Genomic DNA, 56,508 nt, shown 5'->3' with positions numbered 1-56,508 from the left:
TGCCTCTGAGTCAGCTCCGCGGGGAGGCGCACGGTGAGCTGGATGGGCCCCGGGCCGGTCGCGGGCTTCCGGACGCTCCGGCAAATGGCCCCGACCGCGGTGCTCACCGCTGTCGGGGCCCATGTGCCCTCTGCCCGCCGGTAGTTCGCAGCCCTGGCCGATCAGACCCCAGCCCGCCCTGTCCGTGGCCGCGGGCAAGGAGCTGTCGCCAGTGCAGTGCGTGTTGTACGCGGGTGTTACCGGGCCCTGCGCTAGAAGGTCAGGTTCCAGGCGTCGATCTTGCCTGTGTCGGAGGCGGCGTTGTCGTTGACGCGCAGCTTCCAGGTGCCGTTCGCGACCTCCGAGGCGGCGTTCACGGTGTAGGTCTGGGCGATGTTGTCGGCGCTGCCGCCGGCGTGGTTGTGCAGCGTGTAGACGGTGCCGTCCGGCGCCACCAGGTCGACCTTCAGGTCACCGATGTAGGTGTGCTTGATGTCCACACCCACCTTGAGGGTGGCCGGCGCGTTGCCGGTCACGCCGGTCACGGCGATCGGGCTCTCCACGGTCGCGTTGTCGTTGATGGCGAAGTCCGCGAGGTTCTCGAAGTACTTACCGGGCGGCGGGGTGGTCCCGACGGCCTTGAGGGCGTCGACCTGTCCTTCGCCGAAGAACGCATTGTTGGCCGTCGTGCCCGTGCAGCGGCTGTCCGAGGGGCAGGCGACGTCGTTGGCCTGGGCGGCCAGCTTGGCCCGGATCTGCGCCGGGGTGATGCCCGGGTTGGCGCTGGCGATCAGTGCCGCCACGCCGACGACATGCGGGGTGGCCATCGAGGTGCCGCTCTTGCTGCCGTAGCCGCCGCCGGGGACGGTGGAGTACACGTTGCTGCCCGGCGCCGCGACGTCGATGACGCCCTGCCCGAAGTTGGAGAACGAGGCCTTGGTGACACCCGTACCGTTGGCCGCGACCGTGACCACGCCCGGCAGCTCGGTCGGGATGTCGAGGCAGGCGTTGGTGATCGTGCGGGTGACCGGCGTCGAGTCGTTCGGGCTCGCGGAGTCGGTCGTCTTGTGGGCGAGGTCGTAGTTCTCGTTGCCCGCGGCGGCGATCTGCAGGGAGCCCTTGCCCTCGGCGTACTCCTGGGCGCGCTTGACGCCCTCGATGATGGCGGCCTGGTCGATGTTGTCCGGGCAGTTGAACTGCCACGGGTCCGTGTAGTAGCTGTTGTTGGTGACCTTGAAGCCGTGGTCACCGGCCCAGACGAAGCCGCAGATGGTGTTCTCGGCGAAGAAGAAGGAGTTGCCCGGCTCCGCGACCCGGACCGCGGCGATCTTCACCCCGGGGGCCACGCCGACGACACCCTTGCCGTTCTTGGCCGCGGCGATGGTGCCCGCTACGTGGGTGCCGTGCGTGTCGACGTCCCGCCAGGCGCCGACACGGGTGTCGGGCTTGCCGTAGGCGCAGGAGACCGAGTCGGTCGCGTCGAAGTTGGGCGCCAGGTCCTGGTGCTGGTCGTCCACACCGGTGTCCAGGATGCCGACCGTGACGGAGGCGGAGCCCGGGTTCACGGCCCAGGCCTGGTCGGCCTTGATCTGGCTCATGTCGGCCCGGACCGGTTCTCCGGCCGGGGTCGAGGCCTGGGCCGGATTGGCCGGGAGCGCCGGGTTGTAGGCGTCGGCCGGGACGTCCGAGGTGCGCGTGGCGCCGACCTGCTGCACGCCCGCGACGCCGCGCATGGTGGCGGCGAAACCGCTGGACGCAGAGTGGGCGACGATCACGCCGATGGCGTCGAAGTTCGAGAACACGGTGCCGCCGTTGGCCGCGATCGCGGAGCGGACCGCCGAACTGTCACCGGGGGCGGTGATCACGAGGTAGGCACGCGTGCCGGCCACCCAGGCCGCACTCTGAGAAGTCGGCGCGGCGGCCGGAGCGTGGGCCTTGGCGGCCGGCACGGGGGAGGGGCCGACGGGGAGCGTGCCCGCGAGGGCGCCCGGGGCGCCGAACGCGAAGGCGGCGCCGACCGCGGCCGCCAGGACCAGCGTGCGTCTGGTCCGGTTTGATATGTGGGGTATCAATGCGTCCTCCGGAGACAGCCCCGCCGTGCTCATGACACCAGTGGGGCCGTACGAAACGAGTGGTGGATGCAAGATGTCAGGCTCGTGCTCCTGTACGGAAGTACCTTTCCGTACAGGGGCGTTGTAGGGGAATGGCTGAAAAAAGACGTACTCCGGGCATCGGGGGTCGGGATCCACGGGAGCTCGACGACGTCGACCGCGCCCTGACGTACGCCGCCGACCTGATGTCGGCCGTCGACGGGGTGGGTCGACTGCCAGTGTGTTGGCTGACCGGGGTGTGCCCGCAGTTCGGTGACGAGTCCGCCGCCGGGCAGGCCGCGCTGCTGCCCGGCCGCCGACACCGACGGACGTCACGGCATCCACGCCGACGACCTCGACGCGCTCCTGCGCACGGTCACCGCCGCCTGACTCCCCCCGGCGCGCAGGTCACCGAAAGGGTTGCAGGGCACGGCAGTGACATCCCTCACGCGCCCGGTCCCCATCAACGTGCCGCGATAGTACGTGGCGTGTGGCCGATATAGGCGGATCTGGCGTATGGAAGCGGGCATACGTGGCATCTCGGCCGGGGTCACTTGCCCGGGTCGCCGACCTCGAGCGGCCGGACCGCCTCTGCCGCCCTTCTGACGGAATGTGAGGCGTCGTCGATGTCCGGCGAGGCGGCCCGGCACAGTCCCGGGCCGGATTCAAGAGTGCCCATCGTCTACTAGGTGAAGTAGTAGAAGCCCCCGTTGTCGTGCCCTCCCTCGGCTTTTAACAATGACGGCCCCGCAAGGCGTCCCCGCAGGTCAAGCACAGGTGTCTGTGTGAAGCCGAGCCCGCCGGAGGCGCAAAGAGAGTCGACCGAACGAGGTCCGCATGAGGAACCACCGGAAGCACGGCCGGAAGACGCGCCGCAGGCCCATAGCCGTTGCCGTTCTGGCTCTGGGCGCGGTGGCGGTGCCGTCCGCCGCCATGGCGTGCATGGGCGACGGAGGAGCCGAGGCCATCACCGCCACGTCCAGCGGTCACCGGACGGACGGGAGGAAGGCGTCCTGGGACGGACACCGGACGGACGGGAGGAAGGGGTTCTGGGACGGGCACCGGAGGCGGGACGTCCGAACCGCGAAGCCCACCGCGACGGCTTCACCCTCGGCCTCCCCGACGACCTCTCCCAGGACTGAGGCACCAGCCTCGAAGAAGTCCAAGGCGCCCGTCTCGAAGGCGACCACCCCGCCGGCCCCGACGAGGACCACCGTCCCGACTAGGACTGCCGCCCCTACGAGGACCGCTGCCGCGCCGAAGCCGACTGCCGCGCCCCCCTCGACGGCCGCCGCACCGAAGCCGCCCACCGTCACGGCACCCGCCGCAAGCACGGCGACCCCCGCGTCCGCCGCCGTCGCCCGCGTGGTCGCCCTGGTCAACAGCGAGCGCGCCAAGGTCGGTTGCTCCCCGCTCGTCCTGAACGCGAAGCTCTCGCAGGCCGCCCAGGCCCACAGCGCGGACATGGCGAGCCACAACACCATGTCGCACACCGGTTCCGACGGGTCCGACCCGGGACAGCGGATCACGCGCGCGGGCTACCTCTGGAGCACCTACGGCGAGAACGTCGCGTACGGGTACTCCACGCCCGAGCAGGTCATGGCGGGCTGGATGGCGAGCGCCGGCCACAAGCGCAACATCCTGGACTGCGGCTTCAAGGAGATCGGCGTGGGGGTGGCGCAGCCCGGCAACTACTGGACGCAGGACTTCGGCACGGCCCGCTGACGCTGACGGGCCCCACGCCCGGCACGGGCCGCCGACCATCACGCCGGCCGCCGCCCGCCGGCCGCTCCGCTCGCTCCGGAGCGGCCGGCGGCGGGACCGCTGGTGGAGATCTTGACGCGCTGGGTGCCGATCACACAGGCTGATGGCTCGGCATGGCATTCCGTCCCTCACTCTCCCGCAGGAACTGAGGGGCTCAGGCGTCGATGATGACGGGGATGATGAGAGGCCTGCGGCGGTAGGTGCGAAACGCCCAGTTCGCCACGGCGCGGGCGATGAGCTGTTCGAGTTGGATCGCGTCTCCGACGCCTTCGGCGGCGGCGGTGGCCAGGGTCTTCTCGATGACGGGGACGACCGGCTCGAAGGTGCTGTCGTCATGGGCGAAGCCGCGGGCCAGGAAGTCGGGGGCTTCGGCGAGGGCGCCGGTGTCGGCGTCGACGATCGCCACCACCGTGACCACACCCTCTTCCCCGAGCGTGCGGCGGTCCTTGAGGGAGGCTTCGGTGACGCCGCCGACCTCCATCCCGTCTACGTAGACGTAGCCTGCGGGGACCTTACCGGTGATGGACGCGCGGCCGTCGACGAGGTCGACGACGACGCCGTCCTCGGCGATGACGACCCGGTCCGGGTCGACACCGGTACGGATGGCGAGGTCGCCGTTGGCCTGCAGGTGGCGCCATTCGCCGTGCACGGGCATGACATTGCGGGGTTTGACGATGTTGTAGCAGTAGACGAGTTCGCCGGCGCTGGCGTGCCCGGAGACGTGGACCTTGGCGTTGCCCTTGTGGACCACGTGGGCGCCCCACCGGGTGAGCCCGTTGATGACGCGGTAGATGGCGCTCTCGTTGCCGGGGATGAGGGAGCTGGCGAGCAGGACGGTGTCGCCCTTGCCGATACGGATCTGGTGGTCGCGGTTGGCCATCCGCGACAGCGCGGCCATCGGTTCGCCCTGGGAGCCGGTGCAGACCAGAGTGATCTTGTGGTCCGGGAGCTTCTCCAGTTCCTTCGTGCTCACGACCAGACCGGAGGGGACCTTCAGATAGCCCAGGTCACGGGCGATTCCCATGTTGCGGACCATCGACCGGCCGACGAAGGCGACCTTGCGGCCGTGCTGGTGGGCGGCGTCCAGGACCTGTTGGATGCGGTGCACATGGCTGGCGAAGCTGGAGACGATGACCCGGCGCGGCGCGGTGCGCAGCACCTGCTCGATCGCCGGGTTCAGCTCACGCTCGGAGGTGGTGAAGCCGGGTACCTCGGCGTTGGTGGAGTCGGTGAGGAACAGGTCCACGCCCTCCTCGCCGAGGCGGGCGAAGGCACGCAGATCGGTGATGCGGTCGTCGAGAGGGAACTGGTCCATCTTGAAGTCGCCGGTGTGCAGCACCATCCCGGCGCCGGTGCGGATCGCGACCGCGAGGCCGTCCGGGATGGAGTGGTTGACCGCCACGAACTCGCAGTCGAAGGGCCCGAAGCTGCGCCGGTCGCCCTCCCGTACGCGCACCGTGCGCGGCCGGATGCCGTGTTCCTTGAGCTTGGCCTCCAGGAACGCCAAGGTCAGCTTGGAGGCGACGATGGGAATGTCGGACCGCTCGCGCAGCAGGTAGGGCACGCCGCCGATGTGGTCCTCGTGGCCGTGGGTGAGGACCACGGCCACGATGTCGTCCAGCCGGTCCCGGATGGAGGTGAAGTCCGGAAGGATCACGTCTACGCCGGGCTGGTTCTCTTCGGGGAACAGCACGCCGCAGTCGACGATGAGCAGCTTGCCGGCGTACTCGAAGACGGTCATGTTGCGGCCGATCTCGCCCAGGCCGCCCAGGGCGATGACCCGCAGCCCTCCTTCGGGAAGGGGCGGAGCGGCTTTCAGCTCGGGGTGTGGATGACTCATGCCTGGACGTTACCCGGAGAATGGGACGACGTGATCCATTGCCTGGGCGATCGTTCCTCCTGCCGAGCGGATCGAGCGGTGCCGACAGCAGGCCGACGACCGTCTCACCGGCCGTCTGCAGGGCCCCGGCTCCTGGTACTGCAACGGTGCTTGTCCAGATTGCCGGGCAGCTTTCAGGGGCTGTGTCCGCGTCGTTTGCAGTGGGGGCAGACGGGATCGGAGCCGGGGTAAGTGGTGGGCTGGGGCGCGAGGGTCAGCGGCGCTGGTGCTCGCGGTCGGCGAGGTCGATCATCGTGAGACGCGGCAGAGCCACCAGGCCTTGATCATCGAGCTGCCCTCTCGCGTTGCTCAAGCCACTCGATGTACCAGCTGCGGAAGGTGTGACGGTTTCCGTTTGTGTCGACGTACGGCTCGAAGGGCGGGTTGTCCCCACAGTCCCGGTCGCGGAGTTCCCCGCGGTGCGGGCCGACGACGATGAGCCAGCCACTCATTCCGCATCCGTTGTCGCTGATGGGGATGGCACCCCGCACTCGTTCCCGGAACCAGACATCCTCGCCGACGTCGCCGAAGACCTTGCGGTAGTCGCCCAGATAGTCGTCGTCTTCGTCACGGGTGGTGGGTTCGTACCCTGCGGCGCGAAGGGTTGCCATCTGCTGGTCGGCCCAATCTTCCGTCTCGACGAACGGCCCACTGGGGTCCAGCAGTAGGGGATGATCCTCGTCGTCGTCCCAGACCCATGCCCACTTCGCGTCGATTCGGCGCAACGACGTGAGCTCAAGTGCGGGTCCGGGGCCGCCGGCTCCGACCTCCGCCAGAAATGTGCGGTACTCGTCGGGGAGCGCGACACCGAACTGTGCTTCCACCTCGGCGATCTCCGGGAGGGTCAGGACGGGTTCGAACGTCGGGTGTCGAGACGGCCCACGGCCACCCGCTCGACGCTCGGCCTCCTCCACCGCGATCACACGCTCCCGAACTCCCGACCAGTACACGCGCGTGTTCACAACTCTCCCATCGACGGCGAGCACGGAGACTAGTCCCTGCCACCGACATCCGACCTCCGTCCGGACTGAAGCAGCGCCGGTCACTGGAGAAGTGGGACGGTTCAACGGCTGGTCGGCACGGAGGACGGGCTGACATCAGCGGCTGACACCAACAGGAGCGAACAATGGCGGTCAGCACCAGGTCTCGGCGGACCGTCGACCGAAGCGCCGGACTGGTCGAGCAGCGTCGGTAGCTTCCCGCGATCGACCTGACAAAGCAGGGGATCAAGCGCAAAGCGTCCATGTGCAGCCCGGATCAGTCTTCGGCGTCGTGGTAGCAGACCGTAAGACTCGGCCGATAGCCGTCCGCGGTGATCTCCGGCGGGTGCCCACATCGGCCATGACCTGCTGGCCTACGCAGGGCAGTTGGCAGCACAGCCCGCCGACGCCTACCTTCCCATCGACCTGAACGTCCGCCCCACTGCCTCGCCGGCCGAAGCACTCCAGACCATTACCGCCTGCGGTGGGTTCGCGGCGATGGGCGTCGCCGAAATCCTCTGAACGGCTCCCAAGCAGGACCGGCCTTGCGCCGGACGGGGTCCGCGGCGCACAAGATAGAGTCCACGGCTGACATCAACGACGCCGGACAGTGCGTACGTCGGTGACTCTGCTCGGCCACGTCACCTCGAGCAATGCTCGGAACCTGTGGATCAGCGCTGGGAGCAACGCATGGGGCGTACCTTCCCGATGATCCTGTGATGGTCTCCGAGTAGGCCCGCATTGCAGCGCGGGTCGGGAAGGCATGCCCATGCTCAGCGTAGTCACGGACGACGGCTCCACCCAGTCTGGCTCCTTGATCGACGAGATCGTCCGCGAAGGCGCCCGCCGGATGCTCGCCGCCGCGCTGGAGGCGGAAGTCAACCAGTACATAGCCGAGTTGGCTGCCGAGACCGACGAGTGCGGGCGGCGCCGCGTCGTCCGTAACGGCCACCACCGGGCCCGGACCGTGGTCACCGCGGCCGGACCAATCGAGGTCAGGGCACCGCGGGTGAATGACCGGCGGGTGGACGAGGCGACCGGCGAGCGCAAGCGGTTCTCCTCGAAGATCCTTGCGCCGTGGTGCCGCAAGTCGCCGAAGATCTCGGAGGTACTGCCGCTGCTCTACCTGCACGGACTGTCGTCCGGGGACTTCGTCCCGGCCCTGGAACAGTTCCTCGGCGGCACGGCTGGCCTGTCGCCAGCGACGGTGACCCGCCTGACGAAGCAGTGGGCCGACGACCACTCCGCCTTCCGGGACCGGGACCTGTCGGACCGGGACTTCGTCTATGTGTGGGCCGACGGTGTGCACCCGAAGATCCGGCTCGGGCAGGCCCACTCGTGCGTGCTGGTCCTGCTCGGGGTGCGTCTGGACGGCACCAGGGAACTCATCGCGCTCGCCGAGGGCCTGCGGGAGTCCACCGAGTCATGGGCCGACCTGCTGCGCGACTGCCGCCGACGTGGCATGCGCGACCCCGAGCTGGTCATCGGCGACGGCACGATGGGCCTGTGGAAGGCCCTCGCCGAGGTCTTCCCCGCAGCCCGCCACCAGCGCTGCTGGGTCCACAAGGCCCGCAACTTCACGAACTGCCTGCCGAAGACCGCGCAGCCCGGCGCGATCAGGGCGATGCAGGAGATCTACAACGCTGAGGACCGTACCCACGCCGAGAAGGCGATCGAGGCGTTCACCCGCACCTACGGCACGAAGTGGCCCAAGGCCGTCGCGAAGATCACCGACGACCGGGACGAACTGCTGGCGTTCTACGACTTCCCCGCCGAGCACTGGGTTCATCTGCGGACGACGAACCCCATCGAGTCGACCTTCTCAACGGTCAAGCTCCGCACCAAGGTCACTCGCGGCGCAGGCAGCCCCGCCGCAGCACTCGCGATGGTGTTCAAGCTCGTGGAGTCCGCGCAGGCCCGCTGGCGGGCGATCACCGGAGCACACCTGGTGCCCCTGGTCCGGGCTGGCGCGAGGTTTGAGAATGGGATTCTGGTCGAGCGCCAAGGGCAGGCCGCGTAAGTGGGAGGATGAACCACCCCTCCCACATCCACCATCGGAACAAAGGTGATCAGAGATGGTTCCTCGGATCGGCGACCACGTGATCGTCTCCTGTGAGCCAGCAGCCGCTCGGGTGGTTGGGGTAGATCGCTACATCACGCTGGAATGGCCATGGAGAGCGATCGACAATTCCTCCAATTTCCGATGGAACGGGCAGGTCGCACTCCCGCACGGCGAGTCCCACGAGGAATGGAGCCCATTTCGTCTCGAGCCGGCACCTTCCGCCCTCCGCGTTGGAGACGTTTGCGCCGTGTTCATCCCGCCAACCAAGCTCTACGTGGGGCACTACGAGGAGTACCACCCTCCACGCAACCTCGGCTGGGCTCCCGCGCCCACCGCAGGACTCTACGTCGTACCACTGGAGAGGATGGACGTGGACATGGAGTACGCGGGGTACATGCTCTACCTGGGCGGATCTGATCCCATTCGCGTCGAACCACTCAACGACTGACCCGACACGTCGGTCTCCAGCATCACGTAGCCAAGGAATGATCTGAGCCACACAACTCATCCACAAGTCTTGACTATTGCTCCGTCACCCTCAGCGGTCGGCGGACGTCGGACCGGGCTCGGATCGAACTGCTATAGCGGTGCTCCAGAAGTCCAGCGCCTCCACCAGATGCGCCCGCTACGCTCGCACTTGTGAGCGAAGCCGCCCGACTCATAGCGAACCACCGAGTCCACGTCGTCCCCGTTGTGTTGGCTCTGGCCAATCCAGCATGGCAGCGGGACGTGTGGCTTGACCCTTCGGCGTTCGAAGATCTGGACCATGTCTTCCACACACTCTTCGATGACTTCTGTGACGCCGACGAGCCAGAGCGGTTCCTCGGCGTCTGCCTTCGAAGTCACGAAGAAGTCGTTCTGATGAGAGAGCTCGGTGCCGCACTCAACACCGCGGCGGCCGAGGCACCCAACGACACCGACGCGGAGTATCTCCGGGCATCTGTCTGGTCAGAAGTCGTGGCCATCGCCGGGCGCCTCGCGCAGGTCATGGTCGCGAACGATCTGAGGGAACTTTCCGTGCTGCTCAACGAAGAGGCCGTGCCAGACCCGTGCCAGGTCGTACGAGGAACCCCGGGCAACACCGGGGATGAAGCGACGGATACCCAAGCTGCGACACCGCTTCGCCGCAGGTCAACCCGGCACCTTTCCCCAAACGCCCCTATCTTCCCAACCTGGGGTGAGGCGTGTCGCCTTCCAGGCCTGGACCGCATCACCACAGCCAGCGACCCAGGAACTCGGCCCAGATGTATCCCTGATACCCCGCGAACGCTGGCGGGTCGCATTCCTCCAGTTCGGCCGCCAGCTCTTCCAACTCGGCCAGGACAGCGGCTTCCTCGTGGTCGTCGGGGTTGAGGAGCAGGTCGCACGTGTCGACCCGCAGCCCGTAGTGGTGCAGGCACTGCACCCAAAGGACGACGGAGGAGTTGGCAAACCACAGCTCGCCGTCCGGCTCAACGTAATAGACAGTTCCGGTGGCCGGCTCCACGGCCCACGAGGCCGTCAGGGCGCCGTCCGGGAGGTCCGAGAGCTATCTCTCGGCCAGGCGGTACAGCAATCTTCCATCAGAGGTCGGCAACGACGGCTGAGGTCCTTCCTGAAAACACACCCGGTGAGAGGCGTGTCCTCGGTGTGAGGAATGCCGACCTCCATCAGAACCGCCTTGTCAGCGTCCGGAATCCGCCAGTCACCCACTTCAGACCCCTTGGCGCGGGTCGCTCCCTGTCCGCCCGCCCAGTCGACGAGATCGTCGTAGGTCAGGCCCTCATAGAACAGCGCCACGATTACCTCCGGCCCCGGAAGCGTCCGCCGACTCACCCGAGGCCGACCGATAATCCGACCAGGCCCACGACCGCTCCCTCGCACCGATGCCTGCGGGCTCAACCGCCGTACAGCCGAAGGCTCTCCGCTCACTTCATGAAGGCAATCACCAGCGGGTCCGACTCGGGCGCGATGTAGTCGTAGGTCGGGGAGTCGACGTGGCAGTGATCGCTTGCATCCGCCTCGGAGGCGAAGCCCTCGATGTTGTCGGCGAGAAGGTCGAGAGCTTTTCGCCCTCCCCGGATCCTCAGGGTCTCGCCCTCCGCGACGATCGAGGCGGTGTCGCCCTCAGGGTCCTCCCGGAACGCGATCTCGGACAACGACCTTTCGTAGGGAAAGGGGTGCCGGTTCTCGGAGAGATCGCAGCTTCCGGCCTTCCCTCGCAGCAGGTGTCCGAGCGCCAAAAGCTCTGGACGCGTCCCAGAGAGTTCGAGTTCTCTGGTCCCCCCGCTGTACAGCACCTGCAACATCTCATCGCCTCCGGTCTGCCGCCTTTACCGATCACCAAGGTGGATCATTCTCCCGGCCCTTCGGCCTCAGTCGGGCTTACGGCTCCACGGCCTTGTATCGCAGTCGAATCAGCCGAAGTTGTTGATCTGGTCGCTCGTCGTAGGGCTGGTGGCCTGCCACTGCTCAGGACTCAGCAGACGTGTCCGCGCGGCCAGACGGCGCAGGGCGGCGATGGCGCCTTTGTCGAGTTGGGCCCCGCTGTAGCCGATGTACGCCACGACACCGGGCACCGGCTCCCAGGCCAGCGCGCCGTTGCCACCGAACGCAGACGTGATGATCGCGGGCTTGCCCTTCACCGTCCCTGCCGTCTGAACGTCGGCGGCGTACAACTGGTCTTCGAAGCCGCCGCATCGGGCGACGCCGGTGAAGGTCAGGCCGCCTGAGAGCGCGTCTTCCTCCCCGGTCCCGGCTGAGCTGTATCGGGCCTCGTATATGTAGGTCGGGCGGGAGGTGCCCGTGGCCGTTACTGAAAGTCCGGGCGGTGATTCGACCTCGGGGCGGCCCGAGGCGACGCTGGTGGCGGCGGCGACAGCGATCAGCTCGGACTGCGGCAGATCCCCTCGGACTCGAGCGTATGAGCCACCGACTGGCCAGGTGATCTCTCGCTCAAGGGTCCTTCCCGAGACGCCGCCGACCAGGACCGGGCGCCCCCCTGTCGGCGCAGGTACGGGGAACGTGACCACCGCGCTGTGCCGTCCCAGAGAACCGTTTGAACGTCGTACGACCACCGTCGACGGGCCTGCGTCCGCTCTGCGATCACGCCTGATCAGCGTGGCACCCTGAGACAGTCGTAAGCCTGTGATCACCATGCCAGGGGTCTGCCCCGCCCTGACAGTCGCGTCTGGGCCATCAGGAAAGGCACGGCCGGACGGCGACGCCGACGACGAACTAACGGGTGCTGCCGGGGCCTGTTCGTCGGGGCCGCTCACGGCCACGATGCCCACCACGAGCGCCGCGGACAGGGCCACGGCTACGGCCACAGCGATGAGCCGACGCGACGGTCTCCATGGCGGTCGGTCCGAGCCATTGCTGAGTACATCCCCCATGCCCACAGTCTCCCTCGACAGGTTCCGGGCCGTACAGACAGCGGCGTCTTCGATGCGGGTGAACGGGCTTGCTCTGGTCGACGCCGCAAGCCAGTAGCGTGGCTGATCCGGTGGAGCAGGAACAGTCAGGGGCCGTTCTTGTTCCCGGCGCAGGTCAGCGTCCGCCGCTCCCCGGTGTTCCCCGCCCGTTCGGGCACGAGATCAACCAACGCCCTCAGCGCGCACGTCAGCTCGGCTGCGGCGGACCGATGACGGCTGGCCAGTCTGCTTGGCCGGCCCGGACGCATGGCTTTCTCGCAAGGTGTCGGGTCCGCCGCGATCGGGGCGGACCCGACGCCTTGACCGTCGCAGCCGCGGTTACCGCCGGCTTGGCCCCTACCAGCCCGCCAGCACCGCGGACATCACTTCACCACGACGTTGTCCCCGGACGACGTCGACGGCCCGGTGGTGGTGTTGCCGTAGTACACCCAGCGCCACGTGCCCGTCCTGGAGGCCTTCACGGTCGTCCTGAGATCACCCGAGCCGTTCGCGTACACCTTCTTCACCGTGGTGTAGGCGGCGGTGCCGTCAGGCTTGAACTGCAGGCTCACCAGGCGGCCTCCGTAGGAGGCGTACTTCCTGGTCTCCCAGTTGGCCCGCGTGACCTTTCCGGTCACGGTGATGGTCTTGTCCTTGGACACCGGTTCGGGCGAGGCGTTGACGGTCAGGCGGGAGTTGCGCTTGACGTCAACCGTCAGACCCTTGTCGTCGGTGTCACCGCCGCCGCCCTCGAAGGACACCTCGGCCCCGACCTTCCAGGCCCCGGCCTCGCTGTTATGCATGTCCCACACACTCGGGTCGAAGTACATCGTCTCGTTGAAGTCGCAGACGCCCGAGCTCACCTTGATGCAGTCGCTCGTCTCGATGGCGTGCCACAGCCGATCACCCGAACCACTGCGGTACAGGAACACCGCCGGCCACTTCCACTTGTGCGTGGTCGCCATCCGGAAGGAGGCGGGCACCGCGACCTCGTTCGACACCCCGATCACAATCGACTTGCCGCCGTTCACCTGGACACGGCTGAACGAGACCCCACCCTCGGCCGCCCCGGCCGGCACCGCGGCCACGGCCGTGAACACCGCCGCCGCACCACCGGCCACGAGGACTCTCCAGACCTGCTTCCCCACCTGATCCCCAATCTCCTTGCGGAAATGCACCGAAGGTTCATCCCTCCAGCGCCTTACAGACCGTCAACATCCGCATGGGGTTGTACAACCGCGCATCACAATGGGGCATCAGACGATCCCCGCCCCACGCGAAGCGGGGAGGTCGGTGCGAGCACTCCTCGATCGGCCAGCGCACCCCGGCGACCCGCACGAGCGTCGACAGCGGCGTCGGTTGCGGGGTCGAGCACAGGGAGAACGCGCACTTGCCGGTGGCGGTGTTGCGGCGGATCCGCAGTTGGCGGCCGGTGCCGGTGCCGGTGCCGGTGCCGGTGCCGTCGCCGTCCAAGGCGATCCACGCCCACCGGTAGGTAAGCGGGCTTTGGCGCCGGCCCCAGCACTGCGAGTCGGACAGGCGCTCTCGGGAAGGCTCCGTCGCGCCGCAGTGTGATCATCACCCGGGCCGGCCCAGCACCGAGACGATCTCTGCAGCTACGCTCCTCGGGGCAGTCGACAGCGAGCACGACCGGGGGAATCCGTGAACCGACCACTGTTGTTCCTCGACGTGGACGGGCCGCTCAACCCCTATGCGGCCAAGCCGGAGAGGCGTCCCGACGGCTACACGACACTCAGAGTGCCCCTGGACGGCGGGGCTCAAGCAGAGGGTAGGCGCCTCTCGTACCGACGTCGTCGCCCCCTGCGGGTCTGGCTCAACCCGGAGCACGGACGGCGCCTGCTCCGGCTCGGTTTCGAGCTGTGCTGGGCCACCACATGGATGGACGACGCCAACCGGTGGATCGCACCGGTGCTCGGCCTTCCGGAACTTCCCTTCGTCGACTTCGGTGACGCCTTGTTCCAGGAGCGCCCTGATGGAGTCCACTGGAAGACCGGTCCGCTGGTGGACTACGCCCGTGGCCGTGCCTTCGCCTGGGTGGACGACGAACAGAGCGAGCCGGATCAGACCTACGTGACCACCCACCATCGCGGGTCGGGGCTTCTGCACCACGTCAACCCGCGGATCGGCCTACGGGAGAACGACTTCCACACGCTCGCCGACTTCGCCCGCTCCCTGGACATTCCACGAACCACCGGTTGAGCACGTCGTCGGCTCTTCAGGTGGCCATGCACTCGGAGCCGCGATCATTGCGGGAGAGCCCATGGACGGCCGTCCCGGCCCTGGAACCCCGTCGTCGGGGGCGGGCCGCCTGTGGTGGGATGGCCCAATGATCGCCACAGTGCTCTGGGAGCGCGAACTGCACCAGCGGGGCGGCGTTTCCGCTTTCGTCGTGGGGCCCGACTGTGTCGTCCTGCACGAGCGGCACACCCGGCTGGTCTGCCTGGAGCGCGTCGACGGCTCTGTGCGCTGGGACGTCCCGCTCGGTACCTGGCCGCGCGGGATCGTCCTCGCGGGGGACCGCGTGCTGGTGTTGCCGCAAACGCCGAACCTGCTGTCCTGCATCGATCTGCGGACGGGTGCGTCGCTGTGGAGCGCCCCGACACCGGGGTGGACGGGGAATCTCGCGGTCCACTCGGACACCGTGGTGATCGGCGGTTGGCGCGGCTACACCCCGATGAGTGGCCTGGACCTCGCCGACGGGGGCGTCCGCTGGACGACACCGTCGCCGGTGACGTCCGTACGGTCCCTCGCGTGGGTCGGCGGGGTGCTGACCGGCAGTGGCCACGAGGCGGTTCTCCTCGATCCGGCCGACGGGAGCGACCTGGCTCGGTGGCAACTGCCGGACCCGCTCGCGGGAACCGACGGGAAGGTGTTCGTCCCGGTGGGTGCGGAGCGGGTGGTGGCGGTCTGCGAAGCCTCGTCGCTGGTGACTTTCGGCATCGGCGCGGACGAGCCCAACCGGCTCGGATCCTACGATCCGTTCGGGGCGGTTGGGTACATCCACGGGTCGATATGGATGCTGCGGTCACGCAGGGGGTTCCTCGCGGTGGATCCCGCCGACGGGATGTCGACGTGGTCGGTCGAGACGGATCGGCGGATTGTGGTCGACCCTCTGCCGTACGCCGACGGTGTCCTGGTCGGGGATGCCAACGGCGGCATCCGGCGGTCGGGGCCCGACGGCCGCACCGTGGAGGGGTGTTCCCTGCCGGGTCGGCGCCTGGACGCGCTGGCCGCCGCCGACGACGGCGGGCTGTTCTTCGCGGCGAAGGGCACCTTCGGCTCCTTCACCGTCAGCCCGAAAGCCCAGCGGCTGACCACATCCGCAGCCGGCACGAGAGCCCTCTCCGTCCGCGAGTCCACTGGGCAAGATCCGAAAGGGACGGCCCAAGGGACGGACCAAGGGACGGACCAAGGCTTGTCCCGCAGCGGTCATTGAGCGTCGCCCCTGGGCTCTCCGCCAACGTGACTGTGCGGTGCCCGAGGCGTGCGACCTTCCTCAGAGGTCGGGGAACGGTGGCGTCTCGTCCATCGTCAGCAGCAGTTTCCGTGCTGGTTCGGCCTCTTCCGGCCGCATGGATGAGGCGAGGCCCTCGATGACCCGTCGGCCCGCGTGCACGGCTTGCCTGGCGGCTGCTTCCCAGGCCGGTTGCTCCCGGAAACTCGTGCGCTTCGGGCCGCCGGCCGCCGCGGCCGAAGAGTGCCAGTTGTCGGTCCGGTAGATGCTCTCCAGTAGATCCAACAGCTCCGCCTTGCAGGGCACGTACGGGGCCCCGGCGAGCTCCAGGAGGAAGGGGACCGTCGGAGCGGTCGCCTCACCGACTACGAACCCCAAGGCGCAGACGCTGTCGCCCAGTTCGTCGACTGCGAGGCGGGCAGCGTCCTCGCCTCCGTACGCGATTCGGGAGAGCAGCGGCGGGATGTCCCCGGCGGGGAGCTGCCGGGCATCGCGCAGTTCCCCCCAGCGGACGCCGGAGACGCCTCTCAATAAACTTCCCACGCACGGTCACCTTTCATCGGGCTCGCGTCAGCTTCGCCGCCATCTTCATCTGGGCCCGACGCTGACGATGACGGCGTGGTTCAGTCCCACCACAGGGACCACACCGTCGATCGGGTCATGCCGTCGCCGGCGACCTGAGCGTCATCCACGGTGTCCTCGCAGTAGCCCGTCAATTCCGTGGCGGCCTGTGCGGCGGACCGGGGGTCCAAGGGCGGTCTGTCGACGACGAGTTCCAGGCGTGGGCCCGAGGCGAAGAAAAGCTCGGCCCCCCACTGCTCGTGCCAGCGTCTGAGCAGCGCCGCATCGTCGGCTGGGTGGAGGTAGTGGGTGCTGCCGTTGCCCGTCATGATGAGACCGGGCAGCAAGACGGGCACCTCGTAGCCTCCTCGCGCCGGAACGAAGTGGAGCCACCACTGATCCCTCCAGTACATGGTGTTCCGATTTTCGGGAACCCAGCGTGACACCCCTGGCAGCGGCTCCGCGATCGCAGGACCCAACCGCGGTGCCAGGCGATCGGGGTCATACTCGTCAAGCCATTCCTCGAGCCCCCCTTCCTCCCCACAGGCGAAGTCCCTGATCCATAGGAAGCTCGACAGCACGATCGATGCTGCGCGCGCATCGTGGTCCCGGCACACGACCTCGGCCACCATGTTCTCCAGAAACGCAGCGTCCACGCCCTCGTGGAGACGGCCGTCACCGGTCAGACCCTCCGGTGACATCTCGCTGACGTAGGGCCACCAGCCGGTCTCACCGTGCTTCCCGCGCCACTCGTCCCATGCGTCACGCACCCTGTCCGACGCCACGAGCACGCTCACCACCTCGACGCCCGCAGCTGTGGTGGACCGCATCGGCTGCGACTGGGGAAAGAGCGTCCGTAGAGCGGAAATCAGATCGTCCGCGGCAAGGTGTGGCTGGTGGAGGAACGTGTTCATGATGTCGGGACCCTACGGTCCGCTCACTCACCACGCACCCGATAAAGAGCCCCGCACTCGGCGTACGAAGATCATCGCAGGGTGGTTAGGGTGCCGTCGTCAGCCGAAGGAGTGGAGGCGCATGATGGAGCAGGACGAAGCATTGCAGCTCGCGGTGGCATTCCTCGAGGACAGCCAGGCAGAGTATGAGCCGCCTCTTGCCGTCGACACGGAGGGCGTCTGCCGGAGCAACGGACTTTTGATCGTGCCGTACAACTCGGTGCAGTACCTCGCCTCGCGTGATGTCAGAGAGCAACTGTTGGACTGCTGGCCCATCCTCGTCGACCTTGAGCGCGGAGACGTGCGGTTCGGGACGCTGGACGAGCGGCACCTGTGGAGGAACCCGAGCACCTGACGAGGCCATGGCTGACCGCAAGGTTCGGTACAGCAGACCCCCCTGCGCCGCCCGGTCTCCCGGTCGTACCCGACCCTGAGACGGCCACAGTCTGGATCACGACACGGCTACATGAGGGCAAGTCCCCGGCCGACGACTAACCCCTGACCCGGCCGCCTCCGGCGCGTCCCCCAGTGCGCATCAGGGCCGCACCACACCGACAACGGCCGTTGCGAGGCCGACGCCCCCGAACACGACCAGCCCTATGGTCCAGACGCGGTGGGACCGTAACCTGACGAGACCCTTGGAGGGCATTCCGGCTTCTCTGCAGCGCTCTTCCGCTGAACCGTGGACTTCGGGAAGTCCTCGGCTCTTCTCGAAGTCCTGCAACCAGATGCTGTCGGCCAGTTCATGGCGCCGGTGCTTCGCCAGAAGCTGCACGGACATGAAGGAGACGACCACCGACAGCAACCCGGAGGCGATTTGCGCCAGTTGCCCCGTGTCAGGGCTCAAGGCGATGGTCATGAGAAACGCCTGAGCCGTCAACCCCAGGCCCGGAGCTTGCCACATCATCGAGTCGAACCCGGCGCGGCGGGCGGCCACCGCCTGGTACTGGAGGAATGCTTGCTCGTCACTCGGGGCGGGAGGCGTTGACATGATTACCATGCAATCAGCCGGCCAGCTCGTCTGGAAGGAGCTCGACGCAGTTCGCTCCGCTCCACGGAGAAGCCTGTGGTCGAGTGACCGTCGACCGGCGCACGTCTGGCGACATGGTCTACCTGGTCGGTCGGCAAGGCTGAGGCATTGGCGTCTATTCGGCGTGAAGTTGAGGGCCGTCCAGCCACCGGAGCGGCGAAATTCAGGTGCCGCGACGACAAGGACGCTGCCAGGCTGCGCCCATGATGGGTGAGATTCGATGAGGACGCGCGCCCTGAGATTCGGTCTGTTCGCCGACCAGGAGGGGCTGACATGGGTCCGGGGACTCGTCGAGGAGGCCGTGCGGCCCCGGAGCGCCCGGATCGTCAGTGTGACGGTTTCGCACACCTTCCCTGGCAGCGAACTGACCACGGCCGAGGTGTACGGCACGCTCGCGGAACAATGGGCTTGGGAAAACCCTGGTCGGAACAGTGGCGCGCGTTCTTCGGTCGAGTTGCGCGTTCACGTGGCGTGTTCCCTGCGGGCGTGGCGAGCGATTCGCAAGACAGTGATCAAGACTCTATGTCCGGAAGGCGCGGCACCCCATGTGTGCCGTGTTCCGTGGTTCGCCGCCTGATCGGAATCACGCGCTGGCCGCCCTCACCTGCGGACGTGCCGGTGTGAGTCCTGCCTTGCCCCGGCTTCTGGGGTGGCGGGGGAGCTTCTGGCCCCTTGCTTCGACGCCTAGAGGCTCAGAATGCGCGGCAGGCGGTTTAGCCGTTCTGTACTCGCGGAGTGTCTTCGATTCCTACGCTTGGTCACCTGCGATGGGCGGATGGCACATGGTCAGGAGTGTTTGTGAGTGCGGAGATCGTCGAGCTGGTGGATCAGGCCACGCCGTATCTGTCGGCCGCTTTGACCACGTACGGGGCGGCGGTCCTGAGCCGGGCTGAAGAGGCTGCGGTGGGTGCCGCGGTCGAGGGGACAGCGGGTCTGGGGCAGCGGATTCTGCATCTGGTGTGGCGGCGACGGGACGAGGAAGGCCGGGCCGTTTTGGAAGGAGCTGTGGCGACAGCCGTCGAGGAGCCGGACGACGTGGATGCGGCGGGGGCGCTGCGGCATCAGCTCAAGCGGGCATTGCGGGAGGATGCGGAACTGGTGCGCGAGCTGGCGGCGTTGCTGCCCGTGTCGGGCGGAGCAACGGTGAATGCGTCGGGTACACGTGCGATCGGCGCGCAGCACATCGGTATCGCGGCTTCAGGCGACAACACCACCATTCACCCGCCCAAGCAGTGAGTGCGCGGATTTCGGGACGGCCGGTGGAGGTAGAGGCATCCGGTGAACGGGCGATCGGGGCCGAGTCGATCGATGTGGCCATCAGCGGGGACCACGCGCGGGTCGTTGTCCTGCCGGCGCAGGCCGTGCACTGGGCGCACACCGTTCAGGCTCCAGCGAAAGCCGGGTTCCTGCCAGAGTCGGTGTCAGGGGTATTCGTCGGCCGCGAGCGTGAGCTGACCGAACTGCGGAAGCTGCTGACGGGCGGGGGCTCCGCCGCCGTGGTTCAGCCGCAGATGTCCCCGTCGCGGGCGAGAGCGATCCACGGGCTGGGCGGAGTGGGTAAGAGCACCCTGGCCCTGCATTACGCCGACCGCTACCGCAGTGAGTACACGCTGGTGTGGTGGATCGCTGCCGAGTCTCCCGAGTCGATCGTGATCAGCCTCGCCGCAATTACTACAAGGTTGTGTCCGCAGTGGGCACAGACGGCCGATACGGACCAGCGGGCGGCCTGGGCCATCACGTGGCTCCAGGCCCACCCCGACTGGCTGCTGATCTTCGACAACGTCGAGCATCCAGCGCACTTACGTCCCTACCTCGGCACATTGGACGGCGGGCAGCACCTGGCCACCAGTCGAAAGGCCACCGGATGGCACTCGATAGCCCCGGCGATGGCCCTAGGTCTCCTTTCCCCCGACGAAGGCACCGACCTGCTGTGCGCCATCGCCTTCCCAGGCCGGATCCCTACCGGTGATCAGCGGGAGGCGGCATGTCGGCTCGTCGAAGATCTGGGGTGTCTGCCGCTGGCCCTTGAACAGGCGGGCGCCTACGCCTACCGGACCGGCACCGACCTCGACACCTACCGCCGGTCGCTGGGCCTGGTCCTGGACGAGGGCCGTGACGTGAACGATCCCGAACGCACCATCGCCCGGATCTGGGGCCAGACTCTCACCGCGATCACCGCCCGTGACCCGCTGGCCGTCACTCTCCTGCACACCATGGCATGGCTGGCCCCCGACGACATCCCCCGCAACCTCCTGGCACCCCTCGCCCCCGACTCACTCGCGCTGGGTAACGCACTGGGCGAGCTGCACGCCTACAACATGATTGCCTTCACCGACGATCACCAGGGCGTCAGCATCCACCGCCTGGTGCAAACCGTCCTGCGCCACAGCCTCACCACAGCACCCGACACCTACCCTTCAGGCCGACAAGAAGCAGAGCGTCTCGCCCGTGAGGCCATGCCTGACCAGGACAGCGACATCACGCGGTGGGAAAGCCTCCTGCCCCACCTGTTCGCACTCGCCGCCACGACCGCCCCGCACCTCCCGGCATCCGCCCAGACCGCCGACACCTACAGAGACGCGGCACAGTACCTGTCCCGACAGGGACGCGACGCTCACGCCATCCCTTTGCGTACGGCCACCGTCGCCCGGTGCGAGCAGGTCCTGGGCGACACCCACCCCGACACGCTGACCAGTCGCAACAATCTCGCTTACGCCTACGAGTCGGCGGGGGATCTGAAGCGGGCCATCTCTCTCTATACGGCCACTTTGGCCCAGCGCGAGCGGGTCCTGGGCAACACCCATCCCGCTACCCTGACCAGCCGCAACAATCTCGCCAGCGCCTACCAGTCGGCGGGGGATCTGAAGCGAGCCATCCCCCTTTACACGGCCACTCTGGCCCAGCGCGAGCGGGTCCTTGGCAGCACTCACCCAGCTACCCTGACCAGCCGCAACAACCTTGCCAGCGCCTACGAGTCGGCGGGGGACCTGGAGCGAGCGATCCCTCTCTACACGGTCACTCTGGCTCAATGTGAGCAGGTTCTGGGCGACACCCACCCCGACACCCTGAGCAGTCGCAACAATCTCGCTTACGCCTACGAGTCGGCGGGGGATCTGAAGCGGGCCATCTCTCTCTATACGGCCACTTTGGCCCAGCGCGAGCGGGTCCTTGGCAGCACTCACCCCGATACGCTGACCAGCCGCAACAACCTCGCCTACGCCTTCCAGACGGCGAGGGACTTGAAGCGGGCCATCCCCCTCCTGGAGGCCACCCTGGCTCAGCGCGAGCGGGTCCTTGGCAGCACTCACCCCGATACGCTGACCAGCCGCATCAACCTCGCCAGCGCTTACGAGTCTGCGGGGGACCTGGGCCGGGCCATCCCTCTCTACACGGCCACCGTCGCACAGTGTGAGCGGGTCCTGGGCGAGACCCACCCCTCCACTTTGATCAGCCGCAACAATCTCGCCTACGCCTACGAGTCTGCGGGGGATCTGAAGCGGGCCATCCCCCTCTACACCACCGCCCTCGCCCGGCGCGAGCAAGTCCTGGGCACCACTCACCCCGACACCCTCGCGAGTCGCAACAATCTCGCCTACGCCTACCATGCGGCAGGGGACTTGGAGCAGGCGATTCCCCTCTTCGAGGCCACCCTCGCTCAGTGCGAGCAGGTTCTTGGTGACACCCACCCCGACACGCTGAGCAGTCGCAACAATCTCGCCAACGCCTACCATGCGGCAGGGGACTTGGGGCGAGCCATCCCCCTCCTGGAGGCAACCCTGGCTCAGCGTGAACGGGTTCTGGGCAGCACTCACCCCGATACTCTGACCAGCCGCGACAACCTTGCCGGCGCCCGTCAGCAGGCCGGGCTGTACAGCAGGGAAGTACAGCAACCTCAGTGACCGAAGCTGTCCCTCAAGGGCTGCCCAAGACCGGTTGACCACAATGGATACGGGGCTGTCTCTTCGCAGAGTTCGCCGCCCGCCAAGTCGTCAGTCACGAGGCGACCTCGGTGGGGCATGGGGCCCCTTGGTCACTCTTCCTCGCTCGCCATCGCGTTGATCGCAGCCGCTGCGATGGCGCTGCCGCCTCTGCGGCCTCGCACGATCAAGTGGTCCAAGGCGGCGGGATGTTCGGCCAGGGCTTCCTTCGATTCTGCTGCGCCTACGAAGCCGACCGGGACTCCGATCACCGCGGCCGGGCGCGGGGCTCCCTCCTCCATCAGTTCCAGGAGGCGGAAGAGGGCCGTGGGGGCGTTGCCCACGGCCACCACGGCGCCGTCCAGGCGGTCGCGCCACAGTTCCAGGGCGGCCGCGCTGCGCGTGGTGCCCAGTTGCGCCGCCAGGTCCGGTACCGACGGGTCGGAGAGCGTGCAGATCACCTCGTTGTCCGCCGGCAGACGCTTGCGCGTGATGCCGCTCGCGACCATGGAGACGTCACAGAGGATGGGTGCGCCCGCACGCAGGGCTTCGCGGGCGCGGGCCACCACCTGGGGCGTGTACGCGAGATCGTCGACCAGGTCCACCATGCCGCAGGCGTGGATCATCCTGACCGCGACCTGGCTGACGTCGGCGGGCAGCGCCGCGAGGTCCGCCTCCGCGCGGATGGTGGCAAAGGATTCGCGGTAGATGGCCGCGCCGTCCTTCTCGTAGTCGAACACTGTCTTCTCGCTCATCCGTTGACGTCGTTCCGGGCGCGAGCATACCGATCATGGTTCGAACAGTGGTTCCTTCGGGGGTGGGGGCGGTGCCTGGGGCGGGCCGGCGGCATTGCCCGACGACCCCGCCCCGGCCTCACGCCCCTGCCCCGGCGCCGGTACCCCAACCCCGTTCCGGGAAAGACGCCTCCCTACGCCGTCTCCTCCACCACCCCGCTCAGCGACAACGCGAACCGCCCCTCCGTGTCCGTCCACCAGTGGGACAGGGCGAAGCCCGCCGTGGCCAATTCGCGGCGGACGCCGTCCGCGCGGAACTTCGCCGAGATCTCGGTGCGGATCTCCTCGCCCTCCGCGAGGTGGACCGCCAGGTCCAGTGCCGGGACCTTCACGGTCTGCGTGACGCCCGACCGCAGCCGCATCTCGATCCACTCGTTCTCGGGGTCCCACAGCGCCACGTGCTCGAAGGTGTCGAGGTCGAAGTCGGCACCGAGTTCGCGGTTGACGACGCTCAGCACGTTCTTGTTGAACGCCGCCGTGACGCCGGCCGCGTCGTCGTAGGCGGTGACGAGCACCGACGTGTCCTTGACCAGGTCGGTGCCGAGCAGCAGGGTGTCGCCGGGCGACAGCAGCGACCGTACGGACGCCAGGAACGTCGCGCGCTCGGCGGGCAGCAGATTGCCGATCGTGCCGCCGAGGAAGGCCACGAGCCGCGGCCCGGGGGTGTCCGGGAGCGTGAGACCGGCGGTGAAGTCGGCGATCAGCGCGTGGACGTTCAGGCCGGGCCGCTCGGCGATCAGCGCGTGACCGGCCTGGGTGAGCGCGCTCTCGCTGACGTCCACGGGCACGTACGTGTGCAGGTCCGGCATCGCGTCCAGCAGATGGCGGGTCTTCTCCGAAGATCCCGAACCCAGCTCGACGAGTGTGCGCGCACCGCTCGCGGCGGCGATCTCGGCGGCCCGCGACAGCAGGATCTCGCGTTCCGCGCGCGTCGGGTAGTACTCGGGCAGTTCGGTGATCTTCTCGAACAGCGCGCTGCCGTGGGCGTCGTAGAACCACTTCGGCGGCAGGGTCTTGGGCAGGTGTCCGAGGCCGTTCAGGACATCGGCGCGCAGGGCCGCGTCCGTGGCGTCCTCGGGAAGGGTGCGTGTCAACAGGAACGGACTCACGTACGGGGCTCCTTGTGCGGTGCGGGTGCCATGTCGTCGTCGCTCATGTCCTTGAGCGGGGTGAGCAGTACCTCGGTGTGGTTCGCGGTGAGGAGGGTGCGGTCGGGGACCTCCCGCCAGAGCGGGTCGTCGTCGTACGGCTCGGAGGCCACGAGGGTGCGCCGGCCGGGCTCGGACAGGTACCAGAGGGTGTCGCCCCAGGCCGTCGCGGTGATCGTCTCGCCGTTGGTGAGGAGGAGGTTGAGCCGGGACCCGGGGGCCGCCTCGGCGACCTCCAGGACGGTGTCGGCCAGCGCCTGACCCTCCTCGTCGCCGGCGCGCAGCCGGTGCAGGACCAGGGCCCACACGAACGCCGAGTCGCAGCGGGCCTCCAGCGACAGCAACTCGGCCGCGGGCAGGCCCGCCACGAGCGGGGCGAGGCTGTCGGGCCAGCCGCGGACGGCGCCGTTGTGGCTGAACAGCCAGGGGCCCGCGGCGAACGGCGCCGCCGCGGCCTCCCCGTCCGCGCCCGCCACGGTCGCGTCCCGCACGGCGGCGAGCAGCGCCCGTGTCCCGATCACCCGGGCCAGGTCGGCGAACGACTGGTCGCCCCAGATCGGCCCCGTGCGCCGGTAGCGGGCCGGCACCGGGTCCCCGTCGGCATACCAACCGACCCCGAAGCCATCGGCGTTGACGGTCCCGTGCCGCTGGTGCCGGGGCGCCCACGACTGCCGGAACAGGCTGTGCTCCGGTGCCACGAGGAGCGTGCCGAGCTTCTCCTCGCTTCCCAGATACGCCAGGTGACGGCACATCAGGCGGTCCCGTCGCGGGCCGTGCGGAACCCGGAGAAGATCTGCCGCCGGATCGGATAGTCCCAGTTGCGGAACGTGCCCCGGCAGGCCACCTGGTCCACCGCGAACGAACCGCCGCGCAGCACCTTGTACTCCGGGCCGAAGAACACCTCCGAGTACTCCCGGTAGGGGAACGCGACGAACCCGGGGTAGGGCTCCAGATCGCTCGACGTCCACTCCCACACGTCGCCGATCAACTGCCGTACGCCGAGCGGCGAGGCGCCCGCCGGGTAGCTTCCCGCCGGGGCCGGGCGCAGATGCCGCTGGCCCAGGTTGGCGTGGACCGGCGAGGGGTCCTCGTCGCCCCACGGGTAGCGCGTGGACCGATCGGACACGGGGTCGTGGCGGGCCGCCTTCTCCCACTCGGCCTCGGTGGGCAGCCGCCGCCCCGCCCAGCGCGCGTACGCGTCGGCCTCGTACCAGCACACGTGCAGCACCGGCTCCTCGGGCGGTACGACCTCGGTCACCCCGAAGCGGCGCCGCAGCCATTGTCCGCCCTCGCGTCGCCAGAACAGCGGCGCCTCGATGCCATGGGCGCGGATGTGGTCCCAGCCGGCCGGGGTCCACCAGCGCTCCTCGCCGTAGCCGCCGTCCTCGATGAACGCCTGGTACGCGGCGTTCGTGACCGGAGTGGTGTCGATGAAGAACGACGGGACCGTACGCCGGTGCGCGGGCCGCTCGTTGTCGAGCGCCCACGGTTCGGTGGAGGTTCCCATCACGAACGGGCCCCCGGGCACCAGGACTTCGGCCGGACCGGTGAACGGCGGGGCGGGCGCGGGGTCCGGCGCCGTGAGGGCGGCGGGTCCTCTGCGGAGCTGATGGGTGATCAGCATGGTCTCGTCGTGCTGCTGTTCGTGCTGCGCGATCATGCCGAACGCGAACCCGGACCGGGTCAGCCGGTCGCCCTCGAACGCGGCGCCCTCCAGGACGTCCAGCGCCCGGCCGCGCACCTCGGCCGCGTACGTACGGGCCTCGGCGGGCGGCAGCAGCGGCAACGAGGGGCGTTCGGCCCGGGAGTGCTCGAACGCGTCATAGATCCCGTCGATCTCGGGCCGCATCGCCTCACGCCCCGCGACCGCCCGCAGCAGCCACAGTTCCTCCTGGTTGCCGATGTGCGCGAGGTCCCAGACGAGCGGGGACATCAACGGCGAGTGCTGCGCGGTGAGATCGGGGTCCTCCACGCAGGAGGTGAGCAGGGCGGTGCGGTCACGGGCGGTGGTGAGCGCGTCCAGCGCGCGCTGCCGGAGCGACTCCGGATCCGTGCGCGGACCGGAAGCGGTCGTGTCGGAAGCGGTCGTGCCGGTCATGTGTTCATGTCCTTCCCGTCGGACAGGCCCTGGCGGCGGCCGGCCGGGTGCCGCCCGGACAGGCCGTCGTGATGAGCCGCGGCCGCACCGACCAGGTCGTCGGCGGGGCAGCGGCCCCGGGCCACGTAGCGTTCGGTGAACTCGGCCACCGCGTCGAGCACTTCGGTGGTGGCGCCGAGCCGGGGCAGTGCCTCGTACGCGGCCGCGAAGCAGACCGCCGCGGCCTCGCGCAGCTCCGGATCGGCGAGGCCGAACCGCGCCGCGTCCTGCCACAGCGGGTTGCGCGGCGCCGGTGCGGGCCCGGCCCGTTCCGCGAGCGGCTTGACGGTCCGGTAGGCGATCTCGGCCGCGTCCGGGTCGTCGAACAGCGCCGCCGTCACCGCGAGCGGGACGATCCAGCCGTCCTCACCGGGCTGCGCGTCGATCATCCGGAGCTCCAGATGACCGCGTGGCCGTACCGGCGGGAACAGCGTGGTCATGTGGTACGCGAGGTCCTCCCGGCCCGGTGGCGCGGCGGACCGCGTCCAGTCCCGGAAACTGAGGCCCTCCGGGACCTCCCAGGGTCCCTCGGAGGCGCGTACGCACATCACCGGCGCGTCCAGCACGCGCCGGGCCCAGGCGGCGCGGGGGTCGCCGTCCAGCGGCGGCGCGTCGGTGCGGCCGGGGTCCATCGACGCCCACAGCGACTGACGGGTGGAACGCCAGCCCGTGTGCCGCCCGTGGGCCATCGGGGAGTGGGCGAACGCGGCCACCAGGACCGCGCCGAGCTGATGGGCCAGCCACCAGCGGCGCCCGTGGCCGAGCGGGCCCGGCTCCTCGTACCCGGCGTCCACGCACACCTGGACCGAGGCGGACGTGCACATCATGGCGCGGCCCTCGGGACCCGCGCGGTCGAGGTACCGCTCCATGGCGTCGTATCTGGGCTCATGGAGATAGCGGCTCGGGGGGTTCCAGGGGTCCTGGCCGAAACCGCTGAGGCCGAGGCCCGCCTCGCGCAAGGTGGCGCGTACGGCGTCGAGGTCGGCCGAGACGGATCGCACGCACTCCATCAGGGAGGCGGCGGGTGCGGAGCTGAGCTCGAGCTGTCCACCGGGTTCGACGGTCAGGGCCGAATTCAGGGGCAGGGTCCGCACGGCGGCGTACGCCGCTTCGAGTCGTTCAGGGGGTATCGGGAGCCGCGGTCCCCGCAGCTCGTGGATGAGCCATTCCACCTCGACACCGAGGAGGCGGGGCGGGCCGGTCTTGAAACAGATGCCACGGACCAGTGCCTCCACCTCGGCCTCGGTGACGGAGGAGCGTCGTCGCTCCGTACAGTCACTCACCGAATCGGACATGTCGGGATCCTCCTGAGATTCCACCATGCCGCCGGCCTGGGGCCTGGTGGGCCGGACCGGCGATGACCGTTCCACCCAAGACCCTCTCGGCGGTTCGCACAAGGGTGCAAATCATTTCTTTGTGGACTGGTAGGCACTCTTTGCGGGGCCGCGAAACTCTGTTGCGCGGCAGGACCAGCATCGCTCACGATGCGTTCATGGGCACGACGGGGGAGCGCACGCAGGCCGCGTCCGTGGCGCGTACGGGGGTGGCGCCATGAGCGCGCGCCTGCGTGCGATCGCCCGTGAGACCGAGGAGATCGTGGCGGCCGGGGGCTACCGTGGACCCTCCGGGTCGGCTGTGTCCATCGCCGCGGCGGTCGAGGCCGCGCGGGCCGGGACGGTGCTGAACGGACCGGAGCCGGTGGGCATACCCTCGGTGACACCGGTCGTGACGTCCTTCGAGGTCACGGGCGAGAGCAGCCTGGAGGCGGCCCGCCGGCTGGTCTCGGCGGGCGGGGACCCGGTCGCCGTGCTGAACTTCTCCTCGGCTCGCAACCCCGGCGGCGGCTATCTGAACGGCGCGCAGGCGCAAGAGGAGGCCCTCTGCCGGGCCTCCGCGCTGTACACCTGTCTGCTGCGGGCCCGTGCCTTCTACGACCATCACCGCGCCCACCGTGACGCCTTCTACACGGACCGTGTCATTCACTCGCCCGGCGTACCGGTCTTCCGGGACGACCGCGGCGGGCTTCTCGACGAGCCGTTCCTCGCCGGTTTCCTGACCGCGGCGGCACCGAACGCCGGGGTCGTCCTGCGCACCGCCCCGGAACGGGCGGCCGACCTGCCGGGCGCGCTGGCGGTCCGTGCCGAACGCGTCCTGGAGACGGCCGCCGCCCACGGCTACCGTCGTCTGGTCCTCGGCGCCTGGGGCTGCGGAGTGTTCCAGAACGACCCCGCGCAAGTGGCGCGGGCCTTCCACGGGGTGCTGGCCGGCGGCCGCCTCGACGGGTACTTCGACCAAGTGGTCTTCGGCATCCTGGACCGCACACCGGGCCGGACCACCCGGGCGGCGTTCGAGCACGTGTTCGCGCCAGAGCCCCGCCCGGTGTGAAGCCCGCCCGATGTGATCCCCGGCCGTGTGAATCCCGTGGGGGGGGTGATCTCCGGGCCGTGTGAATCCCCGTCCGGCGTGATCCTCGGGCCGGTGTGAAACCCTGCCGGGCGTCTCGGCTGCGAGCGGCAGCCCTTCCCATCCCAGCCCGGCCGAGCGGCGCGGCTGCCAGGCAGGAGATGGCAGGAGACCGGGGAGCCCGGGAACGGACGCGCTCAGCGCCAGCCGTAGCGCTCCCGCAGCCGGTGCACGACGGAGTTGAACCGCATCCGGTCCAGCGCGCACGCCTCCCGTCGCATCCCGTCCTCGTGCAGCCGCAGCACGCGGTCCACGTTCACCCAGGAGTCCCGCCCGGTCCGGTCCCACGGTCCGCTGCCGATCGGCACCCACTCGCGGTCGCCGATGTGCGCCTTGCTGGAGAGCTGGACGGCGAGCAGCGTGCCCTCGGCCTCCCGGGCCACGACCAGAACCGGGCGGTCCTTGCCCCGGCCGTCGTTCTCCTCGAAGGGGACCCACGTCCAGACGATCTCACCGGGATCGGGGTCGCCGTCGTGCGCGGGGGAGTACTCGGTCTTCACGGGGCCGACCTCGCGGGGCTCGGCCTCGGTGGTGGCGGAGGGGCCGTAGCGGCCGGGGACGGCTTCTTCGGTGTCATCGGTAAAGGCAGTCACGCGGGCCACCGTAAAGCCTGCGTGCCAGGTCGCGGCGGGCGGGTCCGGGCCGGACGGCTCCGAGACGTCTGCGAGGTCGGTCCAACTCCCGTGCGGCTCCCACCGTACGGAGTGCGGTGCGCCGGGGGGACACGGCGACGGGCGTACGGGAGCTGTCGCCAACTCCCGTACGCCCGCGCCCTGCTGATCAGAACCACCGGCGCCTGCACGCCTCGGCGCGCCTGTCTCTCACCGGCGCCGGAACGCCACGGTGCACCTGCCTCTCACCGGAGCCGGAACGCCTCGGCGTACCTGTCCCTCACGGCACCGGTACGCCGCGGCGCATCCGTCTCACCCCTCGTTCTTCTCCACCGGAACCTTCTCGCTGACCGGCGGCACGAACCCGTTGAGCTCCGCCGCCGGGTTCTTGGCCGGGGTGCTCTCGGGGTTCATCGAGGCGAGCAACTGGCGTGCCAGGCCCAGGCCCGTGCCGCCCATGGTGAGCGCCTTGGCGAACAGGTCCGCCATGCCGTCGGCGCCGTTGAGCAGCACCATGTGGTCCACGTTGCCGAACGCGCTCGCGCCCGCCTGGACGATCTCCGGCCAGTTCTCGGCGAGTTGCTGGGCGACCACGGCCTCCTGGTTCTCGGCCAGCGCGGCGGCGCGGGCCTGGATGGCCTCCGCCTCCGCGAGACCCTGGGCCCGGGTCGCCTCGGCCGCCGCCAGGCCCTTGGCCTGCGCCGCCGCGGCCTCGGCCTCACCGGTGGCGCGGGTCGCCTGGGCGGCCGCGGCACCACGTGCCTTGGTCGCCTCGGCCTCGGCGTTGGCCGCCGCCTTGACCCGGGTCGCCTCCGACGCCGCGGCGAGCTCGGTCTCCCTGGCCTTGGCCTGCGCGGCCGAGATCCGCGCGTCGCGCTCGGCCTCGGCCCGTGCCCGGATCTCGTACGCCTTGGCGTCGGCCGGCTTGCGGACGTCCGCCTGGAGCTGCTGCTCGCGGCGGTGCGCCTCGAGCTCGGCGACCCGTGTCTCCTGGACCACGACATCCTGCTGAGCGGCCGCCGCGGCGAGCGGGCCGGCCATCTGGGCCGTCGCCGCCGCCTTGTCCCGCTCGGCCTGGTAACCGGCCTGCTGGATCTCGCTGTCCCGGGTCGCCTCCGACATCCGCGCCGCGGCCTTCTGCTCGGCCTCGGTGGCCAGCCGGTTCGCCTCGGCCTGCGCGATACGGGCATCACGCTGGACGGCGGCGGCGTGCGGCATGGCCAGGTTCCGGATGTAGCCGGTCGGGTCCTCGATCTCGTGAATCTGCAGCGAGTCGACGATCAGGCCCAGCTTCTCCATCTCCGTACCGCAGGCGGCCCGGGTCTGACCGGTCAGCTTCTCCCGGTCGCGGATCATGTCCTCGACGGTCAACCCGCCGACGATGGACCGCAGATGGCCGGCGAACACGTTGTGCACCCGCTCCGCCATCATCTTCTGCTGGTCGAGGAAGCGACGCCCCGCGTTGGCGATCGACACGAAGTCGTCGCCCACCTTGAAGATGACCACGCCCCGCACCTTGAGCGGAATGCCCTGGGTGGTCACGCAGTCCACGTGCAGTTCGGTCTCGTTGAGGTCGAGCGAGATCTTCCGCACCGCCTGCACGCCGGGGAGGACCAGCGTGCCGCGTCCCGTCACGATGCGGAATCCCATGCCTTCTTCGAGACCTTCGGTCCGATGCTTCGAACCGGAGATGATCAACGCTTCGTTGGGCTCCGCGACACGCCACATGAGCTTGAAGACCACAACGATGAAGATCAGGGCGAGGACTACCGCCCCCGCCACGACGCCGACAACCATCGGCATACGCCCCCTTTGGATGGTGCCCTTTCGGCACCGAACGAACGGGAGTGTGCTCCTCGCCGACAGCCGGGTACAGGGCTGCGCGAATCCTTGTTGCGTTCTTGACGCATACGGCTCTCACCTGGGACGAGCGCAGCTCAACTGTCGTATGGAGAACACCGGTTCGCCCTCGGGAAAGGGGGTGGAAAGCGACGCCCGGGGTGGGGGAGCAAGGCGTCGTTCAGCCCTCGTACGCGGGCGAGACGTACACCGTGCGCGGCGGCAGGTACTCCACCACCATCACCACCGTGCCCCGCTCGATACGGTCCTTGGGCGCGGCCGGGTACGCGAGGAAGTGCTCGGCTCCGCCCCGCACCCGGACGATCACCTCACCGACGAGCCCGGGCCCGACCGTGCCGGTGACGCGTCCCATCAAACCGACCATCGAGGCATCGTCCATGGCCACAGGGTAGAGCCGGAACTCACCTACGCGGCAGGGGAGTCCACCACGGCTTCGTGCGGGGGCCACAGGTCGTGCCAGCGCAGGTCCGCCTCCAACTGGGCAGCCAGGGACACCAGCAGCGGCTCGCTGTCCGCCGGGCCGAGCAACTGCGCGCCGACCGGCAGGCCTTCGCCGACGAAGCCCGCGGGGACGTTGACGCCCGGCCAGCCGAGGACGTTCCAGGGCCAGGCGTACGGGCAGGCCGCGATCATGGCCCGGTCGGTGCGCAGACCGCTCAGGCCGAGCATCGCGCCGACGGCAGGCGGGGGAGCGGCGGTGGTGGGCGCGAGCAGCACGTCGTAGGTGTCGAAGAGCGCGCCGACCCGCTGGTGCAGTGCCGCCTCGGCCCGGCGGGCCACCCGCAGGGGCGCGCCGCCGAGCAGCCGGCCGAAGCGCGCCGCGCCGTGCGTGCGCGGGTCGAGGAGTTCGGGGAACGGTACGGCGCGCACGTGCTCGGCGATACCCGCCGTGGCGCGCGGCACGAACGTGAGCCCGATGGGCCCGTAGCGGGGATCGGCCTCCTCGACCGTGTGCCCGAGGCGGGCGAGCCGCTCCGCGAGCGCGCGGACCTTCGCCCGTACGGCGGGGTCGAGCCGGGCGGGCACCGCGGTGAAGGGCGGCTTCAGCGACAGCGCGATGCGCAGCCGGCCCGGGTCGCGGCCCACGGCGTCGTGGACGCGCAGCCTGGCCGGCCGGTGCAGATCGCCCGCGTGGCTGCCGCTCGCCGCGTCCAGCAGCAGGGCGGCGTCCGCGACGGTGCGGGCGAGCGTGCCGTTGACCGTGATGCCCTGGAAGGACTCCGGGCGGGGCCAGGTCGAGATGCGGCCGCGCTGCGGCTTGATGCCGACCAGGTGGGTCCAGGCGGCCGGGATGCGTACGGAGCCCGCCCCGTCCGAGCCCAGCGCCGCGGGGACCAGGCCCGCGGCCACGGCGGCCGCGGAGCCCCCGGAGGAGCCGCCCGGGGTGTGCCCGTGGTGCCAGGGGTTGCGGGTCGCGCCGAAGGCCGGGCCCTCGGTGAAGGGCCACTGGCCCAGCTCGCAGGTGTTGGTCTTGCCGACGACGACGGCCCCGGCGGCGCGCAGCCTGCGGACGGCCTCGCCGTCCTCGGGCACCGGCGGGAAATCCCCCGCGCAGCCGAACGCGGTCGGTTCGCCCGCCACGTCCATGTCGTCCTTGACCGCGACCGGCACCCCGAGGAGCGGCCGCCTGCCGCCGGCGGCCAGTTCCGCGTCCGCCGCGTCGGCTTCCGCGAGGGCGGCCTCGGCGCGTACCCGCCGGAAGGCGTTCACGGTGGGCCGGGCCGCCTCGATCCGGGCGAGCGCCCGCTCGACCAGCTCGCGCGAGCTCACCTCGCCCGCGGCCAGCGCACGCGCGCTCTCCGTCAGTCCTGGGGCACGGTCGGGATCCATCCGGGTCACCTCCGAAGCGGTCGTCTACCGAACGGTAACCTCTGCGCCCGCAAGACGGTACCGGGCCCTCAACCTCCTTTACGGACGCGGGAGTTCCGTAAACGCCGGGCCCGATCGGGTGACCCGGCGCGAGACGGTGTCCGGGCCCTCTGCAAGGATGCCTCGCGTCATGGCGCAGATACCGAAACAGTCCGCCGGCCGGCCGGCGCCCGCACGACGTCCCGTACCGACCAGTGCCGACGTGGCACGCCTCGCGGGTGTATCCCGCGCGACCGTCTCGTACGTCCTGAACAACACCAGCGCGGTCCGTATCAGTGAACCGACCCGGCGCCGGGTCCGCGAGGCCGCCGAGGAGCTCGGATACGTTCCGCACGCGGCCGCGCGCAGTCTGCGCGCCGGACACAGCCGCATGGTCCTGATGCCCGCCCCGACCGCACCCGTGGGCCCGCTCTACCACCGGTTCTTCGCCGAGCTCCAGGCCGAGCTGGGCCGGCTCGACTACACGGTCGTGCAGCACGGCAGCGTCGGCCTGCGCGGCGACGAGGCCGCCCGCGCGTGGGCCGAGCTGCGCCCGGTCGCCGTCCTGGTGCCCGGCAGCGGCCTGGGCCTCCAGGGTGTCGCCGTCCTCAAGCGGGCGGGCGCCCGCGCCGTGGTCACCCTCGGACCCGAACGGGTCGAGGGCGCCCACGCGCTGCTCATGAACCACGACCGGGTCGGCCACTGCGCGGGTGTCCATCTGCTCTCCGGAGGCCGTCGCCGCATCGGTGTGGTGATGCCCGCGGAGAGCGGCCTGGAGATCTTCTCCAGACCCCGCCTCGACGGCGTCCTGCGGGCTCTGCGCGGCACGGACGCGACGGTGACCGAACTGCCGCTGGCGTACGAGGAGGAGGCCGCCGCCCGGCTCGCGGCGCGCTGGCGCTCCCTCGGCCTCGACGCGGTGTTCGCGTACAACGACGAGTACGCGATGCTGCTCATGCGCGCCCTCCAGGACGAGGGCGTCGCCGTGCCGGAGGAGACCGCCGTCGTCGGCGCCGACGATCTCATGCTCGGCCGGCTGCTGCGGCCCCGGCTGAGCACCGTGCATCTCGATCTGCCCTCCGGCCGCGACCTCGCCGAGCTCGTCGACCGCGTGGTCCGCGAACCGGGTGCCGAGCCGGAGACGCACGAGGTGCTCGGCGCGCGAGTGGTGCACCGCGCGTCGAGCTGAGAGAGGCTGGTGCCGCGGCGGGCGGACGGTGGCCCGCCGCGCGGCACCCGGCCCGTCCGCCCGGCCCGTGCACGGCGGGGCGGACCCGTGCCGGACCTGGGACCCGGCGGCATCGGACACCGGAGGAGCGTCATGCGGACCACGGTCGGCATCATCGGCGCGGGCCCGGCAGGACTCCTGCTGGCCCGGCTGCTGCACCGGACGGGGATCGACTGCGTCGTCCTGGAGAGCCGGGACCGGGCGTACGTGGAACACCGCCAGCGCGCCGGCATGCTGGAGCAGGGCACGGTCGACGCCCTGCGCGAGTGCGGCGCGGGCGCGCGGCTGGACGCCGAGGGGCTGGTCCACCACGGGATCGAGCTGCGCTTCGAACGGGAGCGCCACCACATCGACTTCCCCGGGCTCACGGGCGGCCGGACCGTCACGATCTACGCCCAGACGGAGATCGTGAAGGATCTCGTCGCCCTTCAACTCGCGGACGGGCCGCCCCTGTTGTTCGGGGCCGAGGCGCTCGCCGTGGAGGATCCGGACAGCGCCTCGCCCCTCGTGCGGTTCACGCACGAGGGGCGGGAACGGGCGCTGAACTGCGACTGGGTGGTGGGCTGCGACGGTGGCCACGGCGTCGCGCGCGCCGCGTTCCCGGCCGGCACGGGCCGCTCGTACGCCCACGACTACCCGTACTCCTGGCTCGGGATCCTCGCCGACGTGCCGCCCTCCTGCGAGGAGTTGATCTACGCCCGGGGTGCCGGCGGCTTCGCCCTGCACAGCATGCGTTCCCCGTCGGTCTCCCGGCTCTACCTCCAGGTCCCGAACGGCACCGGCGCCGCCGACTGGCCCGACGAGCGGGTCTGGGACGAGTTGGCCGCGCGGTTCGCGGTCGACGGGGACTGGCGGCTGGAGCGGGGACCGGTCACCGCCAAGTCGGTCACCCCCATGCGCAGTTGGGTTCACGAGCCGATGCGCCACGGGCGGCTGTTCCTGGCCGGGGACGCCGCCCACATCGTGCCGCCGACCGGTGCCAAGGGGCTCAACCTCGCGGTGTCGGACGTACGGCTCCTGGCCCGCGCGTTCGCCGCGCTGCACAGCACCGGTTCGACGGACCTCCTGGACGGCTACTCGCGAACGGCCCTCGAACGGGTGTGGCAGGCCACCCGTTTCTCGTACGACATGACTAAGATGTTGCACGCTCAACCAAATGAGGATGCCTTCGAACACCGGATGCAGCTCGCGCGACTGCGCCGGATCACGGCATCGCGTTCCGCCGCCGCCGAACTGGCAGCGAACTACACGGGACTTCCGCTGGACCCCCAGCCGCAGGAGTCACCGAAGTCCCGCTGGTGATCAGTGAACGAACGGAGAGCCGACATGCCGCTGCTCGACCCCACGACCTGGCAGTCCCGCCCCCTCTCGGGCGATGAGCACACCGTCACCGAACCCGCCACCGGCGAGAGCCTCGGCAGCGTCACCCTCGCCGCCGCCGAGGACGTCGCGAGTGCCGCGCGGACCGCGCGCGCCGCACAGACCGAATGGGCCAGGACCCCGCACTTCGTCCGTGCCGCCGTGCTGCGCCGGGCGGGCGACCTCTTCGCCGCGCACGCCGACGAACTGCGCGACTGGATCGTGCGGGAGTCCGGCTCCATCCCGGGCAAGGCGGACTTCGAGCTGCACGTCGCCGCCCAGGAGTGCTACGAGGCGGCCGCCCTCGCCTCCCGCCCCACGGGCCAGGTCCTGCCGTCGGAGGCCCCGCGGCTGTCGTACACCCGTCGCGTCCCCGTGGGCGTCGTGGGCGTGATCGCGCCCTTCAACGCGCCGCTCATCCTCTCGATCCGCTCGGTCGCCCCGGCGCTCGCGCTCGGCAACGGCGTCGTCCTGAAGCCGGACCCGCGCACGGCCGTGTGCGGCGGCCTCGCGCTCGGAGCCGTCCTCGCCGAGGCGGGACTTCCCGACGGGCTGCTCCAGGTCCTGCCCGGCGGCGCCGAGGTCGGCCGCGCCCTGGTCACCGACCCGCTGATCCCGGTCATCTCCTTCACCGGCTCGACCGCCGCTGGACGCGCGGTCGGTGAGGCGGCCGGACGCCATCTCAAGCGCGCGCACCTGGAGTTGGGCGGGAACTCCGCCCTGGTCGTCCTGGAGGACGCCGACATCGAGGCGGTCATCTCGACGGCCGCCTGGGGCTCGTTCTTCCACCAGGGCCAGATCTGCATGACCACCGGCCGCCACCTGGTCCACGCCTCGCTGTACGAGGAGTACGTCGAACGGCTCGCCGCCAAGGCCGACTCGCTGGCCGTCGGCGACCCGCACCGCGAACAGGTCCACCTCGGACCCGTCATCGACGACGCCCAACTCGCCAAGATCCACGGGCTGGTGGAGTCCAGCACCGCCGGCGGCGCCAAGCTGGCCGCGGGCGGCACGCACGACCGGCTCTTCTACCGGCCCACCGTCCTCGCCGGAGTCGACGACACGACCCCGGCGTACGCGGAGGAGGTCTTCGGCCCGGTCGCGCCCGTCCGCTCCTTCGGCACCCTCGACGAGGCGGCCGCCCTGGCCTCGGCGGGACCGTACGGCCTCTCCCTGGGGATCGTCACCCGGGACACCGCCCGCGGCCTCGACCTCGCCGAACGCATCCCGACCGGGATCGCGCACATCAACGACCAGACCGTCAACGACGAGGCCGTCGCACCCTTCGGTGGTACCGCCGCCTCCGGCACCGGCGCCCGCTTCGGCGGCGAGGCCAACCTGGACGCCTTCACCGACCTGCGGTGGACGACGGTACGGGGCGACGTGGCCGGATACCCCTTCTGACGTGACCGGCTGCCCCTGCCAGGGGGAACCGGCGGCTTCCGGCTTCCAGTGGGGAACCGGCGGCGCGGCGGGCCGAGGGGCTACTCGGCGTTCTCGGCGCTGCCGGTGCCCTGCTCCTTGGCCGCCGCCTGCTGGGCCGCGACCGACTTGCGGACCTCGTCCATGTCCAGCTTCCGGGCCTGCCCGATGACGTCCTCCAGGGCGGCCGCGGGCAGCGCCCCGGGCTGGGCGAAGATCGCGACCTGGTCGCGGACGATCATCAGGGTCGGGATCGACTGGATCTCGAAGGCCGCGGCCAGCTCCGGCTGCGCCTCCGTGTCGACCTTGGCGAAGACCAGGTCCGGGTTGGCCTCGGCGGCCTTCTCGTAGACCGGGGCGAACTGACGGCACGGCCCGCACCACTCCGCCCAGAAGTCGATCAGGACGAACTCGTTGTCCGTGACCGTCTGGTCGAAGTTCTCCTTGGTGAGCTCAACGGTGCTGCTCATTCCACTTCCCTCTTCCTCGTGTCCGGGTCATGCCGCTCAGCACAACGCCACCCACCGGGGGCCTATTCCGGGCCCCTACCCGTGTGGCCACGGCGCACGCCAGCAACCAGACTGGCCCCATGACGGAAACGGAATCCATCGCCTACGACGTCGTGGTGCTCGGTGCCGGACCCGTGGGGGAGAACGTCGCCGACCGCGCCCGCGCCGCCGGCCTCTCCACCGCGGTCGTGGAGAGCGAACTGGTCGGCGGCGAGTGCTCGTACTGGGCCTGCATGCCCAGCAAGGCCCTCCTCCGCCCGGCCATCGCCCGCGCCGACGCCCGCCGTGTACCCGGCCTGTCCGCCGCCGTACAAGGCCCCCTCGACGCCTCCGCGGTGCTCGCCCACCGCGACTGGTTCACCTCGGACTGGAAGGACGACGGACAACTCGCCTGGCTCGACGGCATCGGTGCCGACTTCCACCGCGGACACGGCCGGCTCGCCGGACCGCGCACCGTCGCGGTCGACGGGCCCGACGGCGAACGGCGCCTGCTGACCGCCCGGCACGCGGTCGCGGTCTGCACCGGCACCCGCGCCCTGCTCCCCGACCTGCCGGGCATCGCCCAGGTCAAGCCGTGGACGAGCCGTGACGCCACGAGCGCGCACGCCGTACCCGGACGACTGATCGTGGTGGGCGGCGGTGTCGTGGCCGCCGAGATGGCCACGGCCTGGCAGGCGCTCGGCTCCCGGGTCACCCTCCTGGTCCGCGGCAAGGGCCTGCTGCCCCGCATGGAGCCCTTCGCCGGCGAACTGGTCGCGGAGGCCCTGACCGAGGCGGGCGCGGACGTCCGCACCGGCGTCTCGGTGACCGCCGTCTCACGCGAGAACTCGGCCGTGGTCGCCCTCACGGACACCGGGGAACGCTTCGAGGCCGACGAGATCCTGTTCGCGACCGGCCGCGCGCCGCGCACCGACGACCTCGGCCTGGAGACGGTCGGCCTGGAGCCGGGCAAGTGGATCGAGGTCGACGACAGCCTCCGGGCCGTCGGCAGCGACTGGCTGTACGCGGTCGGCGACGTCAACCACCGTGCCCTGCTCACCCACCAGGGCAAATACCAGGCCCGTATCGCGGGTGCCGCCATCGCCGCCCGTGCCGCGGGCGTGCCGATCCTGGAGACCGACCCGTGGGGGGCGCACTCCGCCACCGCCGACCACGCGTCCGTCCCGCAGTGCGTGTTCACCGACCCGGAGGCGGCGGCCGTGGGCCTCTCCCTCGCGGAGGCGGAGCAGGCCGGTCACCGGGTCCGGGCCGTGGACGTCGACATGGCCTCGGTGGCCGGTGCCGGGCTGTACGCGGACGGCTACCGGGGCAAGGCCCGCATGGTCGTCGACCTCGACCGCGAGATCATCCTCGGTCTCACCCTGGTCGGTCCCGGCGTCGGCGAACTCATCCACTCCGCGACCATCGCCGTCGTCGGCCAGGTCCCGGTCGACCGCCTGTGGCACGCCGTCCCGTCCTACCCGACGGTCAGCGAGGTCTGGCTGAGGCTGCTGGAGGCGTACCGGGACGCGTGACCTGGATGCGCGACCGGGCCGCGCCCGGCGTGCCCGTCCGGGAGTCGGACGGGCACGCCGGGCACGCCGGGCACCCGGATGCCCGGCGGCGTGGATGCCCGGACGCCTGACGTGCCGGGCCCGGTCCCCGGTGGCCGGTGGCCGGTGTCCCGCGTCAGGACAGGGACACCAGTTCCCGGTACTCGTCGCTCCACAGGTCCTCGTCCGCGTCCGGGAGCAGCAGCACCCGGTCCGGGCGCAGGGCGTCGACGGCCCCCTCGTCGTGGGTGACCATGACGAGCGCGCCCGGATACGTGGACACCGCGGCCAGGACCTCGGCGCGCGAGGCGGGGTCCAGGTTGTTGGTGGGCTCGTCCAGGAGCAGCACGTTCGCGCCCGAGTGGACCAGCCCCGCCAGGGCCAGCCGGGTCTTCTCGCCCCCGGAGAGGACACCGACCCGTTTGCCGGCGTCGTCGCCCGTGAACAGGAAGGAGCCGAGTACCCGCCGTACCTCCCCGTCGTCCAGGTGCGGCGCCGCGGCGGCGAGGTGGTCGCTGACCGTCCCGGCGGGGTCGAGCGTGTCGTGTTCCTGCGCGAAGTAGCCCACGCGCAGCCCGTGCCCGCGCACCACCCGCCCGCCGTCCGGATCGTCGTGACCGGCGAGCAGCCGCAGCAGCGTCGTCTTGCCCGAGCCGTTCGGGCCGAGGATCACCAGGCGGCTGCCCCGGTCGACGGCGAGATCGACGCCGCCCAGGACGCGCAGATCGCCGTACGACTTGGCCAGCGCGACCGCGCCGAGCGGCACGCGTCCGCACGGTGCCGGTTCGGGCAGCCGGATCCGGGCCACCTTCTCCGTCTGCCGGACCGGTTCGAGGCCGGAGAGCAGGCGGTCGGCACGGCGGTCCATGTTCCTGGCGGCCACGGCCGTCGACACATGGGCGCGCATCTTGTCGGCCTGCGCGTGCAGCGCCGCCGCCTTGCGCTCGGCGTTGGCGCGCTCGCGGGCCCGCCGTCGCTCGTCGGCGTCGCGCTGGGTGAGGTAGGCCGCCCAGCCGGTGTTGTGGACGTCGAGCGTGGCGCGGTGCGGGTCCAGGTGGAAGACGCGGTTGACCACGTCGGCCAGCAGGGAGGTGTCGTGGCTGATGAGGACGAGTCCGGTCCGACGGTTTGCCAGGAACCCGCGCAGCCAGTGGACCGAGTCGGCGTCCAGGTGGTTCGTCGGCTCGTCGAGGAGCAGGGTGCCTTCGTCGGCGAACAGGATGCGGGCGAGTTCTACGCGCCGCCGCTGTCCGCCGGACAGGGTGCCGATCGGCTGGTCCATCACCCGGGTGGGCAGACCGAGACCCGCGGCGACCCGGGCCGCCTCGGCCTCGGCCGCGTATCCGCCGCGTGCCTGGAACTCGGCCTCGGCACGCGCGTAGGCGTTCATGGCCCGTTCGGATCCGTCGGCCATCGCGGCCTCGGCTGCCCGCAGGGCCCGTACGGCACGGTCGAGACCGCGGGCCGACAGGATCCGCGCGGTGACCGTGACCGCGGGGTCCGCGGCGGCCGGGTCCTGTGCGAGGTGACCGACGGGTCCGGTACGGGAGACGGAGCCGGCGGCGGGCCGCGTCAGCCCCGCGAGGGTGCCGAGGAGGGTGGTCTTGCCGGCGCCGTTACGGCCGACCAGGCCGATGCGGTCACCGGGGGAGACGGTGAAGGAGATGTCGGACAGCAGCAGGCGCGCACCGGCGCGCACGTCGACACCGCGAACGGTGATCATGGGAAAACGCTCCAGAAGTCAATCGGCTCGAGGACACACGTGTGGCGTGGAAGCGGGTCCTGGAGCTAAGAGACGCGGGGCGTAGACATACCCGCAGGCTAACGAAACCGGCGCTGGAGCGCCTGCGAATTTCCGCCGGGGCCGGGGGAGCGGCCCGGGCGGCACCAGATGAGGGGTTCGTACGGCACCGGGTGTGGCCCGGCGCGGGGCCGAGGCGGGCGGGTCACGGCACCTTGGCGAGTGCGCGTGCGGCGAGGGCGTGCCTGGCCCGGGCGGACGGAAGGTGGGCGGGCCCTGAGACGGCCCCTGGGCGAGCGGGCTTCGGCTCATGGCGTGGGGCTCGTACGGCACCCGGTGCGGCCCGGCGCGGGATCGAGGCGAGCGCACCCCGACTTCTGGCGAGGACCCGGTACGGGCGTAAGTGCCCCGGCGCGACTGCCCGGCGCCGCACCGGGCGGGTGGCCCGGCAAGCGGTCGGCGAGGAGCCTCGGGATCAGTCCGGCAGGGTGAAGCCCAGGGTCTCGGCCGCGTGTTCCGGGGTCGGCTGGGACCAGAGTTCCGCCGCGGCCTGGTTCGAGGACAGCGAGCGCAGCTCCGCGCGGTCGAGGTAGAGCATGCCGTCCAGGTGGTCCGTCTCGTGCTGGACGATCCGCGCGGGCCAGCCGCCGAACACCTCGTCGACCGCTTTCCCGTGTTCGTCGAGCGCCCTCAGCCGCACCTCGGCGTGCCGGGCCACCACGGCCTGCCAGCCCGGAACGCTCAGACAGCCCTCGAAGAACGCCGCCCGCCCGGGGCCGATCCCCTCGTACGCGGGATTGACCAGTACCCGGAACGGCTGCGGCACCCGTCCGCGGGCGAGGCGCACCTCGTCGGAGACCGGCGCGGGGTCCTCGATGACCGCGATCCGCAGCGGCACGCCGACCTGCGGTGCGGCGAGGCCGACGCCCGGCGCCGCGTGCATCGTGGCACGCAGGGCGGCCACGAACCGGGTGAGGAGCCCCGGGTCGAGCTGCCCGTCGAACGGCTCCGTGCCCCGGCGCAGCACGGGGTCACCGGCCGCGACGATCGGCAACGGGCCCTCGTGGCCGAGAAGTTCCTCGACCAGGTCGCTCAGGGGGATGCGCGGGGCGCTGCGGTCAGGTTCGGATGCCATCGCGCCAGGATGCCAAGCCGGGACGGGGCGATCGAGGCGGCACGGGGGAGTGCCGCGACTTTCCTCGTGTGGCTCGGGACACACGACGGTCGGTCCGGTGCCCCGCCGCCCGTCTGTCCGCCCACGCGACGCACGGAAGGCCGGTCACCGAGGTGACCGGCCTTCCGTGAGAGCCCCGGGACCCGTAACGAGACCCGCAACGAGACCCGGATCAGGCCCCGTCGAACTCGCCCCCGAGCGCGGACGCGATCCGCAGGTGCGACGCGGCCTCGTCGGGCCGACCGAGCCGTTCGAGCGTGCGTCCCAGCATCAGCCGGGCGTAGTGCTCGACCGGGTCGAGCTCCACGAGCGTGCGCAACTCGGCCTCGGCGCGGCGCAGTTGGGCCGAGTGATAGTAGGAGCGCGCCAGCAGCAGCCGGGGTCCCGTCTGCTCCGGCACCTCCTCGACCAGCCCGTCCAGCACACGTGCCGCCGCGGAGTAGTCCTTGGCCTCGAAGAACATCCGCGCCCGCTCCCAGCGTTCCGCGGCCGTCCCGTGGTCGTAGTACGTCGTGTCCACCACCGACCTCCTTCGACGGGCCACAACCGGGCCGGTTGGTTGAATATTCCACGACCTGATTCACGGCCCGGTCCACGACCCGATTCCCGGCCCGGTCCGCGCCCTGGTCCGCGGGCCCGCGCGTAGGCCCGTGGACGAGCCCGGGCGCGGCGGCGCCGGCGCCCCGGACCGCTACGCGCCGGCGAGTTCCGCCTCGGCCCGCTCCGTGACGAGGGCCAGTACGCGACCGGCGGCGGCCAGGTCCTCGGCCGGGATCCCGGCGTACACCCGGGCCGCGATCGCGTCGCCCGCGGCGCGGATCGACGCGAACAGCTCCCGGCCGCCGTCCGTCAGGGACACCTGCCCGGGCGCCGGTTCCGCCAGGAGCCCGCGTGCCGTCAGTTCCTCGACGGTCCGCCGGGCCGCCGACTCCTCGATCTTCAGGGCGCCGGAGAGGCGGCCCGTGACCCGCGCCGCCTCGGCGGTGCCGCCGTTGTCGGACACGGCCCGCAGGGCCACCGACTGCTCGAACGTGGTGCCGCTGCGAGCCAGCACCCGCTCCAGGGCGGCGCGGCTCGCGTAGTGGGCGAGGCCGATGACCTGGCCGTTGACAGGGGGAACAGAGGTGGTCATGACTACTCCTCGGGTGAATCCTCTTCGTAAGGGGGTGACGCCTCGCCGGGCCGCTTCCCGGCCGCGGTGTGTGCGTCGAGCGGTACGTCGAGCAGGACGGCCAGTTCGTCGCTGAACGCCCGTGTGCGTTCGCCGCCGAGGCCGCCCAGTGGTTCGAGAAGCCGCTCCAGAAGGCCCTGGACCACGGAGATGGCGCGGCGGGTGACCTCGCGCCCGTCCTCGGTGAGCGTCAGCCGCACCGCCCGGGGGTCCGCCGGATCCCTGGTGCGGTCGAGCAGGCCGGCCGTCTCCAGGGAACGGGCCAGCTTCGACACGTAGAGCGGTTCGAGCCCGGTGTGGTCGGCGAGTTGACGCTGACTGGGGTGCCGTCCGTCCCGGTGCATGCCGTACAGGGACGCCACCAGCGAATACTGCGCGTGCGTCAGGCCCAGCGGGCCCACCGCCCGGTCCACCGCGACGCGCCATTTCATCGACAGGCGCCAGACGAGGAATCCGGGCGTCGCGTTCTCGGAAACCGGCTTCGCTGTACTCATGAAAGAAACAGTACATGGCTACTATGTCCATGGCTACTATTTTTCGGGAGGTCCACCGCGCCGGTTCTGGGCCATGTGCCCCTCAATGGGCGGATAGATGGACTGACGAGAAGCCTCCGGCGGGGCTAGGTTGGGCGCCATGAGCAATCTTGATCGGGAGCCGGTACCCGCCCCCTGCGGCGGCCGCGGGTTCGTGGTGGCCGAGCCGGTGCGTGAACTCCTCAGCCCCCGCCGGGTCAAGCTCGGCGAGTCGACCGAGGTCCGCCGTCTGCTGCCCAACCTGGGCCGGCGCATGGTCGGTGCGTGGTGCTTCGTCGATCACTACGGTCCCGACGACATCGCCGACGAACCCGGCATGCAGGTCCCGCCGCACCCGCACATGGGCCTGCAGACCGTGAGCTGGCTGCACGAGGGCGAGGTGCTGCACCGCGACTCGACGGGCAGCCTCCAGACGATCCGCCCGCGCGAACTCGGCCTGATGACCTCGGGCCGCGCCATCAGCCACTCCGAGGAGAGCCCCCGCGCGCACTCCCGTCTGCTGCATGGCGCACAGCTCTGGGTCGCGCTGCCGGACAGTCACCGGCACACCGACCCGCACTTCGAACACCACGCCGAGCTGCCCGTCGTCACCGCCCCCGGCCTGCGGGCCACGCTCCTGCTGGGCACGCTCGACGGCGCGGCCTCGCCCGGCACGACGTACACGCCCATCGTCGGCGCCGACCTGGCCCTGACGAGCGGCGCGGAGGTGCGCCTGCCCCTGGAGCCCGACTTCGAGTACGCCGTCCTCGTCATGTCCGGCGAGGCCCATGTCGACGGCGTGCCGGTGCTCCCGGGCTCCATGCTCTACCTCGGCTGTGGCCGCACCGAACTCCCGCTGCGCGCCACGTCGGACGCGGGCCTCATGCTGCTCGGCGGTGAACCGTTCGACGAGGAACTGATCATGTGGTGGAACTTCATCGGCCGCACCCAGGAGGAGATCGAACAGGCCCGGGACGACTGGGCCAAGGGTGCGCGCTTCGGTGAGGTGAGGGGGTACGACGGCGCGCCGCTGTCGGCGCCGGAACTGCCCCCGCTTCCGCTGAAGCCGCGCGGAAGGGTGCGCTGACCGGAGCGCCGGCGGGGCGATCGCGCCGGCGGCGAGCGCGCTGGTGAGACCACCCCGGTGGAGCGTGCCCGGCAAGAAGCTCGGCAGGGCGGGAAGGTCGGCAGGGGGGAAGTCCGGCAGGGCGGGAAGGTCGGCCGACGTGTGACATCCTCGCCCGCCGGTCGGCCGATGTGCCGCGACCTCGCCCGCCGGGAACTCCCCGCCGACGGACCAGACCGGCCGCGGACAGCTCCCCAGGGCGTCTACACGGTCCGGCTCGATCCGCGGGTCCGGTCCGAGGTCGTACGAACCGGCCTGGCCCGCTGTACGAGAGACGTGGCGGCCTTCTCCCACTCAGGGTGCTCGAAAGTGAACCCGGCCGCGCGCAGCCGCCCCGGCACGACGCGACGGCTCTTGAGCAGCAGCTCCGTGTCCGAGCGCAGTGCGAACGCCCCCAACTCGGCCATCCAGCGCGTCGCCGGCAGGCCCAGGGGGACGCCCCAGGCCGTACGCAGCGCCCGCATGAAGGCGCGGTGCGGGAGCGGCTCGGGCGAGGCGAGGTTCACCGGCCCGTCGAGGTCGTCCCGGGCGATCAGGAACTCCACCGCCCGCACGAAGTCCTCGTCGTGGATCCAGGAGACGTACTGCGCGCCGCCGGCGACCGGACCGCCCAGCCCGAGGCGCGCCAGCCGCGACAGCACGTCGAACACGCCGCCCCGATCCGGACTCATGACCATCGCCGAGCGCAGCGCCACCTTGCGGGTCGCCGGAGTCGGCGCCTCGGCCTGCGCCCGCTCCCAGTTCCTCGCGATCTCGACGCTGTACGCCCAGTAGTCCGGCACCCCGGCCTCCGTGCCGCCGATCACCCCGGTCGCCTCGTCGTTCGCCGTGTCGAAGCTGTGGGCGTAGACCGTCGCCGTGCTCATCTGCAGCCAGACGCGCGGTGGCCGCGCGGCGGCGGCGATGGCCTCGCCGACCACCCGCGCCGAATCCACCCGGGAGTCCATCATGGCTCGCAGGTTCTCGGTGGTGTAGCGGCAGGAGACGCTGCGTCCGGCCAGGTTGATCACGGCATCGCAGCCGTCGATCGCCGCGGCCCAGGGGCCGAGCGTGGCCCCGTCCCATCCGACGTCGTGCGCCCGCGCGGGATGCCGGGTCACCACCGTGACCTCGTGGCCGGCCGCCGTCAGCGCGCGGTCGAGAATCGTGCCCACCTGTCCGGTTCCCCCGGGCAGCACTACCTTCATCGGACCCCCTCAACTTCCCTCGGCGTCAGCGTAGTCCCTCGTTTTGAACATGTTCAACTCGGGATTCCGGTGCATGTCGGCGCGAGGCGGCCGGCTCGGGTGGCGGGCCCCGTTCGATTTATTCGGCCCAGGCGCGCTCCAACTGGGTGTGGAAGGTGGCGGGCCGGCGCCCGATCAGCTCGGCCAGCGTCGGGTCGACAGCGGTGAACTCGCCATTCCGCGCCGCCGCGAAGATGCTCAGCATCAGGTCCGCGATCGGGGCCGGGGCGCCGTGCGCAAGGACCTGCTCGCGGAAGGTGTCGTCGGGGACGACGGTGCGGGTGAAGGGCCGTCCGGTGGCTCGCGTCGCGATCTCCGCGACGTCCCCGAAGTCGAGCGCCGCCGAGGCGGTGAGCGGCGGAGTGGCCCCTTCGAAGCGGGCGTCACCGAGGAGGATCGCGGCCGTGGCCTCGGCGAGGTCGTCGTGGCCGGTCCAGGTCACGGGGCCGTCGGCGGGGAGGGCGATGTCGCCGGTGTGACGGGCGGACTCCAGGAACTGCAAGGCGCTGGAGGCGTAGAAGCCGTTGCGCAGCGCGGTCCAGGGCAGGCCCGTGGCGCGCAGCATGTCCTCGGTCCGGGCGTGGTCGCGGCACGCCTGGAAGCGGGAGTCGTGGGCGGCGCCCATCTGGCTGGTGTAGAGGATGCGGCCGGCGCCGGCCTTCACGGCGGCGTCGATGGCGGCGCGGTGGCCGGTGACGCACTCCTCGCCCGTGCGGTCGAGGGAGACGAGGAGCAGGTGCTCGGCCCCCTCGAAGGCGTGCGCGAGCGAGGCGGGGTCGTCGAAGCTGCCCTGCCGGACGCGGACGCCGCGGTCGGCGAGGTCCCCGGCCTTGCGGGGGTCGCGGACGCTGACGCCGACGCGGTCGGCGGGGACGCGTTCCAGGAGGTGCTCGACGGTGCGGCGGCCGAGCTTTCCGGTGGCTCCGGTCACGATGATCATGGCGTTCTCCCGGCGATGGTTTCAGTGGAATCACTTCAACGATAACACCGCTACTTCCAGTGGAATCAAATTCTCGATATCATCGGTACATGGTCAGAAGCGACTCCCCCGACACCCCCGACACCCCTCGTCACCGCATCGTCGAGGCGGCCGTAGAGCTGCTGGAGAAGGGGGGCCCCGACGCGATGAGTACCCGAGCGGTCGCCGCCGCCGCCGGGATGCAGCCGCCGGCGATCTACCGCCTGTTCGGCGACAAGGAGGGGCTGCTGGAGGCGGTCGCCGAGCACGGCTACGGGCAGTTCCTGGAGAGCAAGCGCGCGCGGCTCGACCTCGACCCCGAGGACCCGGTGGAGGAGCTGCGCAGCGGCTGGGACCTGGTCGTGGAGTTCGGGGTCTCGCGCCCCGAGCTGTTCGCGGTGATGAACAGAGCCACCGGTCGGGGCGTGGACACGGCGCACCGTGCGGGCCTGGAGATCCTCTACGGCCGGGTGCGGCGACTGGCGGCCGGGGGATGGCTGCGGGTCGACGAGGAACTGGCCGCCCAGATCATCCAGGCCACCGGGCAGGGCGCGGTCACCACCTGGCACTCCACTCCCGCGGAACGCCGCACGCCAGAGCTGCTGACCGTCCTCCGCGAGGCCATGGTCGCCGCCGTCACCCGTGCCGAACCGACGGTGCCCGCCACCGAGACCGGCCCTGCCGCCGCGGCCCGCGCGTTGCGCGCGGCTCTCCCCGACGACGCCGATGTCCTGAGCGACGCCGAGCAGCGGCTGCTGCGCGAGTGGCTCACCCGCCTGGCGTCGGACGGTGGCACCTCGCGCGCCTGATCGCGGTCGGCGCGAGAGTCGTACCGTCGAGGCATGGACCCACGACGAACCGAGAGGGGTGCGATCACGTGAGCCGAATCCTGGTGACCGGCTCGGCGGACGGGCTGGGGCGGGCCGCGTCGGACGCGCTGCTGTCCGCCGGCCACGACGTCGTGGTGCACGCCCGTGACGAGCGGCGCGCGGCAGCCGTGCAGGACCTGGTCGGCCGCGGGGCGGGCCTGGTCGTGGGTGATTTCACGGATCGTGACGCGGTGCGGCGCGTCGCCGCCGAACTCGACGCCGCCGCACCGCTCGACGCCGTGATCCACAACGCCGGCGTGTGGAGCGGGCCCGCCGTCATGCCGGTCAACATCATCGCCCCGTACCTGCTCACGGCCCTGCTGCGCGGGCCGCGCCGGCTCGTGTACCTGAGCAGCGGCTCGCACTACCAGGGATTCCCCTCCACCGACGGGATCGACTGGCGGGGCGACGGGCCCGGCTCGTACGCCGACAGCAAGCTGTTCGTGACGGCGCTCGCCGCCGCTGTGGCCCGACTGCGCCCCGAAGGGCCGAGCAACGCCGTGGACCCGGGCTGGGTGCCCACCAGGATGGGTGGCCCCGGGGCTCCCGACGATCTCGAACTCGGGCACCGGACACAGGTGTGGCTGGCCACGAGCGACGATCCGCAGGCCCTGACCAGTGGCGGCTACTGGTACCACCGGCAGCGGCAGGAGGCGCATCCTGCCGTGCACGACCAGGCCTTCCAGGACCGCCTGTTGCGCACGCTGGGTGAGGAGACCGGTACCGCCCTCGCCTGACCGGGGGCGGGGGAACGGGACCTGCCGCCTTCCCCGGCTCGGGGCGGACCGAGGAAGGCGGCGCGCGGTCCTGTGCGTCCGTCGGGTCAGACGGTCGGGACCGCGCCCACGGAGTCGTTCCGGACGTCGCGCCGGGACAGGGCGAGGTAGGCGACGAAGCCGACGATGGCGACGGTCCAGGAAGCGGTGACCGGGCCGAGGCCGAGGCCGAGACCTCCGCGCGCGTGGCCGAGCGCCATCCAGTCGGCGACCGACGCCCCGAGCGGGCGGGTGATGACGTACGCGGTCCAGAAGGCGGCGACCGCGTTCAGGGAGCCCCAGCGGTGGGCGACGGCCGGGACCGCGATGGCGACGGCGTACAGGACGGCCGAGCCCAGGTAGCCGAGGCCGACCGTGGCGGACAGGTCCCCGGCCGCCGTGCCGAGCGCGAAGGTGGCGAGCACGGTCGCCCAGTAGAAGACCTCGCGGCGGCGGGTGCGGATGCTGTGGATCGAGAGGGTGCGCTCGCTCGCGTACCAGAGGGCGAACACGGCGCCGAGCACGACCAGGAACAGCGGCGTCGAGATCGCGTAGGGAACGCCGAGACCGACGTGGAGCACGTCCGCGGCCATCGTGCCGAACACGCTGACCATGACGATCGCGGTCCAGTAGATCCAGGCGACGTAGCGCCGGACGGCGAACTGGAGCGCCAGCGAGGCCGCGAGAGCCAGTCCGCCGAGCCCCACGGCGGGTACGGGCCCGAGCCGCTGGGCCAGGAGGTCGGAGGCGGTCTCACCCATGCCGGTGGTCAGCACCTTGATCACCCAGAAGTACAACGTGACTTCCGGGACCTTGCTCGCCAGGACGGCGGCGGGCGGGACGGCTGGGGAGGGACGGGTGAGATGGAGGTGCTCGGTGCTCATGGGCGGCACCATGACACGCCCGGACCCTCGCGCCACAGAGGGCTTTGCCATGGCTTGGACGCTTCTGGAGCAGGACTTGCCAGGAGCCGCGACGAGCCTGAACACAACCTGAACGGCCCAGCGGAACGCCTGGTCAGCGCCATGATCCCGGTGATACGAAGGGAGGTCGCGCGGGGTTCGCCGCCCCGCCGCGCGAAGCGTCGTTCACGCTCCCCCGACCAGGACGACCTCCAGCGTGCGGGGACCGTGCACGCCCTCCACCCGGTCCAGCTCGATGTCGCTGGTGGCGGACGGGCCGGAGATCCAGGTCAACGGGCGTGCGGGGTCGAGTCGTTCCATCGCCTGGGGGACCGAGGCCACCACCTGGCCGGGGACCAGGACGACACAGATGTGGTGGTCCGGGATCAGGGTGATCCGGCGTCGGCCCTGGTCCGGGCCGCCGTCGAGGACGATCGTCCCGGTCTCGGCGACGGCGAGGGCGCAACCGGTCACCACGCTCTCCACCTCGTCGAGCTCACGGGGCGTGCTCACGGCACGGTCCTCGACCCGGGCGGGTTGCGCCGCCGACATCCACGCGGGCGGCAGCCCGGGCGGCACGAGCACGTGCCGGGACCCGCGTTCGGCGAGCAACCGCGCTACGACGTACGGCAGTTCGTCCTCGGTGGCGCGGTGCACGATCGCCCGGTAGTCCGCCAGGTTCTCCGCGAGCAGGTCCACCGTCTCCGCGACACTCCGAGCGCCGTGTTCCCGCAGATAGCTCCGGCCGACCGCTTGCTCGTAGCGGGCTTCCGGCCCCGGCCGTCCGGGCCCGGGCGGGGTGTCGTCCCGGGGCACGTCCGCGAGGGCCCGCCGCACCCGTCCGAGGACAAGATCCCTGCTGTTCACTTCGTCATGTCCTTTCCACCCCGGGTGCGTTGCCACCACGCGCGAAACGATTCCGCCGGAACCGTGGGGAGTTCACGGGTCCCGCTCCACGCCCGGCCGGGGCCCGGCAGGGTCCGCGGATGGAAGCGGCGGGTCCCGGACGCCAGGCGCTGCCCGGCGCGCAGGGCTCCGGGACTGCTGAACGCCCAGCGCGCCGCGCGCATCGCCGCCCGCTCGGCGGCGTGTCCCCCGGCCGGCTTCAGGACGACCGTGTTGCCCTCCCGGGTCGCCCGCCCGCCCTGGGCGATCCGCTCCCGCAGATGGACGAGCACCTCGGGGATGTCGATCGCGACCGGACAGACCTCGTAACAGGCGCCGCACAACGAGGAGGCGTACGGCAGGGAGGCGTCGATCTCGCTCGCGGTGCCCCGGAGCTGGGGGCTGAGGATCGCGCCGATCGGGCCCGGGTAGACCGAACCGTAGGCGTGGCCGCCCGCCCGCTCGTACACCGGGCAGACGTTGAGGCACGCCGAGCAGCGGATGCAGCGCAGCGCCTGGCGCCCGACCTCGTCGGCGAGCGTGTCGGTGCGGCCGTTGTCCAGCAGGACCAGATGGAACGTCCGGGGACCGTCCCCGTCCGTGGTGCCCGTCCACATCGAGGTGTACGGGTTCATGCGCTCGGCCGTCGAGGAGCGCGGCAGGGTCTGGAGGAACACCTCCAGGTCCCGCCACGTCGGCACGGTCTTTTCGATGCCGACGACCGAGATCAGGGTCTCGGGGAGCGTCAGGCACATCCGCCCGTTGCCCTCGGACTCGACGACCACGAGGGTGCCGGTCTCGGCGACCATGAAGTTGGCGCCGGAGATGCCGACCTTGGCGCGCAGGAACTTCTCGCGCAGATGCAGGCGTGCCGCCTCGGCCAGTTCCGCGGGCGTGTCGGTGAGCCCCTCGGGCGCCGGCCGGCCCCAGGCGCCCATCTCGCGGGCGAAGATGTCACGGATCTCGCCGCGGTTGCGGTGGATGGCCGGGACGAGGATGTGCGAGGGCCGGTCCTTGCCCAACTGCACGATGAGTTCGGCGAGATCGGTCTCGTACGCGTGGATGCCCGCGGCCTCCAGCGCCTCGTTGAGCCCGATCTCCTGCGTGGCCATCGACTTGACCTTGACGACCTCGCTCTCGCCGGTCGCCTTCACCAGGTCCGTGACGATCCGGTTGGCCTCCTCGGCGTCGGCGGCCCAGTGCACCACGCCGCCCGCGGCGGTCACCGACTCCTCCAACCGCACCAGGTAGTGGTCGAGATGACGGAGCGTCTGGTCCTTGATCCGCTTGCCCGCCTCGCGCAGCTCGGCCCAGTCGGAGACCTCGGCGACGGCCTTGGCGCGCTTGGCGCGGATGGTGTGGGTGGCGTGGCGCAGATTGCCGCGCAGGGTCGCGTTGCCGACCGCCTCGCGCGCGGCCTCCGGGAAGGCCGGCATGCCGACGAACGTTCCGCTCATGCCCGCGACTCCTCTGCCGTGCTCGCCAGGATCTCCGCGATGTGCACCGGCCGCATCCCCGTCCTGAGGCGGCCCATCGTGCCGCCGATGTGCATCAGACACGAGTTGTCCGCGGCGCACAGCACCTCGGCGCCCGTCGACTCGGCGTTGCGCACCTTGTCGGCGCCCATCGCGGCGGAGACGTCGGCGTTCTTGAGGGCGAAGGTGCCGCCGAAGCCGCAGCACTCCTCGGCGCCGGGCAGTTCCCGCAGTTCCAGCCCCCTCACGGCCCGGAGCAGCCGGAGTGGCCGGTCGCCGAGTCCCAGGCCGCGCAGCCCGTGGCAGGTGGGGTGATACGTCACGGTGTGCGGATAGTACGCGCCGACGTCCGTGACACCGAGGACGTCCACCAGGAACTCGGTGAGTTCGTACGTCTTCGGCACGACCGGCGCCAGCGTCCTGGCCAGCGTGTCGCCGCGGCCCTCCGCGCGGGCCCGTTCACCCATCCGCGGATACAGCTCCCGCACCATCGCCCCGCACGATCCGGACGGCGTCACGACGGCGTCGTACTCCCCGAACACCTCGGCGAAACGCCGGGCCAGCGGCTCGGCCTCATGGCGGTAGCCGGTGTTGTAGTGGGCCTGACCGCAACAGGTCTGCCCCATCGGGAAGTCGACGTCGACCCCCAGTCTGGACAGCAGGTTCACCACCGCGCGGCCCGTGTCCGGATACAGCGTGTCGTTGACACAGGTCAGGAACAGGGCGACACGCATCGCGGCTCCTCGGGGTCGGTCATGGACGGGTGCAGGGTACGCGGCGGGCACGCCGGGAAGGCGGCGCGCGCCCGCCGTCCGGGCGGCGCGTTCCATCGAACGCCCCACGGTGTGCGGCGCTTCACGGCGCGCCGAGCCTCGTCTCGGCCGCGCGCCACGCCGCCGTGTCGCCCCGCGGCTCGTAGCGCCGCAGCGGCTGGGTGCGCGCCACCAGGTCGCGCATCTCGGCGCGGTCTCCGACCAGCCCGTGCGCCCGCGCCTGGACGAGGACGTTGCCGAGCGCGGCCGCCTCCGCCGGGCCCGCCACGACGGGCAGCCCGCAGGCGTCGGCGGTGAGCCGGCACAGCAGCTCGTTGCGGGCGCCGCCGCCGACGATGTGCACGACGTCGACCGGATGTCCGGTCAGGGACCGCGCCTGCTCGATCGCCCGGCGGTGTGCGAGCGCGAGGGAGTCGAGGATGCAGCGGGTGATCTCGGCGCGGGTGCCCGGCACCGGCTGGCCCGAGGCCCGGCAGGCGTCCGCGATCCGCGACGGCATCCGGCCCGGGGCGAGGAACGCCGTGTCGCCCGCGTCCACGACGGACCGCAGCGGCGCCACCTCCGCTGCGGCCGCCAGGAGTTCACCCAGGTCGGGGCCGCCCCACTCCCGTACGCACTCCTGGAGCAGCCACAGCCCCATGATGTTGCGGAGATGGCGGACCGTGCCGTCCAGGCCCAGTTCGTTGGTGAAGTTGGCGGCCCGGCTCGCCTCGGTGAGCACGGGCGCGTCCAGTTCGAGCCCCACCAGGGACCAGGTGCCGGTGCAGATGTATGCGAAGCGTTCCCCGGTAGCGGGGACCGCGGCCACCGCCGAGGCCGTGTCGTGCGAACCGACCGTCGTCACCGGCACCGGGCCCCTCGCCCCGGTCTCCTCCAGCACGCGCGGCAGCAGCGTTCCGGCCGGGTCGCCGGGACGGCGCAGCGGCGGGAACAGCCGCAGGTCGATCCCGAGCCGCTCCGCGAGGCCGTACGACCAGTCGCGTGTCCTCGGATCGATCAACTGCGTGGTGGAGGCGTTGGTGAGCTCGGTGCCCATCTCACCCGTGAGCCAGTACGCGAGCAGGTCCGGGACGAGCAACAGATGCCGGGCCGAGTCGAGTTGGGCGGAGGAGCGGGCCGCCGTGAGCTGGTACAGGGTGTTGAAGGGCGCGTACTGCAGCCCGGTCGCCGCGTAGAGTTCGGCGGCCGGCACGCTCGCCCACACCTTCTCCGCGACACCCTCGGTGCGCGCGTCGCGGTAGTGCACCGGGTTGCCCAGGAGGGCTCCGTCGGCGTCCAGCAGACCGTAGTCCACCGCCCAGCCGTCGATGCCGACGGAGTCCACCTGCCCGGCCGCGCGCAGTCCGTCGAGGACACCCGCGTACAGCCCGAGGACGTCCCAGCGCAGCCCCTCCGGGACGCGTACCGGCCGGTTCGGGAAGCGGTGCGCCTCGGTCAGGTCGAGCATGCCCGGCCCGACGCGGCCGACCATGACGCGTCCGCTGGACGCGCCGAGGTCGACGGCGGCGAAGCTCTTGCGGTCCGTCATCGCAGGAAGGCGGCTGCGACGCCGGCGTCGACCGGGATGTGCAGCCCCGTGGTGTGCGTCAGGTCCCCGCCCGTCAGGGCGAACACGGCGGCCGCGACATGCTCCGGGAGCACCTCCCGCTTGAGGATGGTCCGTTGGGCGTAGAACTCGCCGAGCTTCTCCTCCTCGATGCCGTACGTCGCCGCCCGCTGCGCGCCCCAGCCGCCGGCGAAGATGCCGGACCCGCGCACGACACCGTCCGGGTTGACACCGTTGACCCGGATCCCGTGTGCCCCCAACTCAGCCGCCAGCAGCCGCACTTGGTGGGCCTGGTCGGCCTTGGTCGCGGAGTAGGCGATGTTGTTCGGGCCCGCGAAGACGGCGTTCTTGGAGGCGATGTAGACGACGTCGCCGCCCAGCTTCTGCGCGATCATGACCCGGGCCGCCTCGCGCGAGACGAGGAAGGAGCCGCGCGCCATGATGTCGTGCTGGAGGTCCCAGTCCTTCGCGGTGGTCTCCAGGAGCGGCTTGGAGACGGAGATGCCCGCGTTGTTGACCACCAGGTCGACACCGCCGAAGGCGAGCACCGCGCTCTTGAAGGCCTCGGCGATCTGCTCCTCGGAGGTGACGTCCACGGCCACGGCCACGGCCTTGTCGGGGCCGCCGAGTTCGGCGGCGACCCGCTCGGCGCTGGGGGCGTCGAGGTCGGCGACCACCACGCACGCGCCCTCGGCCACCAGCCGTTCGGCGATCGCCCGGCCGATCCCGCTGCCCGCGCCCGTCACCAGGGCGACCCGGGTCGCGAGCGGCTTGGGCTTCGGCATCCGCCGGAGCTTCGCCTCCTCCAGGGCCCAGTACTCGATGCGGAACTTCTCCGACTCCTCGATCGGCGCGTACGTCGAGACGGCCTCGGCCCCGCGCATCACGTTGATCGCGTTGACGTAGAACTCGCCCGCCACCCGGGCCGTCTGCTTGTCCTTGCCGAAGGAGAACATGCCGACTCCGGGGACCAGCACGATCGCCGGGTCCGCTCCCCGCATCGCGGGGGAGTCGGGCAGCGCGTGCCGCTCGTAGTAGGCGGCGTACTCCCGGCGGTACTCGGCGTGCAGCTCCGCGAGCCGCGCGACCGCCTCGTCGAGGGAGGCGGCCGGCGGGAGGTCGAGGACGAGCGGCCTGACCTTGGTGCGCAGGAAGTGGTCCGGGCACGAGGTCCCGAGAGCCGCGAGGCGCCCGTGCTCGGTGCGGGCGAGGAAGTCGAGCACCTCGTCGGAGTCGGTGAAGTGGCCGACCTGCGGGCGGTCCTGGGAGGCGACGGCCCGGATGTGCGGGGCGAGCGCGGCGGCCCGCTCACGGCGTTCCGGCGCGGCGAGCGCCTCGTACCCCTGGACGACGGGTCCGAACGGCTCCGCCTTCCCCCGGCCGGCCAGGAAGTCCTCGGCGGTGCGGATGATGTACAGCGAGTTGCGCTCGCACTCCTCGGCGGTGGCGCCCCACGCGGTGATGCCGTGGCCGCCCAGGACGCAGCCGACGGCCTCCGGGTTGGCCTCCTTGACCGCCGCGATGTCCAGCCCGAGCTGGAATCCGGGCCGCCGCCAGGGGACCCACACCACGCGGTCGCCGAAGCACTCGCTGGTTAGCTTCTCCCCGTCGGCCGCGCAGGCCAGCGCGATCCCCGAGTCGGGGTGCAGATGGTCGACGTGCGCCGCGTCGACGAGCCCGTGCATCGCCGTGTCGATGGACGGAGCGGCGCCGCCCTTGCCGTGCAGGCAGTAGTCGAACGCGGCGACCATCTCGTCCTCGCGCTCGACGCCCGGGTACACCGAGGTCATCGCGCGCAGCCGGTCGAGCCGCAGCACCGCGAGCCCGTCCTCGGTGAGGGTGCCGAGGTCCCCGCCGGACCCCTTCACCCACATCAGTTCCACGTCACCGCCGGTCACGGGGTCGGTGTCGGTGCCCTTCGCGGAGGTGTTGCCGCCCGCGTAGTTGGTGTTACGGGGATCGCCGCCCAGCCGACGCGACCGCGCCAGCAAAGCCTCGGCTTCCGGATGGGGTGCCATGTTCCAGGTCCTTTGAGAGAGGTGGAGGGGGAGCGCCCCGTCAGGGACGCGGGCGAGCGTGGAGGAGTGGGGAGGAGGAGCGCCTCGTCAGGGGCGCGGGCCCGCATGGAAGAGAGGCGAGAAGGAGCGCCCGTCAGGGGCGCGGGGAACTGCGCGACGAGCCACGACGCATGGCGCATCCCGCGGACTACGGTGTGGGGCAGACGCGACACGGGCTCGCTCGGACGAGAGGGAAGAGGAGCGCCCGTCAGGGGCGCGGGGAACTGCGCGACGAGCCACGACGCATCGCGCATCCCGCGGACTACGGTGTGGGGCAGACGCGACACGGGCTCGCTCGGACGAGAGGGAAGAGGAGCGCCCGTCAGGGGCGCGGGGAACTGCGCG

At 70.9% G+C, this 56,508-nt stretch carries 53 protein-coding genes and 1 pseudogene; 18 read left to right on the top strand and 36 right to left on the bottom strand.

Features of this window, described 5'->3' with window-relative positions; translation table 11 throughout:
- Positions 1-251 precede the first annotated feature (251 nt).
- Both ACZ4TO_RS03865 and ACZ4TO_RS03860 read right to left on the bottom strand, forming a co-directional pair.
- A complete protein-coding gene (locus ACZ4TO_RS03865) occupies positions 252-2,084 on the bottom strand; it encodes a S8 family peptidase (protein WP_468023338.1) in 1,833 nt (610 codons plus the stop codon).
- A 971-nt stretch (positions 2,085-3,055) separates the two neighbouring features.
- Positions 3,056-3,466: a hypothetical protein gene (locus tag ACZ4TO_RS03860; protein ID WP_468023337.1), complete on the bottom strand. Its 411-nt coding sequence runs from the start codon at positions 3,464-3,466 to the stop codon at positions 3,056-3,058.
- On the opposite strand from ACZ4TO_RS03860, the gene ACZ4TO_RS03855 reads away from it, so the two are divergent.
- Positions 3,435-3,794: a CAP domain-containing protein gene (locus ACZ4TO_RS03855; protein WP_468023336.1), complete on the top strand. Its 360-nt coding sequence runs from the start codon at positions 3,435-3,437 to the stop codon at positions 3,792-3,794. The genes ACZ4TO_RS03860 and ACZ4TO_RS03855 overlap by 32 nt on opposite strands.
- 193 nt (positions 3,795-3,987) lie before the next feature.
- Here the strand turns inward: ACZ4TO_RS03855 and ACZ4TO_RS03850 are convergent, their stop codons facing one another.
- Together ACZ4TO_RS03850 and ACZ4TO_RS03845 are read right to left on the bottom strand one after the other, a co-directional pair.
- Entirely contained in the window at positions 3,988-5,673 is a 1,686-nt protein-coding gene (locus ACZ4TO_RS03850; protein ID WP_382779312.1) for a ribonuclease J, read from the bottom strand.
- 323 nt (positions 5,674-5,996) lie between these two features.
- The gene (locus tag ACZ4TO_RS03845; RefSeq protein WP_468023335.1) at positions 5,997-6,698 is read right to left on the bottom strand and encodes an SMI1/KNR4 family protein; all 702 of its coding nucleotides are present in this window, start codon (positions 6,696-6,698) and stop codon (positions 5,997-5,999) included.
- Between the two features lie 381 nt (positions 6,699-7,079).
- Here ACZ4TO_RS03845 and ACZ4TO_RS03840 point away from each other — a divergent pair, with 381 nt between their 5' ends.
- The 4 genes and pseudogenes from ACZ4TO_RS03840 to ACZ4TO_RS03825 all read left to right on the top strand — a co-directional run.
- Positions 7,080-7,214: a hypothetical protein gene (locus tag ACZ4TO_RS03840; protein WP_468023334.1), complete on the top strand. Its 135-nt coding sequence runs from the start codon at positions 7,080-7,082 to the stop codon at positions 7,212-7,214.
- 247 nt (positions 7,215-7,461) lie between these two features.
- Positions 7,462-8,712 carry an IS256 family transposase gene (locus tag ACZ4TO_RS03835; RefSeq protein ID WP_468023333.1) on the top strand — a complete coding sequence of 417 codons (1,251 nt, stop codon included), beginning with the start codon at positions 7,462-7,464 and terminating at the stop codon, positions 8,710-8,712.
- A gap of 289 nt (positions 8,713-9,001) precedes the next feature.
- Complete coding sequence (locus tag ACZ4TO_RS03830) at positions 9,002-9,202, top strand: hypothetical protein (protein ID WP_468023332.1); 201 nt, start codon at positions 9,002-9,004, stop codon at positions 9,200-9,202.
- Between the two features lie 191 nt (positions 9,203-9,393).
- Positions 9,394-9,744, top strand: a pseudogene (locus tag ACZ4TO_RS03825) (SCO4402 family protein); the annotation flags it as partial.
- A 220-nt stretch (positions 9,745-9,964) separates the two neighbouring features.
- Here the strand turns inward: ACZ4TO_RS03825 and ACZ4TO_RS03820 are convergent.
- The 6 genes from ACZ4TO_RS03820 to ACZ4TO_RS03795 form a co-directional block, all read right to left on the bottom strand.
- Positions 9,965-10,240: an SUKH-4 family immunity protein gene (locus ACZ4TO_RS03820; RefSeq protein ID WP_468023331.1), complete on the bottom strand. Its 276-nt coding sequence runs from the start codon at positions 10,238-10,240 to the stop codon at positions 9,965-9,967.
- A 14-nt stretch (positions 10,241-10,254) separates the two neighbouring features.
- Positions 10,255-10,533 carry an SUKH-4 family immunity protein gene (locus ACZ4TO_RS03815; protein WP_468023330.1) on the bottom strand — a complete coding sequence of 93 codons (279 nt, stop codon included), beginning with the start codon at positions 10,531-10,533 and terminating at the stop codon, positions 10,255-10,257.
- 128 nt (positions 10,534-10,661) lie between these two features.
- Positions 10,662-11,042, bottom strand: a complete 381-nt coding sequence (locus ACZ4TO_RS03810; protein WP_468023329.1) for an Imm32 family immunity protein — start codon at positions 11,040-11,042, stop codon at positions 10,662-10,664.
- Between the two features lie 108 nt (positions 11,043-11,150).
- Entirely contained in the window at positions 11,151-11,378 is a 228-nt protein-coding gene (locus tag ACZ4TO_RS03805) for a hypothetical protein (RefSeq protein WP_468023328.1), read from the bottom strand.
- Positions 11,379-12,529: 1,151 nt separating this feature from the next.
- A complete protein-coding gene (locus tag ACZ4TO_RS03800) occupies positions 12,530-13,294 on the bottom strand; it encodes a hypothetical protein (protein WP_468023327.1) in 765 nt (254 codons plus the stop codon).
- Positions 13,295-13,331: 37 nt separating this feature from the next.
- Positions 13,332-13,619 carry a hypothetical protein gene (locus ACZ4TO_RS03795; protein WP_468023326.1) on the bottom strand — a complete coding sequence of 96 codons (288 nt, stop codon included), beginning with the start codon at positions 13,617-13,619 and terminating at the stop codon, positions 13,332-13,334.
- Between the two features lie 189 nt (positions 13,620-13,808).
- Between ACZ4TO_RS03795 and ACZ4TO_RS03790 the strand changes: the two genes are divergently transcribed.
- Positions 13,809-14,366, top strand: a complete 558-nt coding sequence (locus ACZ4TO_RS03790; protein ID WP_468023325.1) for an HAD domain-containing protein — start codon at positions 13,809-13,811, stop codon at positions 14,364-14,366.
- Between the two features lie 127 nt (positions 14,367-14,493).
- On the top strand, positions 14,494-15,603 hold the full coding sequence (locus ACZ4TO_RS03785) for an outer membrane protein assembly factor BamB family protein (RefSeq protein WP_468023324.1): 1,110 nt from the start codon (positions 14,494-14,496) through the stop codon (positions 15,601-15,603).
- 60 nt (positions 15,604-15,663) lie between these two features.
- On the opposite strand, the gene ACZ4TO_RS03780 is transcribed toward ACZ4TO_RS03785, so the two are convergent.
- Positions 15,664-16,164, bottom strand: coding sequence for a hypothetical protein (locus tag ACZ4TO_RS03780; RefSeq protein WP_382779341.1), 501 nt, complete (start codon positions 16,162-16,164; stop codon positions 15,664-15,666).
- An 80-nt stretch (positions 16,165-16,244) separates the two neighbouring features.
- The gene (locus ACZ4TO_RS03775; protein WP_468023323.1) at positions 16,245-17,096 is read right to left on the bottom strand and encodes a DUF4253 domain-containing protein; all 852 of its coding nucleotides are present in this window, start codon (positions 17,094-17,096) and stop codon (positions 16,245-16,247) included.
- A 121-nt stretch (positions 17,097-17,217) separates the two neighbouring features.
- On the opposite strand from ACZ4TO_RS03775, the gene ACZ4TO_RS03770 reads away from it, so the two are divergent.
- Entirely contained in the window at positions 17,218-17,490 is a 273-nt protein-coding gene (locus ACZ4TO_RS03770) for a YrhB domain-containing protein (RefSeq protein ID WP_468023322.1), read from the top strand.
- A 180-nt stretch (positions 17,491-17,670) separates the two neighbouring features.
- On the opposite strand, the gene ACZ4TO_RS03765 is transcribed toward ACZ4TO_RS03770, so the two are convergent.
- Positions 17,671-18,126, bottom strand: a complete 456-nt coding sequence (locus ACZ4TO_RS03765; RefSeq protein ID WP_468023321.1) for a hypothetical protein — start codon at positions 18,124-18,126, stop codon at positions 17,671-17,673.
- Positions 18,127-18,963: 837 nt separating this feature from the next.
- Between ACZ4TO_RS03765 and ACZ4TO_RS03760 the strand changes: the two genes are divergently transcribed.
- Both ACZ4TO_RS03760 and fxsT read left to right on the top strand, forming a co-directional pair.
- Positions 18,964-19,401, top strand: coding sequence for a hypothetical protein (locus ACZ4TO_RS03760; RefSeq protein WP_382779352.1), 438 nt, complete (start codon positions 18,964-18,966; stop codon positions 19,399-19,401).
- Between the two features lie 23 nt (positions 19,402-19,424).
- Positions 19,425-22,064: an FxSxx-COOH system tetratricopeptide repeat protein gene (fxsT, locus tag ACZ4TO_RS03755; protein WP_468023320.1), complete on the top strand. Its 2,640-nt coding sequence runs from the start codon at positions 19,425-19,427 to the stop codon at positions 22,062-22,064.
- A gap of 131 nt (positions 22,065-22,195) precedes the next feature.
- Here the strand turns inward: fxsT and ACZ4TO_RS03750 are convergent, their stop codons facing one another.
- The 5 genes from ACZ4TO_RS03750 to egtA form a co-directional block, all read right to left on the bottom strand.
- The gene (locus tag ACZ4TO_RS03750) at positions 22,196-22,837 is read right to left on the bottom strand and encodes a precorrin-8X methylmutase (RefSeq protein WP_468023319.1); all 642 of its coding nucleotides are present in this window, start codon (positions 22,835-22,837) and stop codon (positions 22,196-22,198) included.
- 173 nt (positions 22,838-23,010) lie between these two features.
- Entirely contained in the window at positions 23,011-23,985 is a 975-nt protein-coding gene (egtD, locus tag ACZ4TO_RS03745) for an L-histidine N(alpha)-methyltransferase (RefSeq protein WP_382779362.1), read from the bottom strand.
- Complete coding sequence (egtC, locus tag ACZ4TO_RS03740; protein ID WP_382779365.1) at positions 23,982-24,776, bottom strand: ergothioneine biosynthesis protein EgtC; 795 nt, start codon at positions 24,774-24,776, stop codon at positions 23,982-23,984. The genes egtD and egtC overlap by 4 nt, the downstream gene beginning before the upstream one ends.
- Complete coding sequence (gene egtB / locus ACZ4TO_RS03735; RefSeq protein WP_382779368.1) at positions 24,776-26,122, bottom strand: ergothioneine biosynthesis protein EgtB; 1,347 nt, start codon at positions 26,120-26,122, stop codon at positions 24,776-24,778. Before egtB ends, egtC begins: the two co-directional genes overlap by 1 nt.
- Positions 26,119-27,456 (bottom strand): ergothioneine biosynthesis glutamate--cysteine ligase EgtA, encoded by a 1,338-nt coding sequence (egtA, locus tag ACZ4TO_RS03730; RefSeq protein ID WP_382779371.1) that lies wholly within the window; start codon positions 27,454-27,456, stop codon positions 26,119-26,121. Before egtA ends, egtB begins: the two co-directional genes overlap by 4 nt.
- A 256-nt stretch (positions 27,457-27,712) precedes the next feature.
- Between egtA and ACZ4TO_RS03725 the strand changes: the two genes are divergently transcribed.
- The gene (locus tag ACZ4TO_RS03725; protein ID WP_468023318.1) at positions 27,713-28,546 is read left to right on the top strand and encodes a TIGR02452 family protein; all 834 of its coding nucleotides are present in this window, start codon (positions 27,713-27,715) and stop codon (positions 28,544-28,546) included.
- A 215-nt stretch (positions 28,547-28,761) separates the two neighbouring features.
- On the opposite strand, the gene ACZ4TO_RS03720 is transcribed toward ACZ4TO_RS03725, so the two are convergent.
- The 4 genes from ACZ4TO_RS03720 to ACZ4TO_RS03705 all read right to left on the bottom strand — a co-directional run bounded on the left by ACZ4TO_RS03720 (position 28,762) and on the right by ACZ4TO_RS03705 (position 32,925).
- Positions 28,762-29,217, bottom strand: coding sequence for a type II toxin-antitoxin system PemK/MazF family toxin (locus tag ACZ4TO_RS03720; protein ID WP_382779377.1), 456 nt, complete (start codon positions 29,215-29,217; stop codon positions 28,762-28,764).
- Between the two features lie 330 nt (positions 29,218-29,547).
- The gene (locus tag ACZ4TO_RS03715; protein ID WP_382779380.1) at positions 29,548-31,038 is read right to left on the bottom strand and encodes an SPFH domain-containing protein; all 1,491 of its coding nucleotides are present in this window, start codon (positions 31,036-31,038) and stop codon (positions 29,548-29,550) included.
- A 217-nt stretch (positions 31,039-31,255) separates the two neighbouring features.
- Positions 31,256-31,474 carry a hypothetical protein gene (locus tag ACZ4TO_RS03710; protein ID WP_382779383.1) on the bottom strand — a complete coding sequence of 73 codons (219 nt, stop codon included), beginning with the start codon at positions 31,472-31,474 and terminating at the stop codon, positions 31,256-31,258.
- A gap of 26 nt (positions 31,475-31,500) precedes the next feature.
- On the bottom strand, positions 31,501-32,925 hold the full coding sequence (locus ACZ4TO_RS03705; protein ID WP_468023317.1) for an amidase: 1,425 nt from the start codon (positions 32,923-32,925) through the stop codon (positions 31,501-31,503).
- 157 nt (positions 32,926-33,082) lie between these two features.
- Here ACZ4TO_RS03705 and ACZ4TO_RS03700 point away from each other — a divergent pair, with 157 nt between their 5' ends.
- From ACZ4TO_RS03700 to ACZ4TO_RS03690, 3 genes are all read left to right on the top strand, one after another.
- A complete protein-coding gene (locus tag ACZ4TO_RS03700; RefSeq protein WP_468023316.1) occupies positions 33,083-34,132 on the top strand; it encodes a LacI family DNA-binding transcriptional regulator in 1,050 nt (349 codons plus the stop codon).
- A 132-nt stretch (positions 34,133-34,264) separates the two neighbouring features.
- Positions 34,265-35,473 (top strand): 4-hydroxybenzoate 3-monooxygenase, encoded by a 1,209-nt coding sequence (locus ACZ4TO_RS03695; protein ID WP_468023315.1) that lies wholly within the window; start codon positions 34,265-34,267, stop codon positions 35,471-35,473.
- 24 nt (positions 35,474-35,497) lie between these two features.
- Complete coding sequence (locus ACZ4TO_RS03690; RefSeq protein ID WP_468023314.1) at positions 35,498-36,934, top strand: aldehyde dehydrogenase family protein; 1,437 nt, start codon at positions 35,498-35,500, stop codon at positions 36,932-36,934.
- Between the two features lie 80 nt (positions 36,935-37,014).
- Here the strand turns inward: ACZ4TO_RS03690 and trxA are convergent, their stop codons facing one another.
- On the bottom strand, positions 37,015-37,422 hold the full coding sequence (trxA, locus tag ACZ4TO_RS03685) for a thioredoxin (RefSeq protein WP_468023313.1): 408 nt from the start codon (positions 37,420-37,422) through the stop codon (positions 37,015-37,017).
- A 119-nt stretch (positions 37,423-37,541) separates the two neighbouring features.
- On the opposite strand from trxA, the gene ACZ4TO_RS03680 reads away from it, so the two are divergent.
- Positions 37,542-38,975, top strand: coding sequence for a dihydrolipoyl dehydrogenase family protein (locus tag ACZ4TO_RS03680; protein ID WP_382779400.1), 1,434 nt, complete (start codon positions 37,542-37,544; stop codon positions 38,973-38,975).
- 154 nt (positions 38,976-39,129) lie between these two features.
- On the opposite strand, the gene ACZ4TO_RS03675 is transcribed toward ACZ4TO_RS03680, so the two are convergent.
- The 5 genes from ACZ4TO_RS03675 to ACZ4TO_RS03655 all read right to left on the bottom strand — a co-directional run bounded on the left by ACZ4TO_RS03675 (position 39,130) and on the right by ACZ4TO_RS03655 (position 43,573).
- Positions 39,130-40,716 (bottom strand): ABC-F family ATP-binding cassette domain-containing protein, encoded by a 1,587-nt coding sequence (locus tag ACZ4TO_RS03675; protein WP_468023312.1) that lies wholly within the window; start codon positions 40,714-40,716, stop codon positions 39,130-39,132.
- Positions 40,717-41,209: 493 nt separating this feature from the next.
- Positions 41,210-41,869, bottom strand: coding sequence for a peptide deformylase (locus ACZ4TO_RS03670; RefSeq protein WP_468023311.1), 660 nt, complete (start codon positions 41,867-41,869; stop codon positions 41,210-41,212).
- Positions 41,870-42,080: 211 nt separating this feature from the next.
- Positions 42,081-42,428, bottom strand: coding sequence for a tetratricopeptide repeat protein (locus ACZ4TO_RS03665; RefSeq protein WP_382780798.1), 348 nt, complete (start codon positions 42,426-42,428; stop codon positions 42,081-42,083).
- A 171-nt stretch (positions 42,429-42,599) separates the two neighbouring features.
- Entirely contained in the window at positions 42,600-43,040 is a 441-nt protein-coding gene (locus ACZ4TO_RS03660) for a MarR family winged helix-turn-helix transcriptional regulator (RefSeq protein ID WP_468023310.1), read from the bottom strand.
- Positions 43,041-43,042: 2 nt separating this feature from the next.
- Complete coding sequence (locus ACZ4TO_RS03655; protein ID WP_382779412.1) at positions 43,043-43,573, bottom strand: MarR family winged helix-turn-helix transcriptional regulator; 531 nt, start codon at positions 43,571-43,573, stop codon at positions 43,043-43,045.
- 139 nt (positions 43,574-43,712) lie between these two features.
- Between ACZ4TO_RS03655 and ACZ4TO_RS03650 the strand changes: the two genes are divergently transcribed.
- Complete coding sequence (locus ACZ4TO_RS03650) at positions 43,713-44,678, top strand: pirin family protein (protein ID WP_468023309.1); 966 nt, start codon at positions 43,713-43,715, stop codon at positions 44,676-44,678.
- Between the two features lie 242 nt (positions 44,679-44,920).
- Here ACZ4TO_RS03650 and ACZ4TO_RS03645 read toward each other — a convergent pair whose 3' ends face one another.
- Positions 44,921-45,904 carry a TIGR01777 family oxidoreductase gene (locus ACZ4TO_RS03645; protein ID WP_468023308.1) on the bottom strand — a complete coding sequence of 328 codons (984 nt, stop codon included), beginning with the start codon at positions 45,902-45,904 and terminating at the stop codon, positions 44,921-44,923.
- Positions 45,905-46,022: 118 nt separating this feature from the next.
- Positions 46,023-46,883 (bottom strand): SDR family oxidoreductase, encoded by an 861-nt coding sequence (locus ACZ4TO_RS03640; RefSeq protein ID WP_468023307.1) that lies wholly within the window; start codon positions 46,881-46,883, stop codon positions 46,023-46,025.
- Between the two features lie 89 nt (positions 46,884-46,972).
- Here ACZ4TO_RS03640 and ACZ4TO_RS03635 point away from each other — a divergent pair, with 89 nt between their 5' ends.
- Together ACZ4TO_RS03635 and ACZ4TO_RS03630 are read left to right on the top strand one after the other, a co-directional pair.
- The gene (locus ACZ4TO_RS03635; RefSeq protein WP_468023306.1) at positions 46,973-47,710 is read left to right on the top strand and encodes a TetR/AcrR family transcriptional regulator; all 738 of its coding nucleotides are present in this window, start codon (positions 46,973-46,975) and stop codon (positions 47,708-47,710) included.
- Between the two features lie 68 nt (positions 47,711-47,778).
- Positions 47,779-48,507: an SDR family NAD(P)-dependent oxidoreductase gene (locus ACZ4TO_RS03630; protein ID WP_468023305.1), complete on the top strand. Its 729-nt coding sequence runs from the start codon at positions 47,779-47,781 to the stop codon at positions 48,505-48,507.
- A gap of 86 nt (positions 48,508-48,593) precedes the next feature.
- On the opposite strand, the gene ACZ4TO_RS03625 is transcribed toward ACZ4TO_RS03630, so the two are convergent.
- The 6 genes from ACZ4TO_RS03625 to ACZ4TO_RS03600 form a co-directional block, all read right to left on the bottom strand.
- Positions 48,594-49,409 carry a COG4705 family protein gene (locus ACZ4TO_RS03625; protein ID WP_382779428.1) on the bottom strand — a complete coding sequence of 272 codons (816 nt, stop codon included), beginning with the start codon at positions 49,407-49,409 and terminating at the stop codon, positions 48,594-48,596.
- A 204-nt stretch (positions 49,410-49,613) separates the two neighbouring features.
- Entirely contained in the window at positions 49,614-50,294 is a 681-nt protein-coding gene (locus tag ACZ4TO_RS03620; protein WP_468023304.1) for a LutC/YkgG family protein, read from the bottom strand.
- Positions 50,291-51,769, bottom strand: a complete 1,479-nt coding sequence (locus ACZ4TO_RS03615) for a LutB/LldF family L-lactate oxidation iron-sulfur protein (RefSeq protein WP_468023303.1) — start codon at positions 51,767-51,769, stop codon at positions 50,291-50,293. The genes ACZ4TO_RS03620 and ACZ4TO_RS03615 overlap by 4 nt, the downstream gene beginning before the upstream one ends.
- Entirely contained in the window at positions 51,766-52,521 is a 756-nt protein-coding gene (locus ACZ4TO_RS03610) for a (Fe-S)-binding protein (RefSeq protein WP_382779437.1), read from the bottom strand. Before ACZ4TO_RS03610 ends, ACZ4TO_RS03615 begins: the two co-directional genes overlap by 4 nt.
- A 121-nt stretch (positions 52,522-52,642) precedes the next feature.
- Positions 52,643-54,088 carry a rhamnulokinase gene (locus tag ACZ4TO_RS03605; RefSeq protein ID WP_468023302.1) on the bottom strand — a complete coding sequence of 482 codons (1,446 nt, stop codon included), beginning with the start codon at positions 54,086-54,088 and terminating at the stop codon, positions 52,643-52,645.
- Entirely contained in the window at positions 54,085-56,124 is a 2,040-nt protein-coding gene (locus ACZ4TO_RS03600) for a bifunctional aldolase/short-chain dehydrogenase (RefSeq protein ID WP_468023301.1), read from the bottom strand. Before ACZ4TO_RS03600 ends, ACZ4TO_RS03605 begins: the two co-directional genes overlap by 4 nt.
- Positions 56,125-56,508 lie beyond the last annotated feature (384 nt).

This window comes from Streptomyces sp. NPDC028298 (genome assembly GCF_055565895.1).
The sequence above is the reverse complement of the archived record's forward strand: the minus strand, read 5'-3'. Positions and strand labels throughout refer to the sequence as shown.

Coding starts and splice junctions, on each gene's coding strand:
- ACZ4TO_RS03865 (WP_468023338.1), bottom strand. CDS start 2,084: ATGAGCACGGCGGGGCTGTCTCCGGAGGACGCATTGATACCCCACATA.
- ACZ4TO_RS03850 (WP_382779312.1), bottom strand. CDS start 5,673: ATGAGTCATCCACACCCCGAGCTGAAAGCCGCTCCGCCCCTTCCCGAA.
- ACZ4TO_RS03835 (WP_468023333.1), top strand. CDS start 7,462: ATGCTCAGCGTAGTCACGGACGACGGCTCCACCCAGTCTGGCTCCTTG.
- ACZ4TO_RS03810 (WP_468023329.1), bottom strand. CDS start 11,042: ATGTTGCAGGTGCTGTACAGCGGGGGGACCAGAGAACTCGAACTCTCT.
- ACZ4TO_RS03785 (WP_468023324.1), top strand. CDS start 14,494: ATGATCGCCACAGTGCTCTGGGAGCGCGAACTGCACCAGCGGGGCGGC.
- ACZ4TO_RS03775 (WP_468023323.1), bottom strand. CDS start 17,096: ATGAACACGTTCCTCCACCAGCCACACCTTGCCGCGGACGATCTGATT.
- ACZ4TO_RS03770 (WP_468023322.1), top strand. CDS start 17,218: ATGATGGAGCAGGACGAAGCATTGCAGCTCGCGGTGGCATTCCTCGAG.
- ACZ4TO_RS03765 (WP_468023321.1), bottom strand. CDS start 18,126: ATGTCAACGCCTCCCGCCCCGAGTGACGAGCAAGCATTCCTCCAGTAC.
- ACZ4TO_RS03750 (WP_468023319.1), bottom strand. CDS start 22,837: ATGAGCGAGAAGACAGTGTTCGACTACGAGAAGGACGGCGCGGCCATC.
- egtC (WP_382779365.1), bottom strand. CDS start 24,776: ATGTGCCGTCACCTGGCGTATCTGGGAAGCGAGGAGAAGCTCGGCACG.
- egtB (WP_382779368.1), bottom strand. CDS start 26,122: ATGACCGGCACGACCGCTTCCGACACGACCGCTTCCGGTCCGCGCACG.
- egtA (WP_382779371.1), bottom strand. CDS start 27,456: ATGTCCGATTCGGTGAGTGACTGTACGGAGCGACGACGCTCCTCCGTC.
- ACZ4TO_RS03725 (WP_468023318.1), top strand. CDS start 27,713: ATGAGCGCGCGCCTGCGTGCGATCGCCCGTGAGACCGAGGAGATCGTG.
- ACZ4TO_RS03715 (WP_382779380.1), bottom strand. CDS start 31,038: ATGCCGATGGTTGTCGGCGTCGTGGCGGGGGCGGTAGTCCTCGCCCTG.
- ACZ4TO_RS03710 (WP_382779383.1), bottom strand. CDS start 31,474: ATGGACGATGCCTCGATGGTCGGTTTGATGGGACGCGTCACCGGCACG.
- ACZ4TO_RS03705 (WP_468023317.1), bottom strand. CDS start 32,925: ATGGATCCCGACCGTGCCCCAGGACTGACGGAGAGCGCGCGTGCGCTG.
- ACZ4TO_RS03700 (WP_468023316.1), top strand. CDS start 33,083: ATGCCTCGCGTCATGGCGCAGATACCGAAACAGTCCGCCGGCCGGCCG.
- ACZ4TO_RS03695 (WP_468023315.1), top strand. CDS start 34,265: ATGCGGACCACGGTCGGCATCATCGGCGCGGGCCCGGCAGGACTCCTG.
- ACZ4TO_RS03690 (WP_468023314.1), top strand. CDS start 35,498: ATGCCGCTGCTCGACCCCACGACCTGGCAGTCCCGCCCCCTCTCGGGC.
- trxA (WP_468023313.1), bottom strand. CDS start 37,422: ATGAGCAGCACCGTTGAGCTCACCAAGGAGAACTTCGACCAGACGGTC.
- ACZ4TO_RS03680 (WP_382779400.1), top strand. CDS start 37,542: ATGACGGAAACGGAATCCATCGCCTACGACGTCGTGGTGCTCGGTGCC.
- ACZ4TO_RS03675 (WP_468023312.1), bottom strand. CDS start 40,716: ATGATCACCGTTCGCGGTGTCGACGTGCGCGCCGGTGCGCGCCTGCTG.
- ACZ4TO_RS03670 (WP_468023311.1), bottom strand. CDS start 41,869: ATGGCATCCGAACCTGACCGCAGCGCCCCGCGCATCCCCCTGAGCGAC.
- ACZ4TO_RS03660 (WP_468023310.1), bottom strand. CDS start 43,040: ATGACCACCTCTGTTCCCCCTGTCAACGGCCAGGTCATCGGCCTCGCC.
- ACZ4TO_RS03655 (WP_382779412.1), bottom strand. CDS start 43,573: ATGAGTACAGCGAAGCCGGTTTCCGAGAACGCGACGCCCGGATTCCTC.
- ACZ4TO_RS03650 (WP_468023309.1), top strand. CDS start 43,713: ATGAGCAATCTTGATCGGGAGCCGGTACCCGCCCCCTGCGGCGGCCGC.
- ACZ4TO_RS03645 (WP_468023308.1), bottom strand. CDS start 45,904: ATGAAGGTAGTGCTGCCCGGGGGAACCGGACAGGTGGGCACGATTCTC.
- ACZ4TO_RS03640 (WP_468023307.1), bottom strand. CDS start 46,883: ATGATCATCGTGACCGGAGCCACCGGAAAGCTCGGCCGCCGCACCGTC.
- ACZ4TO_RS03635 (WP_468023306.1), top strand. CDS start 46,973: ATGGTCAGAAGCGACTCCCCCGACACCCCCGACACCCCTCGTCACCGC.
- ACZ4TO_RS03625 (WP_382779428.1), bottom strand. CDS start 49,409: ATGAGCACCGAGCACCTCCATCTCACCCGTCCCTCCCCAGCCGTCCCG.
- ACZ4TO_RS03615 (WP_468023303.1), bottom strand. CDS start 51,769: ATGAGCGGAACGTTCGTCGGCATGCCGGCCTTCCCGGAGGCCGCGCGC.
- ACZ4TO_RS03610 (WP_382779437.1), bottom strand. CDS start 52,521: ATGCGTGTCGCCCTGTTCCTGACCTGTGTCAACGACACGCTGTATCCG.
- ACZ4TO_RS03605 (WP_468023302.1), bottom strand. CDS start 54,088: ATGACGGACCGCAAGAGCTTCGCCGCCGTCGACCTCGGCGCGTCCAGC.
- ACZ4TO_RS03600 (WP_468023301.1), bottom strand. CDS start 56,124: ATGGCACCCCATCCGGAAGCCGAGGCTTTGCTGGCGCGGTCGCGTCGG.